Origin of the sequence: Phytomonospora endophytica (assembly GCF_014202425.1) — a bacterium.
Taxonomy (GTDB): Bacteria; Actinomycetota; Actinomycetes; order Mycobacteriales; family Micromonosporaceae; genus Phytomonospora; species Phytomonospora endophytica.
Window position 1 is genome coordinate 41160 of the sequence record NZ_JACHGT010000001.1, and the last position, 57671, is coordinate 98830.

The window sequence follows — 57671 nt, forward strand, 5'->3', positions numbered from 1 at the left end:
CGCGCGAGCTCGCCTGTTGCTGCCCGGAGCCTCGGCGAGGCCCGGCGTCGCTCGGCGAGACGCCGGCTCCGGCCGAGGCCTTTCACGTGAGCCACAGCGGGGGCGTGGGGGTGCGCCGGAGCCCGCTCAGCCCCGCCCGCCCCGCCGCGCTCGCGACGTGACGCGGCCGTGGCTGGGTGCGCGCGAGCTCGCCTGTTGCTGCCCGGAGCCTCGGCGAGGCCCGGCGTCGCTCGGCGAGACGCCGGCTCCGGCCGAGGCCTTTCACGTGAGCCACGGCGGGGGTGTGGGGGTGCGCCGGAGCCCGCTCAGCCCCGCCCGCCCCGCCGCGCTCGCGACGCGGCCGTGGCCGGACGCGCTGGATCCCGCACCATCCCGCCCCGCCGCGCTCGCGAGGCGGCCGTGGCCGGGTACGCGCGAGCCCGCCTGTTGCTGTCCGGAGCCTCGGCGAGGCCCGGCGTCGCTCGGCGAGACGCCGACCCCGGCCGGGGTCTTTCACGTGAGCCACGGCGGCGTGCCCGGCCGGTGGGGTTGGGCGCGCAAAAGCCTGCGCGTTCGTGCTGGGCCTGACCGAGGGTCCGGCGTCGTATGACGAGGCGCGGGTATCGGCGGAGGGGCCTTGCGCCTGAGGTGCGGCGGCATGCCAGGTGCCCGGCGCGGGTTTCGGCCGGGGCCTTGCACCCGAGGCGCGGGTGGCGCGTTCGGCGAGCGGCTGGGCACGCTCAAGTCCGCAGGTTTCTACCCGGAGCCCCGCGAGAGTCCGGCGAGCACCCGCCCACACCTCCCCCCTCCCGACGCGACGCGGCCCCTCCCGTGAGCGGGAGGGGCCGCGTTCGGCGAGAGCTACTGATAGTTCTTCCAGGTGGCGTAGTCGCAATAGGACAACGTCACCCCGCCCTCGTTGGCCTTGCGGAGGCAGATCTTGAACTCGAAGTAGTTGCCCTCGGCCAGGTTGTGCGAGCCGCCCTCGGAGGCGCGGTTGGTGGCGCAGTTGCCGTTGCCGCCGACCCAGAACGAGTACTTGAACAGGTTCTGGCTGACGTCGGTGACCTTGAGGTACACCCCCCAGCCGTCCTCTTCGATGTCGCAGATGGTCACGATGTCGCCGTACCAGCTGACCTGGACGCGACCGCCCGGGTCGCCGTCGTCGGTCTTCATTTCGTTGTCGGCGGCCATCGCGGGGCTGGCGATGGCGAAGGACATGAGTAGGGCGGTGAACACCAAAGCGACTCGTACCGCGATCTTCTTCACTGTCCGCTCCTTTCGAAGGTCGGCCCGGCAGCCGATTCCTCGCACCGATTCGCACCGGTGGCATCCCGTCCGATCGGGAGTCGCGGCAACGATATGAACGAGCGGTAGATCCCTTGTAGACATTTCGTAGACGACTTGGATATTCGCGCGACTCACAGGCGCGCGAGTTTCCCGCGCACCTCGTCGGCCTGCGGATTGCCCAACTCGACCAGTACGGCCAGGGCCTGCCGCCAGACCCTCCGGGTCGCCTCGGTGGCGCCGGTGTCGCGGTAGGTGTCGCCGAGCCGGACCAGTGGCGTGACCACGTTGAAGCGGTCGTCGAGCTCCCGGTAGAGGCGCACGGAGTTGCGGTAGGCGCCGATGGCGAGGTCGTAGTCGGCGAGCGCGTGATGGACGTACCCGATGGTGTCCCAGGTGGACGCCTGCCCGCCGGGATCGCGCACCTCCCGCAGCACGGCCAGCGCCGACAGGCACTCGTCGAGGGCCCTGCGGTGGTCACCGAGTCTGGCCCGGTACCAGGCGAGACTGGCCAGGGCCCGGCCTTCCCCGGCGCGGTGACCGGCGAGCCGGTAGAGGGCGAGGACCTCGTCGGCGGCGCGCAGCGCGGCCTCCCAGTCGCCCTCCTCCTCGTGGCGCCAGCACAGCAGGAAACGGCAGCAGGCCTGTCCATAGTGGTCGTGGAGTTCCCGGTAGCGGTCCAGGGCCAGTGCGACGTGCTCGGCCGACTCCGTCCGCGAGCCGTGCCGGAACTGGGCCACCGCCATGAGGTAGTGCGTGGTCGCCCGGCCCGTCAGGTCCCGCGACCGGGCCGTCGCTCGCAGCGCCGTGCGGAGGGCGGCAATCCATTCGCGGCCCATGCCCTTCCGGCGCAGGAAGGGACTCATCGCCCAGGTCAGCTGCCACGCGTGGGCGTCGAGGCCGCACTTGAAGGCCGACTCGATCGCGCTGAGCAGCACGCGGTGTTCCGCGCGGAACCAGGTCACCGCCTCGTCGTGCGTCGCGTGCGCCTCGACGAGGACACCGGGGGCGCGTTCGCCGAGGGCGATCGACTCCCGGTTGGGGTCGAGGAGCCCGGCGGCGCGGTTGGCGGTGTGCAGGTAGTGGTCCATGAGCCTGCGCAGGGCCTCCTCGCGTTCTTCGCGGTGGCCGCAGCAGTAGGCCAGTTCGCAGGCGTAGGCGCGCAGGAGGTCGTGGAAGGCGTACCGGCCCGGGACGTGCTCGTCGAGCATGCGCGCCTGGTCGAGTTCGGCGAGGAGACGGCGGGCGCGCTGCGGGCTGACCCCGGCGAGGCTCGCGGCGGCGTGCACCGAGATGTCGGGACCGGCGTGCAGTCCGAGCAGCCGGAACAGGCGGGCGGCGTGCGTTCCGAGGGCGTGGAAGGACCAGGAGAAGGTCGAGCGCAGATCGGTGCCCGGGTCGCGGCTGTCGAAGGCGTCGAGGACCCCGGCGGAGGCGTCGAGCTCGTCGGCGAGGACGTCGAGACCGAAGGCGGGCTGGACGGCGGCGCGGGCGGCGACGATCGCCAGCGCGAGGGGCAGCCGTGCGCAGCGCTCGATGATCCGGTCGACGGCCTCGGGCCGTTCGCCGACGCGCGGGCGGCCGAGCCGGACGGCGAGCAGGTCGGCGGCCTCGGCACGGGTGAGGACGTCGAGGTTCATCGGATGGGCGGTCCCGGCGGCGATCAGGCCGGTGAGCTGGGTGCGGCTGGTGACCACGGCGAATCCACCGGCGGCGGCGGGCAGCAACGGGCGGATTTGCTCGGCGTCGCGGGCGTTGTCGAGGACGACGAGGACGCGCCGGTCGGCGAGCAGGCTGCGGTAGAGCGCCGACTGCGCGGCGAGCCCGGCGGGGACGCGGGCCGGCGGCACGCCGAGGGCGTCGAGGAAACCGCCGAGGGCCTCGGCCGGGTCCATGGGCGTCTTCTCCGGGTCGAAGCCGCGCAGGTTCACGTAGAGCTGGCCGTCGGGGAAGCGCTCGCGTACCGAGCGCGCCCAGTGCACGGCCAGGGCGGTCTTGCCGACACCTGCCGTGCCCGAGATCGCGCACAGGCTCGCGCCCCGGTCGAGGACGGCACCCAGCTCGGCGAGGGCCTCGGCCCGACCGCTGAAGGCCGTGATGCCCATCGGGAGTTGCGCGGCGGCGCTCCCCGAGGCCGGTGCCGCGTTCACCGTCGCCCGGCCGAGCCCGGTGTCGGCGCGCAGGATCCGCTGGTGCAGTTCGCGCAGCTCCGGACCGGGTTCGACGCCGAGCTCGTCGACGAGACGCTCACGGGTGTCGCGGAAGACCGCGAGTGCCTTGTCCTGACGCCCGGCGCGGTACAACGCCAGCATCAGCAGCGCCGCGACGTGCTCCCGCAAGGGCTGACGGGCCAGCAGCGAGCGGAGCTCGCCGATCAGTTCGATGTGCTCGCCGAGTTCGAGCCGGAGCCGGAAATACTGTTCCTCGACGTTCTCGCGGCGTTCGCGCAATTCCGCGCGCAGCCATTCCAGATCCGATTCGAGACGAACTCCACCGAGTGGTTCGGGGGAGGAGACGGCCAATGCGCGCGCGAATTCCCCGGCCGCTTCGAGAGTATTTCCGGCCTCCCAGGATTTGCGTGCGCCATTGCTGAGTTCGGTGAAATGCCACAGGTCGAGTTCGCCGGGGCGCACGACGATGCGGAATCCGTGTTCGCGCACGATCCTGGGTTCCGGGTCGGCGCCGTCGTGCAGGGCCTTGCGCAGCTGCCAGATGAACTTGCGCAGGTTGGCCTCCGCCGAGCTGGGCGGATCCTCCCAGCACAGCTCGATGAGACGTTCCGGGGTGAGGGGTTTGTTGGCGTGTAACAGCAACGCGGCCAGCACGGTGCGCTGGCGGGGTCCGCCGAGGGGCACGCTGCGACCGTCGCGCAGTACCTCCAGGGGGCCAAGGATGCGGAACTCCATCGCACACTCCGTCCTTGTGGCTTTCACGTTCGACGCGCCCGATTCTGGCACGCGCCAAGGCCGGAGGCAATGGGTGAAAACAGTGCCGGGCGGTGACCACGAACATTGCGCGTAAGGCTCGCGTATACGCGACGTCTACGTCCCGTCTACGGCGACGGGATACATTCCCGCGGGCGTATTCATATCGGTCTTTTCCGTGCGACTCATTCCGCCGCCGTCTCCCGCAGCGCGGTGATGAGGTCGTGCAGGGCGGGCTGCCCGAGCGAGGACCGGCGGACGGCGGCGTGGATCGCCCGGAACGGCCGTGGGCGGCGCACCTCGCGGACCACCACGCCCGCGTGGCGGGTGCCCAGGCCGGTCCGCGGGATCAGGCACACCCCCAGCCCGGCGGCGACGAAGCCCTGCGCGGTGGCGTAGTCGTCGCTCTCCACCACGAAACCGGGCGTGAAACCGGCGGCGGCGCAGCCGTCGAGGAGGATCTCCAGGCACGGCCCGACCGGGCCGGTCTCGGTGCTCACCCACGGTTCCCCGGCCAGGTCGGCGAGGTCGAGGACGCGTTTCCCGGCGAGGGCGTGCCCCTTGGGGAGCACCGCCAGGTAGGGATCGTCGAGCAGGTGGACCAGCTCGACACCGTCGTGCGCGCTCCCGTGCGGCCGGACGACGACGGCGAGGTCGGCCTCCCCGCGCTCGACCGCCGGCAGCGGGTCCTCGGGGTCGATGAGCCTGAGGTCGACGGCGATCCCCGGATGGTCCCGGCGCAGCCGCGCCAGCGCGGGCGGGAGCAGGGTCGCGCCCGCGGTGGCGAAGTAGCGGACCGACAGGCGCCCGGTCCGGCCTTCGCGCAGGTCGGCCAGCGCCGACTCGGCCTCGGCGACCTGTGCGCCGATCGTCCTCGCGTAGTCGCTGAGCAGCCGCCCGGCGGCGGTCGGCCGCACCCCGCGCCCGATCCGCTCCAGCAGCGCCGTCCGGGTCTCCTTCTCCAGCACGGCGATCTGCTGGCTGATCGCCGAAGGCGTGTAACCGAGGTTGGCCGCCGCGGCCGTCACCGAACCACTGGTGACCACCGCCCGGAGGATCTGCATCCTGCGCACATCGAGCATGTAGTGGAGCTTAACGGTTCATGCAGAACCTTTCGCTTGTCCTTCCAGGTACGGGCGGGCAGCGTGAAGGCCGACCGAAGGAGAACGCATGAACACCGGACGGCGAAGCCTGGCCCGCATGGCCGTGCTCGCACTGCTGTGGGGCTCGGGCTTCCTGTGGATCAAGGTCGCCCTGACCGGCGGGCTCGCCCCGATCCAGATCACCGTGGTGCGCTGCGCCCTCGGCGCCGCCGTCCTGGCCGTGCTCGCCGCCCTAGCCCGCCAGCGCCTCCCGCGCGACCGCCGCGTCTGGGGCCGGCTCGTCATCGCCGCCTTCTTCTGCAACGCCGTGCCCTTCGCGCTGTTCGCCATCGGTGAGCAGACCGTCGACTCTGGCGTCGCGGGCGTCCTCAACGCGACCACGCCCCTGTGGTCGCTGCTCATCGGCCTCGGTATGGGCACCGAACGCGGCATCCGGCCCGTCCGCGTCGCCGGGCTCGCCGTCGGCTTCGCCGGGACCCTGCTCATCTTCTCGCCGTGGCACGAGTCGGGCCTGCTCAGCTGGGGCGCGCTCGCGCTGCTCCTGGCGGCGGTCAGCTACGCCATCGCCTTCGCCTACATGGGCCGCAAACTCGTCTCCTCGGGCACCGGCCCGCTCGCCGTCTCGGCCGCGCAACTGCTCACCGCGACCGGTCTCAGCGCGCTCGCGCTGCCCGCCGGGGGACTGTCCTGGACGGGGATCACGCCGACGGCACTGGTCGCCGTGGCCGTCCTCGGCGTGTTCGGCACGGGCGTGACCTTCTACCTGAACTACCGGATCATCGCCGACGAGGGCGCCACCAGCGCCGCCACCGTCGGCTACCTCCTGCCGGTCGTCTCGGTGGCGCTCGGCGCGATCGTCCTCGACGAAGGCCTGAGCCCGCGCGTGGTCGTGGGCATGGCCGTCGTGCTGGCCGGCGTCGGGCTCACGCGGTGGAGGGGACGTTCACCGGCCACGACGGAAGACGCCCCGGTCCCGGCCGCCGCACGCTGAGGGCGGCCGGGACCTCCGCTCACGCGGCCGTCAGCGCCTCGGTCGGCGAGAGCCGCGCGGCCCGGATCGCCGGGTAGAGGCCCGCGATCGCGCCGATCACGAGGGTCGCGGCAACACCCCCGGCGCTCGCCCACACCGGAACCACCGTCGGCCACTCCCGCGTCCCGGCGTAGGTCGCGGTGACGACGACCCCGATGACGACGCCGCCGATCCCGCCGAGTGCCGACAGCAGCAGGGACTCGGCGAGGAACTGGAGCCTGATCTGCCCGCGAGTGGCCCCCAGCGAGCGTCGCAGCCCGATCTCGGATCGCCGCTCCAGCACTGAGATCACCATCGTGTTGGCCACCCCGACCCCGCCGACCAGCAGCGCCACCGCGCCCAGACCGAGCAGCAGCCCGGTGAACGCCCGGTCGGTGGCCTGGCGGGCGACGAGCGCGTCGGATGGCCGCGAGACCTTGACCTCGTTGGGGCTCCGCGGATTGGCCGTCGCGGCCAGCAGCTCCCGCACCGAGGCCACGGCGTCGTCCTCGGCGCGGGTGTAGACCGTCGTCGGGTGCCCGTCGAAGTCCAGATAGGACTCCGCGGCCGGCCACCCGATCAGCGCCGCCGTGTCCAGCTCCGGCGCCAGCGGCACCGGATCGAGCACGCCGACCACGGTGAACCACCGGCCGCCCAGCCAGACCTGCACGTCCGAAGACGTCGCCGGCACACCGAGCAGGCTCGCCGTCGAGGCTCCGAGCACCACCGCGGGGTAGCCCTCGGTCGCCGCGTTGAGCCACGTGCCACCGGCCAGTTCGGCGGCGACGGTGTCCGGCAGCCCGAGATGCGCCGCCAGGACCGCGATCCCACCCGACTCGCCCGCCGGGATCCGGTCGTTGCGGTAGACCTTCGCCCCCGGGACGGTGCCGGTCGCCGCGACCGTCGTCACCGGCCCGATCCGCGCGATCATCCCGACCGCCTCGGGCGGCAGCGTCGCGGTGCCGCCCCCGAAGGACTGGCCGGGGGTGACCGTGAGCAGGTTCGTGCCGAGCGCGGCCAGGGCCCGGTCGAGCCCGGCCCGGCTCGACGAGGAGATCCCGACCACCGCGATCATGGCCGCGATCCCGATCGCGATGCCCAGCGCCGAGAGGAACGCCCGCAACGGGCGCGTCCGCAGCCCGGCCGCGCCGACGCCGAGGACGTCGCGCGGACTCAGTCGCGCCGGGACCGGCGTCGTCACATCATCACCCCGTCTCGCAGGGACACCCGGCGTGGCAGCGACCCGGCGATGTCGAGGTCGTGGGTGATCACGACGATCGTCGTCCCGCCCGCGTTGAGCTCGTGCAACAGCGCCATCACCGCGCCGCCCGAGGCCGAGTCGAGGTTCCCGGTCGGCTCGTCGGCCAGCAGCAGCGCCGGCTCGCCGACCACCGCGCGGGCGATCGCGACCCGCTGGCGTTCACCGCCCGACAGCTCGTGCGGGACGTGCCCGAGCCGGTCGCCCAGACCGACGCGCTCCAAAGTGGACACCGCCCGGCGGCGGCGCTCCCGGACCGGCACGCCCGCGTAGAGCAGCCCGTCGGCGACGTTGTCGACGGCCGGCAGACCCGGTGCCAGGTGGAAGGACTGGAACACGAAGCCGATCCGGCTCGCCCGCAGCGCCGACAGGCGCCGGTCCGACAGGGACGCCACGTCATGCCCGTCGACCCGGACCGTCCCCGCCGAAGGCCGGTCGAGGGTCCCGATCAGGTTCAGCATCGTCGACTTCCCCGAACCCGACGGGCCCACGATCGCCAGCAGTTCGCCGCGCTCGATGGACAGCGTCACCCCGTTGAGGGCCGCGACGCCCGGATAGGTCTTGGTGACGTCCTCCAGCTCGACGACGTTCCCGCTCATGACGGCATCCCGACGGTCATGCCCTCGGCGAGTCCTGCACCGCTGACCTCGACGCGGCCACCGGCGAACAGGCCCGTCTCCACCGGGACGATCCGCGTCGCACCGGCGTCGACGACCTGCACGCCGTACCCACCGTCGCCGAGCGCCAGCAGTGCCGCGACCGGCACGGTCAGCACGTCCTCCCGCTCGGACGCGGTGAACTCGACCTTCACCGCGGCCTCCCCGAAGCCGTCGAGGGCCTTCTGGTCCTTCACCGTCACGGTGAGCCGAAGCTTGGTGACCTCCTCCTGTTCGGCGCCGTCGCCGGCGTCGATGACGGTCTCGACGGCGGTGATCTTCCCGTCGGTGCGTTTCCCGTCGGGCAGCTTGACCGTCACCGCCTCGCCCTTCTTCGCGAGGCGCTCGTCGGCCACGTCGAGGTCGACGGAGACGACCCTGGTCTTACCGGTGTAGTCGAGGATCGCCGAGCCGGGCCCGACGGCCTCACCGACCGAGACCCGGTGCGTGCCGACCCGGACCGCGCCCGGCGCGAAGAGCACACGGCCCAGCTCGACCATGCCCGTCTCGGGAAGGCCGAGGTCCTCCTGCCACGCGCGGACGGCCGTGGCGGTGGAGCCGGAGTAGGTCTCATCGACGGTGAAACCGGTGTAGCCCAGTTCGGCGAGGTTCTCCTCGAACTGCGCCACGTCGGCGCCCTCCACACCGGGCGCCAGCTCCCGGTAGGCGGGGAGTTTCCCGTACATCAGCAGCACCGGCACGTCGTCGACCCGGCACAGCGCCTTGCCGCGCCCGACCGTCGAGCCGGGCAGCGCCAGGGACGTGATCGTGCCCCCGGCCCGCGCGGTGAAGGTCGACTCACCGTCGTAGGCGAGCTCCCCGCTCTCGGACTGCGTGTCGACCAGCGTTTCCCGCTCGACGGTCGCCGTCGCGGGCGGCAGCGCCCCGCTGTCGCCGCCGCCGTCGCCGCTTGCCCCGAAGGCGTTGAAGCCCAGCGCCGCCACCGTCGCGGCCACGGCCCCACCGGCCACGACCGCGATGCCGACCGCCCGTCCCGTCCGCCGGCGGCGCTTCGCCCCGGCCGTCACGCTCCCTCCTCGTGGGTCTCGTTCGAACCGCCGGCCGGCATGAGGTCCTCGCACGCGTCCTCGGCCGCGGTGAAGTCGGCGTCGGTGCCCGGCGGCGGAGCCTCGTATTGGATCCCGCCCTTCGGCTCCGGGTCGGGGAAGTCGTCGACGCCGTGCTCCCGCATGCACTTCGCGTACGCCCGCAGCCGTTCGAGGACCTCCGCGTCCAGCTCCGGCGGCTCACCGCCGTTCGGCATGAGCTTGCGGCAGGTCTCCTCGGCGGCGTCCAGCGTCGCCCTGTCGACGCCCTCGGGGAGACTCAGCGAGCCCTCCCCGTCGGCGTTGAGCTGCGGATCCTCCATCGGAACGCCGTTGTCGCGCATGCACCGCGTATAGGCGAGCATGTCGCTCTTCGGGTCCGCCGACGGTGACGCCCCGGCCTCGCCGGCACCGTCGCCCGAACCGCACCCGGCCAGTGCCGTCGCGGCGAACACTCCGATCACCACGGCCGTCCGCCAGCGCTTCGCCGTCTGTCGCATGTCGCTTCCCTTCGCGGGGACCGGACCTTCCGGCCGCCCGGCTCGAAGTACAGCGAGACGCGGATAACCCGGGCGTCACCGAAATCGTTAACGGCCGGGAAATGTCCCCGTGCGGCAGCATGGGGGGCATGCGGATCCTGGTCGTCGAGGACGAACCCCTGCTCGCCGAGTCGGTCGCGAAGTGGCTGCGAGGCGACGCGCACGCCGTCGACGTCGTCCACGACGGCGGCGCCGCCCTCGAACGCGTCGGCGTGCACGACTACGACGTCGTCGTCCTCGACCGGGACCTGCCCGTCGTCCACGGCGACGACGTGTGCCGCGCGATCATCGAGACCGAAGGTGACACGCGGATCCTCATGCTCACCGCCGCCACCGCCGTCAGCGAACGCGTCGCCGGACTCGCCCTCGGCGCCGACGACTACCTCGCCAAGCCCTTCGCGTTCCCCGAACTCTCCGCGCGCGTCACCGCCCTCGGCCGCCGTGCCCGGCCCGCCGCCCCACCGATCCTCCAGCGTGCCGGGATCCGCCTCGACCCGCACCGCCGCGAGGTCTTCCGCGACGGCCGCTACGTTCCCCTGTCCCGCAAGGAGTTCGCCGTCCTCGCCGAACTCCTGCGCGCCGACGGCGCCGCCGTGTCGGCCGAACAGCTCCTCGAAAAGGCCTGGGACGAACACGCCGACCCCTTCACCAACGCCGTGCGCGTCGCCGTCCTCAAACTCCGCCGCAAACTCGGCGAACCGCCGATCGTGCTCACCGAACCCGGAGTGGGGTACCGGATCCCGTGAACCGCCTGACCGGACGCCTGAGGATCCGCACCCGCCTGACCCTCGTCTACGGCGGCCTCTTCATGCTCGCCGGAATCGTGCTCCTCGCGCTCACCTACGTCCTCGTCGCCCAGCGCATCCCCGCCGGCGGCGTCGAGAACAACATCAGCGGCTCCCAGGAACAGAACGGTGAGCCGGGCCTGCTGGTTACCCACATGAGTGAGGTCGTCGAAGACGCCCAGCGCGACACCGCCCGCGAGCTGATCACGCAGGGCGCGGTCGCCCTCGCGGTCGTCGGCGCCGTCGCCATCGCGCTCGGCTGGCTCCTCGCCGCGCGCCTCCTGCGGCCCCTGCACCGCGTCACCGAGACCGCCCGGCGCATCGCCGACGCCCCCGCCGCCGGACGCGGCCTGCACGAACGCATCGCCCTCGGCGGCCCGCGCGACGAGGTCCGCGAACTCGCCGACACCTTCGACGTCATGCTGGAACGGCTCGACGCGTCCTTCGACGGGCAGCGCCGCTTCATCGCCAACGCCTCCCACGAACTGCGCACGCCCCTCACCCTCAACCGCGCCCTCATCGAGGTCGCCGTCCACCGCGGCCCCGCCTCCGACGAGGTCCGCCACCTCGGCGAGACCCTGCTCGCCGTCAACGCCCGCCACGAACGGCTCATCGAAGGGCTCCTGCTGCTCGCCGACTCCGAGCGCGAGTTGACCGAACGGTCCTTCGTGGACCTCGCCGACGTGGTCGAGCACGTCGCCGGGCAGGAACCGGCGGGTTCGGTGGTCGTCAAGGCGGTCGCCGGGGAGGCGCCGACGACCGGCGATCCGGTGCTGCTGGAGCGGCTCGTGCAGAACCTCGTGGAGAACGGCGTGCGCTACAACGTCGACGGCGGCTGGGTCAGGGTCGCCAGCCGGACGGCGCCCGACGGTTCGGCCGTCGTCGAGGTGAGCAACACCGGCCCGGTGGTGCCGCGCTACGAGGTCGGATCACTGTTCGAGCCCTTCCGCCGTCTCGGTGCCGAGCGCCTCTCGGCGACCTCTCCCGGCGCCGGACTGGGCCTGTCGATCGTGCGGGCCGTCGCCCGCGCCCACGGTGGCGAGGTGCGCGCCGAACCCCGCGACGGCGGTGGTCTCGTCGTGACGGTCACCTTGCCCGAAGGATGATCCAGCGACGATCCGTCGCCGTGAAGGGCCCCGAACCGTGCATCCGTCGCCGTGCGTGCCGCTTTCACCCTCGATGTGTTCGAAGAGAAGCATTAGCGACATAATGCCCGTGGGTGCGACTCGTGCGCGCCCGGCCGCCCCCGGCGGCTCGGCGGGTCCGGTGGACGAGGGTGCGCGCCCTCGGCCACCGGACCGCGGCCGGTTACGGTCAACCCCCAGGAGGCCGAGCGGGCGTCCGCCATGGAACCTGCCCGTCCGTCGCCTTAGCTTCGGGTCCGTGATCAGCCTGAACGGACTCACCAAACGCTACGGCGACAAGATTGTCGTCAGCGACCTGTCCCTGTCCATCAAGACCGGAGCCGTCACCGGTTTCCTCGGCCCGAACGGCGCCGGGAAGTCGACGACGATGCGGATGATCGTCGGACTCGACCGGCCCAGCGCCGGGTCGGTGACCATCGGCGGCCTGCCCTACGCCCGGATCACCGAGCCGCTGCGCACGATCGGCGCGCTGCTCGACGCGCGTGCCGTGCACCCCGGCCGCAGCGGGCACGCTCACCTCGTCGCGCTCGCCCGAAGCAACGGGATCCCCCTCCGGCGCGTCGCCGAGGTGCTGGAGACCGTCGGTCTCGGCGCCGCCGCCCGCAAGCGCGCGGGCGCCCTGTCGCTGGGCATGAGCCAGCGGCTCGGGATCGCCGCCGCGCTGCTGGGCGACCCGGGGATCCTGATGTTCGACGAACCCGTCAACGGCCTCGACACCGACGGCGTGCGCTGGGTTCGCGGACTGATGCGCTCCCTGGCCGACGAGGGCCGCACGGTCTTCGTGTCGAGCCACCTGATGAGCGAGATGCAGCTGACCGCCGACCACCTCGTCGTCATCGGCAAAGGGCGGCTGATCATGGACGCGCCGCTGACCGAGGTCATCGCGCGGAGCTCGCTGACGGCGGTCGTCGCCCGGACCCCGCACGCGGGCGAACTGGCGAGCAGGCTCACCGCGGCCGGGATCGGTGTCGAGCGGCTGGGGGAGAACGAACTGGTCGCGACCGGCGCGGCGATCGAGCGGGTCGGCGACATCGCCCACGAGGCCGGTGTCCGGCTGCACGAACTGCGGACGCGGGAAGCCTCGCTGGAGCAGGCGTACCAGGAACTGACCGAAGGCAGCGTCGAGTACGGAGCGCGGACATGAACACGGCCACGTTGACCAGAACCCCCTCCGCGCGAGGCCCGCGCCTCCTCACCCGCACCCTCGCCTCGGAGTGGTCGAAGCTCTGGTCGGTCCGCTCGACCTGGTGGTGCCTCGCCTCGGCCGCCGTCCTCATGGTCCTGAGCACGCTGACCCTGGGTGGGGCGCACTCGACCGACATCGCCAACCACAACGTCCCGGAGAAGACCTTCGAGGCCAGCGAGGCGGTCGTGTCGGCCACGACCTTCGTGCAGTTCGCCCTGATCGCCATGGCGATGCTGGTGATCACCTCCGAGTACGGCTCGGGCCTGATCCGCGCCACCTTCCAGGCCACCCCCGTGCGCGGGCGCGTCCTGGCGGCGAAGGCCATGGTCCTGGCCCCGGTGATGTTCGTCGCGGGCGTCGTGACCGGCGGGATCGCGACGGCCGTCGAGTACCTGCTGCTGTCCCTCGACGCCTTCGGCGGTTCCATCCGCGTCACGCCGGCCGGCACCGTCGCCGACCTGTGCACGACCGGCGTGTACTTCGCGCTCGTCTCGCTGCTCACCGTCGGCCTCGGCGCGGCGATGCGCAGTGCCGCCGGGACGCTCACGGCGGCGTTCATGCTGGTCATGGGCCTGCCGCTGACCTTGGCGATGAGTGGCAGCCAGGTGGCGCTGGACATCTCGATGCGGATGCCGATGTTCGCCGGGCTCGCCTTCATGGGCAGCACCGACAACCTCACCGGCGGCCGGATCCCGTACTCGTCGGCCGAAGGTCTCGCCTGGCTCGTCGCGTGGGCGGTGCTGGGGCTGGTCGCGGGCCACATCGTGCTGCGCCGGCGCGACGCCTAGACTGCGCCATCGTGTCGGGTGTCCGGATCCTCCGCGGCTCGGTCGGCGTGCTCCTCGGCGCGCCGCTCGGGCTCGCGGAGCTGGTGTTCGTGTGCGTGGCCGGTCCGCTGTGGGCGGTACCGGCCGCGCGTCCCGCCGTGACCGCGGGGACCCGGCGGCTCGTCGGACTCGACCGTGCCCGGCTGCGGGCGTGGCTCGGCCACGAGACCCCGCCCGGCGACGGGAGCCTCGGCTTCCTCGCGCTCCGCGGGCTCGTCGGCGTCATCGCGGGATATGTGTGCGCGGCCTCGGGTTTCCTTGCGGCCCTGCTGCTCGGGGGAGTCGTGTGGGAGGTGATCCGCGGTGAGTCCGACAGCGTTCCGATGCGCATGCCGGGTGTGCGGATCGTGACCAACACCGGGATCCTCGGCCTGGGCGGCACCCTCATCGCCGCGGCCGTCGTGATCGCCACGGCCTTCGCGGCGGGCGCCGTGGAGCGTCGTCTCGCCGACCGTTTCCTCGGTCCCGGCACCGCCGAGCTCATGCGGCGGCGGATCGCCGAACTGACCGCGACCCGCTCGGGCATCGTGCGGGCCGTCGACGACGAGCGCCGGCGCATCGAGCGCGACCTGCACGACGGCGTCCAGCAGCGCGGGGTCGCGCTGGCGATGCTGCTCGGCCGGGCCTCGCACGCCGCCGACCCGGCCAAGGCCGCCGGGCTCGTCGAGCAGGCCTACGGCGAGTCCCGCCGGCTGCTCGACGAACTGCGCAGCGTGGCCTGGCGGATCTATCCGACGGCCCTCGACGAGCTGGGCCTGCGGGCGGCGCTGGCGGGCGTGGCGGAGCGGTCGAGCGTGCCGGTGACCGTCCACTACGGACTGTCGGGCCGGCCCGTCTCGGCGGTCGAGACCGCGCTCTATTTCGTGGCCCGGGAGGCCATCACCAACGCGGTGAAGCACGCCGGGGCCCGTGACATCCTGGTCGTGCTGGAGGAGGACGCCGGGCAGGTGAGCGTCTCGGTGTCCGACGACGGCCGTGGCGGTGCCGACGCGTCGGGCGGCGGCCTGTCGGGCCTCGCCCGCCGGGTGGAGGCGCTCGACGGCGGATTCCGCGTGACCAGCCCGCCCGGCGGCCCGACCGTCGTGGCGGCGTATCTGCCGAAGGGGGAACCGTGCGGGTGATCCTCGCCGACGACTCGGTGCTGCTCCGCGAGGGCCTGGCGAGGCTCCTGGAGGACGCCGGGCACGAGGTCGTCGCGGGCGTCGGCGACGGGCCGTCGCTGGTCGAGGCGGTCGCCGGGCTGCGCCCGGACGTCGCCGTCGTGGACGTCCGCATGCCGCCGACCCACACCGACGAGGGGCTGCGCGCGGCCTTCGAGATCCGCGAGCGCGTCCCGGGCGTCGGCGTCCTGGTGCTGTCGCAGTACGTCGAGGAGGCCTACGCCGCGAGGCTCGTCGAGCAGGACGGCGCCGGTCTCGGCTACCTCCTCAAGGACCGGGTCTCCGAGGTCGCGGGTTTCCTCGCGTCCCTGGAGCGGGTGCGGGCCGGGGAGACGGTCTTCGATCCCGAGGTGGTGCGCCAGATGCTGACCCGCACCTCCCACGCCGATCCCCTCGCGCGCCTGACCGGCCGGGAGGGCGAGGTCCTGCGCTGCCTCGCCGAGGGACTGGTCAACGCGGCGATCGCGAAGCGGCTGCACGTCTCGCTGAGCACCGTCGAGAAGCACGTCAACGCGATCATGGAGAAGCTCGATCTGGGCCGCGATCCCAGCTACAGCCGCCGGGTGCTGGCCATCCTGCGCTATCTGGGCGGCTGACCGCGCCTGTCCGGGCACCGGTCCGGACAGGCGCGGGGCTCACGTCAGGCCATCACCGAGATCGCCGAGCGCGACTCGTCGTGGGGAAGATAGTGGACGTCGACGACGCTGCCGATCTGGAGCTTCGCGACCGCCGCGGCCGGCACGAAGGGCTCCTTGCGGATCTCGAAGGTGGTCCCGTCGGGGCGGGTGATGACCACGTCGATGATCAGCTTCGGTTTCCCGTCCTGCATCTCGCCGGGGACGCTGAGACCCTTGACGACGCCCCGGGCGGGGACCCCCGTCCGCGCGATGTGCAGGGCCTCCTCGGTCACCGTGCCCTGCCGGAGCGCCAGTTGCTCCATGGCGTGACGGGCGAGCGCCTGGTCACCGGAGCGGTCGAGCTCGACCTTGTCGGTGCGGCCCGGGATGTAACGCACCGGCAGCATCCCGCCCGGCCGCAGCATCGCCAGCCGCGTGACGGGCACGACGGCCTTGGCCCGCGAACGGAAGATCTCGCCCCGGACGCCGACGACCTCCAGTTCGAAACGCACCTCGGGCTGGTCGTTGATCTGCGTACCGGTCGGGCTCACCCCGAGGATCGTGGCCATCCCGACCGGGGCGTCGCGGAACTCGCTCGTGTTCTTACCGGTCATCGCCATCATCGCGCTGTCCCCGGTCATCGCGAAGCCGACGATGAACGCCGTCAGCACCAGCGGCGGGATGATCGCGGTCGGGCCGAGCCAGTTGCCGATCGAGCTGTACGCGTCGGTGCCCTGACCGGTCAGCCCGTACCAGAGGTAGAAGGCCATCGCGCCGATGGCCAGGACCGTGATGGTGCGGCGGATGCTCTTCTTCATGGGTTTCCCTCCTCGGCGGAACTGCTCGAACCGAAGGTATGGAGACCCCGGCGGCTACCGGTCCCAGGTTTTTCGCACCCGGCCGCACGGCCCATAGGATGGCGGGATGCCGACCGCTCCGCAGCGTCCGCGCGCCCTCGTTATCCATGAGGTGTGGCGCGAGCTGCGCGGTGTCCAGGCCCTCAGCGGCCCCCAGGGCGCCCCGCTGAGCCGCACGGTCAAGCTGATCCTCGACCCGCTGGTCATCCGGCCCGTCCAGCATCCGCACTGCGCCGGGCCGCTGGTCACCGCCGAGGGCGCGGCCCGCCTCACCGAGCTGATCCGGGCGGCCGGTGCCGTGCTCGCCGACACGGCGGGCTGGTTCGCGCTGTTCAAACGGGTGCGGCGGCTGATGCGCATCACCGACGGCCACCCGCAGGACCGCTACTTCCAGCGCTGTTTCGAGCTGGCCACGACCGTCGGCACTCCCGACCCCGCCGCCGGGCGCGCGACCGTCGAGGAGGCGCTGCGCGAGATGCACGACGCCAGCGAGGGGCGCACGGTCGAGGCCCTCAAGGCCCATCTCGCCGACCCGGACCGGGCCGCCGAGCTGGCCGCGCGACTGAAGAAGTCGTGGGTCGCGCGCGACGAGACGCCCGTGCCGGGCGACCACGACGACCTGTTGACGGCCGTCCTCGACGCCTTCCCGTCGGGCGACCCCGGCCCGGGTACCCGACGGCTGACCGCGGCCCGCGCGGGAACCGCGAGCGGCCGGGCGCTGTGGGCCGTCCGCGACGCGCTCGGCGCGGGCCCGCACCCGGCCCGCGAACTGGGGCTCACCGCGCACGACGTTCCGGTCGTCCCGTCGCCCGGCGCGTCGTCGAGCGGCCCCGCCGAACCCTTCGACCGTACGGTCTACCAGCGGATCTTCACCGTCCTGCGCACCAGCGCCGACCGCGCCGAGCTGCCGCCGGTGGCCGAACTCGTCGCCGCCGAAGCCGTGCGCGCCTGCGAACCGTGGGCGCTGTCGGACGAGACCCTGCGAGTCGTCGCGGCCGTCGGTGTCCGCCTCGCCCTCGGCCTCCGACCGCTCGAAACCGGCGGCGAGACCGCCGCCCACCGCGCGGTCAACGCCCGCTGGCGCCGCGAGGCCTACGTCCTGCGCGCCCGCCGCCTCAGCCTCGCCCCCGAACCCGCCGCCGAACCGCTCACGAGAGTGGCCGGTGAACTCGCCCGCCCGTGGCGCGCCTACCTGCGCCGACTGTGGGCGCGCCTGCACGGCCGCGACGTACGCGGCCTCGGCGTGCACGACACCGAACTGTGGGACCTGCTCGACGGGGTGGCGCGCTCGGTGATCCTCGACCACCGCGACCAGGTGCGACGTGCCCTGTCGGTACACGAGACGAGCCCGGCATGGTGATCAGGATCCTGCGCGACGAGCACGGCGCCCACGTCATCACGCCCCACGACGGCCCGCCGCCCGAGATGCCCGACGTGGACGCCGCCGTGCTCGACGTCGCCGGGGGACACCTGACCTGGAGCGTGCTGTCCGACGCCGGCCCGGTCGCGGTGATCGACGACCTCGACGCCGCCCAGTCGTGGATCTGGGCCGTGTACGGGGAAGCCGCCGCCGTCGCCGACACCGGGTCGACGGTGGATGCCGACCCCGCCCTGCCCGAACTGGTGGTCGCGGCCGCGCGCCTCGCCTACGCACACTGGGCCGCGCGCTGGTGGCCCGCCTCCACGATCGACGCCATTCCCGCCCTCGACGAGACCCTCCTCGCCGAAGACCTCGCCGAACTCACCACCGAGTGCGAACTGCTCTTCGCCGCCGACGAAGCGGAGGAGGCGCCCGCGACCGTCCCCGCACGCGGCCCGTCCACCGCCTACGCGCTCGCTGCCGGGCCCTCCACCGGACCCGACAACGGCATCGTCCTCTCCCGCGGCACCACCGGCACCGACTGGCGGCGGATCCCGCCGGGCCTGGTCGACGCCTCCGAACAGGCCGTGTCCTGGCAGGTCACCCGCATCGCGGCCCAGACCGTCGTCGCCGTCAGCGCCGTCCCCGCACCCGGCCTGCCCACCGCCGTCCCCGCCCACCTGTGGCCGCACGCGACCGTGACCGGCGAGGACATCGCCCTCCGGCTGGCGGAGGACGCGTGGATCGGCGACTCGGCGCTGCCGCCCTCCACCGGCCCCGAAGTCACCGTCGACGTCCACCTCCCCGGACTCGCCGCGCCCTCCGGCCCGGGCGACCGCGCCCTGCGAACACGCGTCCGCGCCTTCGTCCACGCCCGCCTCGACGCGATCCGCGCGGGCACCCTCCCCGACCCCCTCCGCGCCGAAACCGCGGCCGCCGCGACCGAGACGGACTACTGACGTGGCCGACGCCGACGAGATCTCCAACGCCCTGTTCGCCGAAGGGATCCAGGCCTTCGGCCGCGGCGACCTGCACGCCGCCCGCGACGCCTTCGACCGGGCCGCGCTGACCGCCTCGGCCGACCCCGCGCTCGCGAACCGGCGCGCCCACTCCCTCACCAACTGCGCCAACGCCGCCACCAACCTCGGCGACCACGTCGGCGCCCTCGCCATGCTCGGCACCGCCCTCGACCTGTGCGACGAGTCCCCCGACGGCTCCCTCGCCGGGCTGCGCCCCCTCATCCTGACCGCGCGGGCACCCGCCCTCATGGCCATCGGCGACTACGACGGCGCCGGAACCGCCCTCGAACACGCCCTCGTCATCCTCGACGCCGACCCGCCGCCGGTCGGCGAAGAAGACCGCGTCACCCTGCTCATCTCGGCGCTGATGTCCCTGACCATGCTCGCCTCCAACCGCGAGGACTGGCCACGCGCCAACGAACTCGGCACCCGCTGCCTCACCGTGGTCACCGCCCACCGGCCCGAACTGGCCGGCGTCCCCCTGATGAACCTCGCCGACATCGCCCTGCACACCGGCCGCCCCGAACTCGCCCTCGACTTCGGCGTGCAGGCCCTCGCCGCATTCGAGCACAACGGCGACGCCGGCGGCGCCGCCGAGATGCGCCGCGCACTCGGCCAGATGCACCTGCGGGCCGAGCGTTTCGACGAGGCCGAACCCCTGCTGATCACCGCCCAGGAGTTCTTCGAGGCCGCCGGACTGCCCCACCAGGCCGCCGCCGGCCTCGACATGCTCGGCCTTCTCGCCGCCGCGCGTGGCGAGACGGACACCGCCACGGCCCGCTTCGCCGCGAGCGCCGCACTGTTCGACCGCGTCGGACAGCCCGTCGAAGCCGCCGAGGCGCGCGGACGGCAGGGCATGGTCGCCTACCTCGCCGGGAACCGCGCCGAAGGCGAAGCACTCCTCACGGCTACCGCGGCCGTCCAGGCCGGGCACGGGCTGCCCGTCCGCGCCGCCCAGCTCCACATCGCGATGGCCACCCTCTTCGAGCAGAGCGAGGACCCCGCGCTCCTCGCGCGCGCCGCCGACCTCGCCGTCCCCGCCGCCCTCGCCATCGACGCCGTCGCACACACCCTCACCAGCGGTCGCCAGCGCGACCAGTGGCGCCGCAACGTCGCCGAACCCGCCGTCGCGGTCGCCTTCCGGGTCGCGGCCCGCTCCGGAAACGGACCGCTCGTCGCCCAGCTCGTCGAGGCGCGCTGCGCCGGCTCCACCCTGGAACACCGCACCGAGCCGGCATCGCCACCGCAAGGCATGGAAGGCCTGATGTACCCGGCCCAGGCGCCCGTCTCCATCGGGACCGCGCTCGCCGATGCCGCCGCCGGACCGGGTCTGACCGTCGGCCTCCCACCGCGTCTCGCGCTGACCCCCGACGGCGGCATCGCCCTCGACGTCCACCTCGACCGGGCCGTCGAGCGCTATGGCGTGCCCGTGCGTGCTGAAGGGACCATCCCCTCATGGTGAACCAGCCGACCGTGCTGCTGCGCTACGCCGACGCCGGGCACCTGTACGCCACCTGGCGCTGGACCGACACCCTGCACACCGTCGAGGCCGCGTTCTTCCCGCAGGAGGTCGTCGACGCCGCCGTCGCCGAACTAAGCGCCGCCCTGCCCGGTGTCGACGGCGGCCCGGCGGCGGCGGGCCCCGGTGAACCGGCCATCCTCGACGGCGTCGAAGCGGCCCTCACCACCGGCGCCTTCGCCGACTACGAACGTGAACTGGCGCTCGGCCGGACACTGAGCCGCGCGCTGATCCCGCACGGGCTGGCGCTGCGGCTCGACGAGTACCGGTCGGCCGGGATCCGCCCGAGGATCAGGATCCAGCCGTCGCCGCGCATCGCGCAGGTGCCGTGGGAGCTGCTCGCCGAGGATCCCGAGGAGCGGCGTCTCATCGAGATCGCCGACGTGAGCGTTCTCGCGCCCGCCGGCGTCGCGCACGCCCCCGGCCGCGTCGCCAGGAGCTGGTCGCGCGACCGGCCGGTCGTGGCCGTGCTCGACCCCCGTGTGCCCGGCTTCCGCGCGGACTCCCGTCTGGGCTCGGTCCTCGGCCGGATGAGCGCCGACGCGCCACTGGCCGTGCACGTCGCCGGGCTTTCCGGACGGCTGCGTCCGGCCGCCGATTCAGCCGTCGAGATGTTCCGCCGCACCGACGTCGACCGCGACTGGCTCGGCGCCGTCCTGCGCGAAGGCGCCGGAAGGCTGCTGTACGTGGGACATGCGACGGCCGCCGCCCCGGAATCCGGCGAGGGCGAGCACGCGCAGCTCCACCTGGCCTGCACGGCCGATACGGACGGTCACGCGCCCGTCCTGCGTGGACATCGCCCGTTCTCGGCGAAGGACCTGCTGCTGGACCGCGAGCGCTACCCGATGCCCGGCCGGGTCGCGCTCATCGCCTGCGAGAGCGGCGGCGACCTGCGCTTCACCGAGACGCTGGGGCTCGCGACGGCCGCGATCCTCGGCGGTGCCGAACTGGTCACCGCGACCCGCTGGACGCTGGCGACCGACTTCGCCGTCGAACGCGCGGGGGCGACCGGAAGGCCCTTGCAGGACGCGGTCGCCGCGATCGACGCCGCCCACGACGGCGACGACCCGGTCGCCGCGATCGGGGAGTGGCAGCGCGGGCGGCTCGCGGCCTGGCGCGAGAAGGGGTCGGTCGCCGACTCGCCGGTCCTGTGGGCGGCGTTCAGCACGATCGACACGGCTTCGGCGCTCGCGACCGGGTGAGGGGCGGTGTTCGGAGGGGCGGGGTCGACATATATCCAGGTCACTCCAAGCGCCCCCGATACGAGGGTCTCGGGAGGGTCTGACAGTTCGAGTCCCGTGGCCGCCACGCCGTGAGCGCGGGCGGGCGGCCGTCGGCTCGAATGGGCCGTCACGCCTGCGTGAACACCATCGCGGCGCCCATGACTTCGGCGGCGGGCACGATGACGCCACCGCCCGATGTCTCGCTCAGGCTGAATCCGTTCGCCGCCAGCAGTTCCCGCGCGACCGCGAGGTCGTCCACCGCGACTCCGCAGACGGCGAAACCCGGTGTCCGCGGCACTTCCGCGCCCGGCCAGACCTTCCCGAGCCGGCTCTCCCGCGCGATCGTCAGCGTCGGGCCGCCGAGCGCGAAGACCCTGCCGTGATCGGCGCTTTCCGAGTCCCGGCCGAGGATCTCGGCGTAGCGCGCGGCCTGGGCGTCGAGTTCGCCGTCGGGGACCCCGAGGACCACCTCGGTCAGGCCGACCGCTCCGTTCGGGTGTGCCGGGAGTCGCTGCGCGTCGAGCAGGGCGGTGTCCGGGTTCGACGCCACGCCGACGCGGCCCTCCGGGACGCGCGCGTCGGCGCCGATCTCCAGGTAGGAGGCGGGCACGGACGTGGTGTGCCCGTCCTTCGTCCACATCGGACGGGCGACGTGGTGGACCCCGCCGTGCGCGATCCCGGCGGCGTCGAGCCGCCGCGCGGTGGCGGCCGGGTCGGGGCCGTCGAACATCGTGATGTGCAGGCCCTCGAAGCGATCCAGGAAGGAGCGGATGTTGCGGGTGGTCGCGTGGATCGCGCGCGTCACCGCCTCCCGCCTCTCCGCGGGCACCTCGATGGGCATGAGGAAGGCCTCGGCCGGGAGCGGTCCGTCGAGGACCGTCACCAGTTCGATGAAGTCGCGCCGGAACTCGATGTGGGTGTTGCCCGCGCCGAAGGGCACGAGGTGGTTGCCGGCCTGCCCGATCGGCATGTCGCGCCAGGCGGGAAACCCGGGCGGACCGACGTGGAAGCCGAGTCGCCGGTACAGCGTGGCGGCCGCGCCGATGTCGGCGACGATGTGGCCGACGTGGTGGAGGCCGGTGATGTCGTGGGGCATGGGGGTGCTCCTTAGTCGTCGTCGCCGTAGGCGAGTACGCGGTATCCGTCGGCCAGCGCGGTGAACACGGCGGCGGCCCGGGGGGCGATGGCGGCCCGTGGGCCTGGGCCGGGATCGTCGGCGGGTTCGAAGGTGCGGCGGAGTACGTCGGCGAGGCGGTCGGCCTTGGCGTCGAGGTCGAGGGGTAGGCCGGCGGGCAGGAACGGCTCGATCGCGAAGAAGCCGTAGACGACCGTCGGCAGGGTGTAGTCGAGTTCGGCGGGGGAGAGGTCGTGGCGCAGGAGCCCCGCCTCGCCGAGAAGCGCGAGGTATTCGGCCGACGCGAGCGTCTTCGCGCCTTGCAGCGGCCGCCGGGAAGGGTCGGCGACGAGCTTGTCGAGGGTGTCGGCGTCGCGGGTGAAGACCGCCCGCAGCACCGGCCGCCGCATCGCCTCGACGAAGAAGCGCCGCATGTACCGGTGCAGCGCGACCTCGCCCGGATCGGCGGCGATCGCGGCGGCGACGGCGTCGGTCATCGCCGCGGCTTCGCGGGCCGCGACGGCCAGGAACAGGTGCTCGCGGGTGCGCCAGTGCAGGTAGAGCGTGCCCTTGCCGACGGCGGCGCCTTTCGCGACGTCGTCGACCGACACCTTCCGGTACCCGTGGCGCAGCAGCAGTTCCCGCGCGGTGTCGAGGATCGCGTCGGCGCGCGTGAGGCGGTCGATACGCGGCATGGGCGCTCCCGGTGACTCGTGACCAGATTCGTCTTCTGGTCACGAATGCTAGCGTGCCTCGCCCAGCCTGCCCAGTACCGCCTCGGCGATGTCACCCAGGGAGCGCACCTGTTCGGGTGTCATCACGTCGATCAGGTGCTCCCGCACCGAGGCGACATGCCCTGGCGCGGCTTCGACGATCGCGCTCCGTCCCTCGGAGGTCAGCGTCACGATCGCGCCCCGCGCGTCGGCCGGATGGCTCTCACGGGCGACGAGACCGCGCTTCTCCATGCGCGTCAGGTGATGCGACAGGCGACTGTGCGACCAGCGCAGCTCCTTGGCCAGCTCGCCGATGCCGGCCCGGTGGTCCTCATGCGCGGACAGGTTCGACAGCACGTCGTAGTCCTGGTCGGAGAGGCCGGCCTGGTCGGCGAGGTCGCGGGCGATGCGCGCGTCGAGAAGGTTGCGCAGCCTCCGGTAGCCGAGCCAGGCGCGCATCTCCTCGGGGCTGAGCCAGCGGGGTTCGGTCATGACGCCGATCATACTTGACGTGTCACATAAATCGGCCTAGGTTTATGTGACACGTCAAGTAACAAGGAGTTCTCGATGCCTCGCCTTCGCATCCTGGTCATCGCCGGATCCACCCGGACCGGTTCCCTCAACGCCGCCCTCGCCGACCTGGCCGTCCGCCGGATCGAGGCCACCGGCGCCGCAGTCCGGCCGACGAGCCTCGCCGACTACCCCGTCCCCGTCTTCGACGGCGATCTCCTTGAGGCACAAGGCGTCCCCGAAGGCGCCCACCACCTCGCCCGGCTCCTCGGCGAGCACGACGGCGTCGTCATCGTCTCGCCGGAGTACAACTACTCGATGCCGGGCAACCTCAAGAACCTCATCGACTGGCTCTCGCGCATCAAACCCTGGCCCACCATCGGCGTCAACGGCATGCTCATGTCCGCCTCGCCAGGCGCCGTCGGCGGCCACCGCGGCCTGATCTCCCTGCGCGTGCCGCTCGAAGGGCTCGGCGCCCGGCTGCACCCCGACATGTTCTGCCTCGCCCACGCCGACCGCGCCTTCACCACCGACGGCGACCTCGCCGACGAGGCACTGGCCGCGCGCTTCGACGGCGCGATCGGCGGCTTCCTCGACGTCGTCGAGGCGACCACGCACTACCGGCGTGAACCCGCCGCCGTGTGAATCACAGCCAGCCGTTCTCCCGCGCGATGTGCACGGCCTTGATCCGGTTGTTCGTTCCCGTCTTCCCGATCGCCGACGACAGGTAATTGCGCACGGTGCTGTCCGACAGGTGCAGCCGCCGCGCGATGTCGGCCGCCGAGGACCCGTCCCCGGCGGCGGCGAGCACCTCGCGTTCCCGGTCGGTCAGCGGGTTCCCGCCGACGCTCAAGGCACCGGCGGCGAGCTCGGGATCGATCACCATGTCACCGGCCAGGACCGCCCGGATCGCCCGCGCCAGGCCGTCGACGGGACCGTCCTTGACGAGGAAGCCACGGGCACCGGCCTCCATGGCCCGGCGCAGATAGCCGGGCCGGCCGAAGGTCGTGACGATGACGACCTTGCAGGCGGGCGACTTCTCGCGCAGGAGTGCACAGGCGTCGAGGCCGCTCATGCCGGGCAGCTCGATGTCGAGGAGCGCCACGTCGGGTTCCACGCGCAGCGCCTCGGGCAGGATCGCGTCGCCGTGATCGACCTCGGCGATGACCTCGATGTCCTCCTCAAGGTTGAGCAGGACCGCCAGCGCGCCCCGCATCATCGCCTGATCCTCGGCGATCAGTACCCGGATCACTCCGCCACCTCCGTCGTGGGCGCCTCGACCCGCAGCGTGAAGCCGCGCCGCGTGCCCGATGCCGCCAGTTCACCACCGAGTGCCTCCGCGCGTTCGCGCAGGCCCCGGATCCCTTCACCGCCCGGCGACGGCTCGCCCCCGTACCCGTCGTCGGCGACCGTCAGCGTCGCCGACGACGGCCCCGCCGCCAGCGTGATCGTGCAGACGTGCGCCCCGGAGTGGCGGATGACGTTCGTGGTCGCCTCCCGCACCACCCAGCCGAAGAGCACGTCGACCCCTCGCGGCACCTCGCCGTCCTGCACCACGCGCAGCTCGATGCCCGCCGCGTCCAGGGCGACCCGGGCGCGGTCCAGCTCCCGCGAGACGTCGGCCTCCCGGTATCCGGTGACCGCCTCCCGCACCTCGCCCAGGGCACGGCGGCCGATCTCCTCGACGTCGGAGGCGTGCGCCGCCGCGGTCTCCGGGTCGCCGGGCAGGACCCGGCGGATCACCTCGGCCTTGACCACGATCACCGACAGCGTGTGGCCCAGCAGATCGTGCAGGTCCCGGGAGAAGCGCACCCGTTCCCGGTCGACGGCCTTGTGCGCCAGCTCCTCACGGGTGGCGTTCAGTTCGGCGATCACCGTCAGGAGCCACTGGAAGACGAAGGTCCCGAAACCGGCCAGGAAGCTCGTCAGGGCCGTCGTCCACGTCTGCGTCCAGTCGCCGACCTTCAGCCAGGCGACCGCCGCGCCCCCGAACGTGACGGCGAGGATGAGCGGCGGCGCCCACCGCGGCGGCGCGACCGCGCCGACCGCGAGCGCCAGCAGCGTGAACAGGGCGAACCAGTGGTCGCCGAAATGGGCCGTCGCCGCGAAGGTCAGCGCAGCCTGCGCGGCGAGCAGAACCTGCGACCGTCGCGCGGCCACGCGGCCCTCGCGATAGACGGATAGTACGGCGCCGGTGTTCGCGGCGAGGACCGCGAGGACCGTTGCCACCGCCGACCAGACCGGCTCGCGATCGAAGGAGTCGACGATCGGGTCGATCGCCAGGACCGGCGCCCAGATCAGGATGCTGAACCAGCCAGGCCCGAAAGCGCCCGGCACCGCCGTACGGCACGGGCGCGGCAGCAGCACCGGCCGCCGTCGGCGTGACGCCATGTCTCTGCCCTCCCTCATCGCCGGGCGTACCCGGCGATGAACGGTACCGTCGGGCCGAGACCGGTCGGCATGGCGAAACGCCGAAACTCGACGAACGCGAATTCCGCGCGCTCGATCGCCGACGCGGTGTCGCGGACCGGATCGCAGCCCCGGTCGAAACGCCGCGAGAACGGCGCCCACGCGCGCTGGAGGCGGCGGGTCCAGGTCCCGCGTGGGGCCGCGACGTGCTCGAAGAACACCAGCCGCCCGCCCGGCCGCAGCACCCGCGAGACCTCGGCGAGGGCGGTGGACTGGTCGTCGACCGAGCAGAGCACGACCGTGGAGACGACCGCGTCCACCGACTCGTCGGCCAGGGGGATGGACTCGGCGCGGGCGGGAAGGATGCGCGGGTTCGGGCGGGCGTGGCGGGACGCACTCGCCTGGAGTTTCGCGTGGAGCCGACGGTCGGGTTCCAGGCCGATCCACTCGGCGCCGGGGGAGAGGTGGGGGAAGTTGCGGCCCGTACCCGCGCCGATTTCGAGGACCGTGCCGGAGAGGGAGGCGATGAGGTCGGTCTTAAGGGTTTCGTACATCGCGGCTTCCCTGGAGGGCGAGTCCGCCGCCGATCACGGCGACGCCGGCGACGAGGTGCATGGATGAGAGGACGAGGACGGTCGCGGTCGTGGTGCCGCCGCCGATCGGGCTGCCGAGGGAGAGGAGGAGCGCCAGGATCGAGACGGTGAGCCAGATCGCGCGGCCCGGGGAGAAGCGGGCGAGGAAGGCGGCGAGGGCCAGGCCGATCGCGCCGGGGATCAGGGAACCCGCGATGACCCAGGGGGCGGTCACGGTCATCTCCGTGCCGCCCTGGTCGGCGATGAGCGCGTGCCCGAAGACGGGGTCGGTGAGGACCCAGACGACGACGTTGACGAGGGTGGCGCCGCCGAGGACGCCGAGCCAGACGGCGGCCTTCGAGCGGGGCTTGGTGGCGGTGGGGGTGGGGGTTTGCGTGGCCATGGGTCCTCCCGGAGACGGTGGGGTGGGTATGGCACTGACGCTACGGAGGAGGGCGGGTTCGCTGGTAGATGCGGATGTCGTGGGGTGGGGGTGACAGATTGCCTGGGGGGTGGGGTGATGCCTTCGTGCCGCGTCAGGCCCGGAGCTGTTTTCGACTTCTTGAGTTCGAGACCAGGTCAAGAGCGCGTCGTCGTGGCGAGGGCTTCGGCGAACTCCCTCGCGGTCGCGTAGCCCTCGCCCGGGTCCTCGCGCAAAGCCCTGTCCACCACCATCGCCAGATCGCCCGGGACCTCCGTCCCGCGTTCGCGGATCGGTACGGCCGGCTCCTGCAAGACCACATGCCACGGGTCTCGCCCACGTGGGAAATCCCTCGGATACGTTCCCGACAACGCCCTGTACAGGCACGCCGCCGCTGCCCACACGTCCACTATCGGCGTCGCGTCACGGAAGTTCACCACCTGTCGCCTCGACAGGAAATACGGCTTCCCCGCCGCCGTGCCCGTCCTCGTCAGACCGCTCAGACCCGCCTGGTCGAAAGCCTTCGCCAGACCGAAATCCGCGACCTTCGCCGTTGTCGACCCGTCCTCCCGAGGCCGCAGCAGGATGTTGCCCGGACTCAGATCCCGGTGCACGACGCCATGGGCGTGCGCGTGCTCCAAGCCCGCCAAGACCTGCCGGATCAAGGAGACGGCCTCATCAGGTGGCAACGGGCCCTTGGTGAGCCTGTCGTCCAGGCCGCCGCCCGAGCAGTACTCCATCGTGAAGAAGAAAGTCCCGCCACCGAAACCCGCGTCGTGCAAAGCCGCGATGTTCGGGTGCCGCAGTGCGCGCGTCAGCGCGACCTCCCGCAAGAACCTCGCGCGAGCCTGCTCGCTCGCCGCGACGCGGGGGAGCATCACCTTCAGCGCCACCACCTCGTCCGTCGCCTCGTGGCGGGCGAGGTGAACCGCGCCCATTCCGCCCCGGCCGAGTTCGCGGATCAGCTCGTAGCCCGCGATCGGCGCCAGTTCCCGTCGACCGCCCTTCGCCAACTCCAGCAGCAGGCGCAGCACGGCGGCCGGTTCGGCCTGGCAGGAGGCGCAGACGTAATCCTCGACGCCGTCGGCGTCCCCCAGGTCGCGACCGCACTTGGTGCAGTGGACCAAGACCAGCGTCCGTCGCGGTCCCTGCTCCCCGGTCGTGACGCCCACCCGGAACACCGTGTCGCCCAGGCGGATCTCGTCGCCGTCGGCGAGATCGTGTTCGGGGAACATCGACGACGACGCCTCCTCCGGCGTCTGCCCCGGCTCGCGGCGGCCGATCCTCGTCTCGTTGACGTAAGTCCCGTTGAGACTCCCGAAGTCGCGGATCCGCGCGGCCGGCGGGTTGATGTCGAGCAGGCAGTGATGCCGCGAGACCGTGCGGTGGTGCTCGTCATCGGGCAGGCGTGGCGAGCAGTCGTCGGCGCGGCCGAGCAGGCAGGTCGCGCGTTCCTCGAAGACGTACTCGGCGGTGTCGAGACGCCCCCGCACCAGCGACAGGGTCACCCGCGCGGCCGTCACGCGTCACCGGCTTCCGGCGCCAGAACCCAGTCCAGCTCCCAGATCCGCACCGTCTTGTCGTCACCGCCGGAAAGGACGAAGCGCCCATCGCGCGTCATCGCCAACGCCGACACCGCGGCCTGATGCCCCTCCATGACGCCGACACACCGTCCATTATCGACACTCCAGACGCGGATCGCCCGGTCCCGCCCGCCCGACAGTACGAAACGCCCGTCCGGGCTGAAGCACACCGCGTCGGCGGACGTCTCCTCGAAGATCCGCAGGCACTCACCGGTGAGCCCGTCCCACAACCGCATCGTTCCACCGGCGACCGTCAGCACCCGTTCCCCGCCCGCGCTGAGGCACAGCGGCCGCACCGGCCCCGAATGTCCCTTGAGGACGGTCCGCGGACTCCCGTCGCCCAGGTTCCACAGGCGAACCGTGTCGTCCCCACCCGCGACCGCGCCCAAGGACCCGCTCGCGTCCATCCGCACCGCGGTGGCGCCGCGACCCGGAATCCCCGTCTCGACCATCCGCACGCACTCCCCGGCGGGCCCGGCCGACAGATCCCACAACTGGACCGATGCCGTCGCCGTTGCGATCAGCACCAGCCGCCCGTCGGCGCTGAACGCCGCCGGACTCGCCCCGAGCGTCCGCCCGCCGTCGACCTCTCGCAGGCGCTCGCCCGTCGTCGTCGACCACACCGCGATGACGCCGTCGCGGCTCGCCGACAGCGCGAGCCCTCCGTCGGCGCTGACCGCGACATTGTCCACAGGGGACGGCTGAGGCGGGGTGACGTGGCGGCACGCGCCCGTGTCCAGGTCCCAGATCCGGACCTCGCGGTCGATGCCTCCCGACACCGCGGTCCGTCCGTCGGCGCTCACCGCGACCGAGAACACCTGGGCGCCGTGGCCTTCGAGGGTCCGCACCGGCCAGCTTCCGCGCAGTCCGACCTTCGCCATCGACCGCCCGAGCGCGTGCCACGCCGACAGCACCACCGGCGAGCGCTCGTGTCCCGGCACCGCCCGCGCCCGCGTCAGCAGCGCCAGCGCGGCCCGGCGGTCACCCGCGTACAGGGTCTCCTCGGCTCGCGCGACCAGCTCGGCCACCTCCCTTGCCGCCTCGTCGATCTGACCGTGGCGCCGGGGGCGGCTCACCTGCCAGGCGGCGGAGTGGTGGCGCGGCAGCGACCACCGCGACATCCCATCCTTGCCGACCGACACCGCGCGCTCGCCGTCCAGCCGCACGCCCCGGACACCGCCCAGGTGGGCCGAGGCGAAGGTCCGCAGAACCCGTCCGGTGCGCAGATCCCAGATCCGCACCGAGTTGCGGTCGGGACCGTCGGCGGCGGCGCCGAAGTGGTCGATCCCGCCGGTCACGGCGATCCGGCCGTCCGCACTGAGCGCGATCCGGCTGGTGTAGCCGTCGCTCGGGCCGGTCAGGGAGCGGATGACGCGCCCGCCGTCGAGGTCCCACAGATCGATCACATGGTCGTAGGTGGCGATCGCGGCGACACGGTTGTCGGCGCGGATCCGCAGTCCCATGACACCCGACGGCTTCTTGGGGATCTCCAGAAGGCAGCGGCCGGAGGCGGTCTCGAACAGCCGTATCTTCTGGTCGTCGTTGTTCGGCGACAGCACCAGGCGGCCGTCGTCGCTGAGTTCGAGGGGCGCCTGGGTGAAGTGGCCGTCGAAGAGGTGCCGCGGCTCGCCGGTCGCCGTGTCCCACACGACGACCCGCCCGCGACCGACCGAGGCGACGGCGGTGCGCGCGTCGGCGCTGAGCCGGACCTTCATGAGCCACTTCTCCGGCCAGTCCCCGGGAACGGCGGCGCCGCCGAGGAGCCGCCGCTCGGCGAGGTCCCACAGGCGCAGCTCACCGTCGTCGCCGGACAGCGCGAATCGGCCGCTCGCGTCGAGGTCGACGTCGCCGGTGATCTCGGGCATCGGCGCCTCGCCTTCGCCGGTGCTCAGGTCCCAGCGCCGCACCACCTTGTCGCAGGAGCTCAGCGCCCATCGCCCGTCGGCGCTCAGCGGGATGTCGATGCCGGGGGCGGCGCGCCGGATGGGCCGTCCGTCGAACTCTCGCGGGGTGTCGTCCCAGACGTACCAGGGGATCCGGCGCGTCTCGACCGCTCGCGCGTCGGAGAGCCGCCCCGAGCGCAGGGTCCGGTCGGCTGCGAGCAGGTCGGGTTCGCCGGGCCGTTCGAGTATCGCCTCGGCGAGGAGGTCTCCGGCGCTGTCGAGGTCGCCGCGCTCCATGTGCACCTGCGCGAGGAGATGACGGAGTTCCCAGGCCGTGCCGTCCTGCGGAAGCAACCCGGTGAGGTCGGTGATCAGGTCGAGATCGGTGGCCGCGCCCCGCCGCCAGCGCAGGAGGCCGGAGTTGTAGCTCGCCTGGAGGTGCCGGGGATCGGCGGCCAGGGCCTCGGCGAAGGCGGCCTCGGCGTCCGCGGGCCGTCCGAGGTCCATGAGGGACAGTGCCCGGTTGTTCAGCTCGTCGGCGCGGAGTTCGGCGGCGACGGGCACCGGCCGGGGATGGTCGTGTCCGGTGGTGTCGCGGTAGACGGCGGCGATCGCGCCGGCGATCTCGGCCATGGTCGCGGGCCGCTCGGCGGGATCGTGGCGAAGACAGCGTTCCAGCAGTTCTGCGAGCCCGGCGGGCAGCGGGGGAGGGCCGGGGCGGCCGGGTCCGTCGGTGCGCAGGGCGGCGAGCACGTGCCCGGCGGCGAGGCCGGACATCCAGGTGAGGCCACCGGTGTACATCTCCAGGACGGAGACGGCGAAGCTGTAGACGTCGGTGCGGCGGCTCAGCGGCCGTCCCATCGCCTGCTCGGGGGACGCGTATGCCGGGGTCAGCCCGCCGGCCGAGACGAGGACGCTCGCCTCGGGGGGAGCGCCGGGGCGCCGGTGCGAGCCGCCGACCGCGCGCGCCTTGGCCAGGCCGAAGTCGGTGACCTTGGCGGTGCCGTCGGTGTCGAGGAGGACGTTGGCGGGCTTGACGTCCTGGTGCACCAGCCCGCGTTCATGGGCGTGTTCGAGGCCGCGCGCGGTCTGGATCGCCAGGTCGAGGACGCGGGCGGCGACGGTCGGGGCGTCACCCCGGTAGAGGCGCCCGTCCTCGATCCACTTTCGCAGGCTGCCGCCGGTGACGTATTCGGCGAAGACGAGTGGGACGCCGCCGAAGAGGCGCACGTAGTGGCAGCCGCAGACGTTCGGGTGCAGTCCCAGCGACACCCACGCCTCGGCTTCGGCGACGAAGCTGTCGCGGTCGGCGGCGAACACGTCGGGTCGCGGGGACTTCACCGCCAGTTCCGTCGGTCCGGATTCCGTCGCCCACGACCGGTGCCGCACCCGGTACACCAGGCCCATGCCGCCGTCTTCGTGGACGTCGGTGATCTCGTAGCGGTCGTCGATGACGTCGCCGATCCGCCACCGGGCCGGAATACCGGGTGCGTTCACGTCGAGACCCCTCAGACGGTGCCGAGCTCGGGGAGCGCGGCGAACTGCGGGTCGACGCGCGCGCTCTGCGCGGTGCGTCCGGCCCAGCGGCGGGCGCGGGAGAGAGGGTGGTCGGGGAACTGCGCGTCGAATGCCGGGTCGTCGCCGCGGTGGAAGGGCAGGCGGGTCTTCAGGTCGGGGTCGTAGGGGTGCGGCATGACCCAGCTCTGGGGGTTGCCGAGCTTCATCATGATCATCGCCTCGCGCATGCCGGTCGTGCCGTACTCGGGGGCGTGGAAGATCAGCTGCGCGTAGCGGGTCGCCTTGGTCAAGGTGAAGATCGACAGGAAGATCTGGCCGCTGGGCGCGTTCGGCAGCGGCATCTTGCACAGCTGCCACACCGCGCGGGCACCGCCGAAGGGCACGAGATCGGCCTGGATCAGGCAGCCCGCCTCGGCGAACATGCCCGCGAAGCCGCGGCGCAGCGCGGCCGGGTCGTTCATCCAGGAGGCCTCGAAGGGAGGACCGTCGTTGACCTGCAGCGCGATGCGGTCGCCGGTCTGCGGGTCGCTCCACGAACCGTCTTGTTCGGCCTGATATCCGGTGGTGTCAAAGGTGATCGGCATCCCGAGACTGTAGCGACCGCTCCTGAAAGCGGTACCACCCCGTGCGCGCGGGTGATGCCGCCGACGTCTCGTCGCTCAGCGCGGAGGGCCCTCGCCGACGAGTCCGTCGACGGTCTCGCGGATGAGGTCGGCGTGCCCGATGTGCCGGGCGTACTCCTCGATCATGTCGAGGACGATGCGGCGCAGGTTCGGCGACTCTCCGGTGCCGGTCTTGTACCTCCCGAGTCCACCCGGGCCGCCGTCGGCGAGCGCCTCGGCGACGATCGCGCGCGACCTCGCGCTCGACTCCCGCCATTGCTCCTCCAGCTGCGCGGGAGTGTCGTCGGCGGCGGAGCGCCAGTCCCAGTCGGGGTCGGCGTCCCAGTCGACCGAGGCCCACGGCTCGGGCGGCTCGGCCGCCAGGAGGAGCCGCGCGAAGTGGGTGTCCTCGACGGCGGCGACGTGCTTGACCAGCCCGCCGAGCGTCATCGTGGAGACGCCGACGGAGGCGCTCAGCCCTTCGGCGTCGAGGCCGTGTGTCTTCCACCTGAAGATGGCCCGCGAGCGCTCAAGGGCGCCGACGAGTGCTTCGGCTTCGGTGCCGGCCAGCGGCGGTTCGTTCGGGATCACTTCGGTGTCGTCGCTCATGGGGGACACGTTAGAGTCGGTTCCGGACGTTCGGCTTCCGGAATGCGAGAGTGTGCCGATGGCGATCGATGTGAGCCCGACCACACGGGTGCTGATGGTGCTGGAGATGATCCAGGCGAGTCCCGGGATCACCGCCGAACGCCTCGCCGAACGCACCGGCGTGTCCGAGCGGGCGGTGCGCCGCCACGTCGGCATCCTGCGCGAGGCCGGGCTGCCGATCGAGTCGGTGCGGGGTCCCTACGGCGGCTACCGGGTCGGGCGCGGGCTGCGCCTGCCACCGCTGATGTTCACCCCCGACGAGGCGCTCGGGCTGGTCATGTCGGTGCTGGAGGGCAACCGCGGCGCCGGCGACCCGGCCGACCCGGTGGAGAGCGCGCTCGGCAAGATCCTGCGGGTCCTGCCCGAGCCGGTCGCGCGCCCGGCCGAGGCCGTCCGCGGCGCGAGCGCCGCCCCCGACCGGAGTGCGGCGACCCCCGACCCGCACACGACCGCCCTGCTCGGGCAGGCCTGCGCCGCCCGCACGCGGCTGCGGCTGTCCTACCGCACCCGCCCGGAGGTCTGGCGCCCCATGGACGTCGATCCCTGGGCCGTCGTCGTCCGGCACGGGCGCTGGTACCTGCTGTGCTGGTCGCACACGCGTCAGGCGCGGCGGGTCTTCCGGATCGACCGCATCGCCGAGGTCGAGGTCCTGCCCGAGACCTTCACCGCGCCCGAGGACCTCGATCCCGTCCGCACCCTCGAAGAGCACTTCTCCGAAGGCTGGCGCTATCGGATCGAGGTCCTCATCGACGCTTCGCCGGAGGCCGTCGCGGAATGGCTCCCGCGCAATCTCGGCCGGCTTGAGGCCGACGGCGAGCGCACCCGGCTGCGCGCCACCACCGACGAGCCCGACTGGTACGCCGAACAGCTCGTGCGGGTCCGGGCGCCGTTCACCGTCGTCGGGCCGCCCGAACTCGCCGAGGAGGTCGCGGCCATCGGCCGCCGCTACCGAGACGCCGTGGCCTAGGGCTTCTTCCACTCCGAGGTCAGCACACCCCAGATCTGGCTGTCGTAGCGGGCGCCGTCGAACGGCCACGACTCGCGCGTGGTCCCTTCGAGGGTCATGCCGAGCCGCTCGGCGACGGCTGCGCTCTTGGCGTTGTCGGCCCGGCAGTGCCACTCCGCCCGGTGCATGCCGCGCTCGCCGAAGGCCCAGTCGAGCAGTTCGCGGCAGGCGCGGGTGACCAGGCCGTTTCCTTCGGCGGCCGGTTCCAGCCAGCAGCCGATCTCGCAGACCCCGGTCTTGACCGACAGGCTGACGAACAGCACCCCGCCGACGAGGGTCCCGTCGCGCCAGATCCCGTACAGCCGGGCGGCGTCCTTGGCACGGGCCTCGGCGTAGCGGGTCAGGGTGGCGCGGGCGCCGTCGACGCCTTCGGCGACGAAGGCCGCGCCGACCCACGGCCGGATCGACTCGCGGCAGCGGTCCAGGTTGGCGGCGAACTCCTCGGCGTGCCAGGGATCCAGCGTGCGCAGCTCGGCGTTCTCGGTGAGGGGGATGGCGAACATGTGGGCTCCCATTCACATAACAAGTGTTTCGGTTATGTACCGTAGCAGCATGCCACGACCGAGGGGAGATCACGAAGCCCGCCGCCGCGACCTCTCCGAGGCCGTCTGGCGCGTCCTCGCCGAGCACGGGTTCGGCGGGCTGACGATGCGGGCGGTCGCCGCCGAACTCAACGCCACGACCGGCCTGCTCACGCACTACTTCCCGACCAAGCGGGACCTGCTCGCCTACGCGCTGGAGCTGCTCGACACCCGCACCCAGGCACGGCCCCGGCGGGAACCGGGGGAGGGGATCGCCGCGATCCGCGCGGCCCTGCTCGACATCCTCCCGCTCACCCCGAAGGACGCCGCCGCCAACAAGACGTGGATCTCCTCGTGGGACGCGGCCCTGGGCGACGAGGGCCTCAGCGTCGACCACGCCGAGCGCTACGCCCGCAGCCGCAAACGGATGCGCGTGCTGGTCGAGGCGGCCCAGGCCCGCGGTGAGATCCGCGCGGGCGACCCCGGCCTGGTGTCGGAAGGCGCGCACGCCTTCGTGCTGGGACTGGTCGTGCAGGCCGTGTTCGACCCCGCCGCCTTCCCACCCGAGCGGCAGGTGGAACTGCTCGACGACTACCTCGCGGGCCTGGGCGGGGCCCCCGGCGGACCGGGAGCCCCACCGTCGGTCACTTGAGGCCGTAGGAGCGGATGGTCTTCTGCGTGACGGAGTTGCCGTCGCCGTCGACGGCGGTGATCCGCGTCGAGACGAACTTCGCGCCCTTCGGGTGCGCCAGCAGGGCGGTCGCGTTGTCGCCGTTGCGCAGAAGCGGCACCGACTTCCACGTCTTGCCGTCGTCGTAGGACACCTCGAAGGTCAGCTTCCTGGTGCGCACGTCGGCGACCTCGTCGGTGCGGGACACGTCGAGGTTCACGACCTGCACCTTCTTGGCGGGCGCGTACCCGTTGACGACGCACTCCGAACCGACGCGCACGTTCAGGATCGGCAGCAGCGCGAACTCGCCCGAGGGCGGTTCACTGTGGAACGTCCACTTGGCGCTCGACGCGGTGCCGATGACCGAGTAGTCGTTGACCCGCGTGGTGTCGCAGCTGAACGTGAACGTGCCCGAGGCGCCCGCGGGAAGCGGACCGACCCGCCAGCACGGTCCGCCCGAGTCGAGCGGGATCTCCTCGCCGCCGAAGGTCAGCGACGACGAACCGCTGACCGTGTCGCCCTTGGCGTCCATGATCCGCAGCTCGGGATTGCTCCCGTCGTACATGGCGGGCAGCAGCCAGATCTCGTCACCGGTGCGAGAGGCGCCGACCGGGCCGACGCCCAGCGGTGCCTGGCCCCAGACGACCGACTTGACCGTCCCGGCGGTGCGGACCGGGTCGTACTGTGCGAACTCGTAGCGGCTCGGCTTCTCACCGAGCTGGAACGTGCCCGTCCACGTCGCCGGGGTGAAGTACTCCGTGCGGCGGCTCGGGACGGTGATGTCCGGCTCGTCGATCGAGTAGAAGATCTCCTCGCCCCAGACCCAGTCGACCCGGCGGCCGGTCGTGGCGACGCCCTGGCTGTGGTAGACGGCGTCTTCACGGGCCAGTTCACCGTTGTGCGCGGTGAAGGTGGTGCGGCCGGGCATGTCCCCGGTCCTGGTGAAGAACAACGAGTAGGAGTACGGCGCGGCCGCACCCTTCGGGCTGCCCAGGGTCACCGCGTGGACCAGATCGACGACGCTGCCCGGGTCGGCGTTGGGGACCGAGTAGGACGGTGTGCCGTTCCAGGCGAGCTGGTTGAAGCCGAAGAGGTGCTCGCCGGCGGCGGACTTGCTGGTGACCATCTCCATGGTCGCGGCGTGGACGGCATCGGCGGCGTCGACCGCGACATCGATGAGCTCGCCGGGACGCAGGTCCATGGCGAAGTCGACGTCGGCTCCGGCGATCGTGACGTCGTCGGCGAAGTCCGTCATGGACGGGGAGTCCCCGCCTTCCCTGACGGCGCCGAGTACCTGATAGCGACCCGGAGCGACACGGATGGTGCCCTTGCCGTTCTCGTCGAGGTCGACGATGTCCCACGAGCGGGCGTCGAGACCGACGACGAAGACGAGGCGGCCGCCGAACATGTCGGGCGCGATCGGCCCGCCGGCCCGGGTGGTGACGTTGATGTTCAGGTCGTAGACCTCGGGTTCCAGGACGGCGCCGAGCGCGGTCCGCACCGAGACGCCGTCGGCGGTCGCGGTGAGGAAGGAGCCGTAGGCACCGGCCGTGCCGCCGGTGACCTTCGCCGACACCTTGACGGTCGCGGTGCCGTGCGCCGGAACCGTCACCTTAGGACTGCCCACGGTGAACATCGCGTCGCCGGCCAGGGTGAGCGTCAGCTCGACGTCGGCGCCGGAGTCGTTGCGGTAGGTCACCTCGCGCGCCGCGGGGTCCTGCGCGTAGGGGTACTCGAACGTGCCGAAGCTGACGCTGCCCGCGACGGGTGTGACAGTCGCCGACACCGCCTTGGCGTCGACCCGCCCGGCGCCCTGCTGGAAGACCGACAGGCCGTCGAGCCCCTTGGACGCGCCCATCAGCGCGGCCTTGAGACGGTCGGCGGTCCAGTCGGGGTGCGCCTGCTTGAGCAGCGCGACGGCACCGGTGGTGTGCGGTGCGGCCATGGACGTGCCGTCGGCGGTGGTGTAGTTCGCGTCGACGGGAGTGCCCATCGCCGTGCCCTTCGCGCGGGCGGCGGTGATGGAGCTGCCGGGCGCGGTGATGTCGGGCTTGACGGCGCCGTCGCCGTAACGCGGGCCCTGGCTGGAGAACTCGGACAGCGCGTCCTGCTTGGTGACGCTGCCGACGGTCAGCGCGCGGTCGGCGGTGCCGGGAGCGCTCACGCACGTGGCGCAGCCGTCGTTGCCCGCCGAGATGACGACCAGCATCCCACTGCTCTCGGTGATCTCGTTGACGGCGAGGGACAGCGGGTCCGTGCCGTCGCTCGGGCCGCCGCCGAGGGACATGTTCGCCACGGCGGCGCCGTTGTCGGCGGCCCACTGGAGGCCTTCGATGATCGCGGTCTCGGGGCATTCGCCGGCGTCGGTGCAGACCTTGCCGATCAGCAGATCCGCGTCGGGCGCAACGCCCTTGTACCTGCCGGACGACGCGGCGCCGGAACCGGCCACAGTGGATGCCACGTGGGTGCCGTGTCCGTACCCGTCGAGCACCTCGGGGGAGGTGCCCGTGAAGTCCTTGGCCCCCTTCACCCGTCCGGACAGGTCGGGGTGCGTCGGGTCGTAACCGCCGTCGAGGATCGCCACGGTCACGCCTTCGCCGGTGTAACCGGCCTCCCAGGCCGCCGGGGCGCCGATCTGCGGCACCGACTCGGCGAGCGTGAAGTGCGCCTTGCCGTCGAGCCACAGGCGATCCACGCGGCCGTCGGCCACCCGGTCCCACAGCTTGCCGGACGCCGACATGGCGTCGAACGCGCCGGGCTCGTCGCGCACGATGACCGGGAGCGCCCCGGTGTCGGCGAAGCCGTCGGCGATCAGGTCGGTGACGTCGAACAGGCGCTTGTCGACGACACCCTCGTCGAGCAGGCGCAGGGCGTCGGTGGGGACGACGTAGCGGTCGCCGCCTTCGACGTAGGTCACATGCGTGACCCCCTCGCGGCCCGGACCGGGCAGGAAGCCGGTGCGCCCATCGGGCGCGACCAGGACCGAGTCGCCGGTGACCAGTGCGATCTCACGGGTCTGGCCGTCGGTGGCCAGTACGGGACCGGGGGAGGCGGGCGGCGAACCCGCCGCGGCCTGAGCGGGAGCACCGCTCAGCAGCAGCGCGGCCACGCCCGCGAACAACAGGGAAGGATGGTGGGATCTCACCCGAACTCCAATGCGTCTCTTATGGACGGAGGGTCTTCCGATGGGAGGACGACTCGGGACGGGGGCGGGGTTGCGCGGATCGTCAAGATTCACTCAAGGTCCGTGCGGCCGCACCGAGGCACCCTGAACGTGCGGCACGTAGCCGCACCGCGGTCGACACGCACCCGAGGAGCCCCGGCCATGCCCGCCCACAACCCAGCGCCCGCAACGGAACTGCAGGCCGCGCAAGCGGTCAACGCCGAGATCGCCGCCGGCCGCGAACCCACGCCCGAGGACACCGAGGTCTTCGCGCGGCTCGTCGGACGACTCATGCGCACCGACGACTACGACGACGCCTTCACCTGGTGCACAAGGGAACTGGCGACCCTGCGCCAACTCCTCGACAACGGGCGCGACGTGCACAGCCGCTACGCCAAGGCACTCGGCCGGCACGCCGCCCTCCTCAACGGCTTCGAACGCCACGAGGAATCCCTCCAGTCGAGCGAGCAGGCCGTGCTGCTCCAGCAGGTTCTCTGGCGCACCGACCGCGACGAGGCCCTGCCCCTCGCCGACAGCCTCCTCACCCGGCAGACGTCCCTGCGCGAACTACGCCGCTACGACGAGGCCCTCCGCGTCTGCCACCAGGCCGTCACCATCCACAGAGGACTCGACCACCGCACCCGGCACCCCGACCCCGTCCGGCTCACCCTCGCCCACCGCGAACTCGCCCGCCTGCTGTCGCTCACCGGCGCCGACTACGCCCTCAAAGCCTTCGCCTACGTCGTCGGACGCCTCGAAGACCACGCCCGGCACGATCCCGCCCTGCGCACCGAACTCGCCGAGACCCTCAACCTCCAGCTCGTCGCCATGGACTCCGCCGGCGAGAGCCCCACGACACTCCTGACGCGATCCGAACGCCTGCTCCGCCTCGAAGAGGAACTCGCCGACGAGGCCCCCGGCACACGCCTCACCCAACTCGCCCAAGCCCTGCACAACCACGCCACGCAACTCTCCGCCGTCGGCCGCGACCGCGACGCCGTCGAACACAGCGCACGCGCCGTCGCCATGTACATCCGGCTCACCGCGAGCGAACGCGAGCTCCCGCAACACCTCGCCGGCTACGCCGACACCCTCGACCTGCACGCCGGCCGCCTCGCCGCACTCGGCCGCGTCGAGCAGGCCCTCGACTTCTCCACCGAGGCCCTCGACGCCTACGACACGCTCCTCGACGACGACCGCGGACTCACGCTCGCCGCAGCGGCCGCGGCACGGGAGAACCACGCCTGCCTGCTGGAGTCCCTGGAGCGCTTCGACGAGGCGGCCGAGCATTCGACGCGCGCGATCGTGATGCTGGAGGAACTGACCGCCGACGGCTACCCGCGCGACCGGGCGAACCTCGCCACCGCGCTGTCCAACCTCGCCAACCGCCTCATGTTCGCCGAGCGCGTGCCCGAGGCCTTCACCGCCGCCGAACGCGCGCTGCGGATCCGCGAGGACATGGCCGTCGGCGCCGCGCCCGAACGCCGCGCCGACCTCGGCGTCTCGCTGCTGAACCTCGCGAAGCTCCTCGCCGACCATGGCGACCGCGGTCTGGGGATCTCCTACTCGTCGCGGTCCATCGCCGTGCTCGAAGAACTCGACGACGCCGCCTACCTCCCGCTGCTGGCGCAGGCGCGGCACAACCACGCGCAGTACCTCGCCGAGATCGGCCGCCACGAGGAGGCCGCCGCCTGCATCGGTGCAGCCGTCAGCCTCCGCGAGATCCTCGGCGACGCCGACGATCTGGCCGACTCCCTGCACGACGCGATCCGCTTCCACCGCGACGCGGGCCTGCGCGACCAGGCGACGGCCCACGCCGAGCGCCGCGAAGAACTCCTGGCCGACGACCCGGAACGCCTGCCAGAACTGGTCGAGGACCGCCTCACCCTCGCCGAACTCCACACCGACGCCGGCCACCGCCGCGCCGCCGTCGCCGTCGCCCGTCGTGCCGTCGAAGCGGCGTCGCGCCACGCCGTCGACGCCTCCGCCGATCCGGCCGACGAGGAGCTTCTGGAGTGCGCGCTGTCGGGGCTGGCGCGCGCCCTGCGGACGGTCGCCCCCGATGAGGCCTGCGAAGTCGCCGCCTCCTGCCTGTGGATCGCCGAAGAACGCGGCGACCCCTACGGACTTGCCCACGCGCTGGACAACTACGCCGATGCCCTCCACCACGCCGGCCGCCACGACGAAGGGCTCGCCCACTCCACCCGAGCGCTGTCGCTCTGGCAGGACCTCGGCGACGTCGCCGACCTCGCCTCCTGCCACACCGTCCGCGCCGCCACCCTCGCCGCCCTGCGCCGCTACTCCGAGGCCCTCGACGCCGCCACCCGAGCCGTCGACCTCCTCCGCACCACCGACTCACCCGGAGACCTCGCCCAAGCCCTCCACGAACAGGCCAGACGCCTCCACGACACGGGCCGCCGCGCCGAAGCCATCCTCGCCGCCCAGGAAGCCCTACGCCACTTCGAGACGGCCCTTCCGCCGCACCACCCCGACCTGGCCGCCGCCCTCCTCACCGCCGCCCACGTCGACCACCCCGACGCCAAGTCCCTCGCCGCCCGCGCCGTCACCGCCTACGAAGCCGCCGAGGACGTCGACCCCGGCCTCCACACCCGAGCGTTGGACGAGGCGCGCAGGACGCTCGGGCGGCTGCGTTGACGCTGGGCTCAATACCTGGACGGGCACGGGACGACGCGAGGCTGTCGCCCAGGGGCCAGGAAAGAGACGTGTCCGATGTGGACTGACGCGAGGCTGACGCCGACGCGGCGGCGAGCCTGTCCATCAGCGGCCGCTTCCCGATGACCTCGAAACCATTGGTTCCCAAGGGATCCGGTGGGACCCGCCGTAGGGCCATCCCGAAGGTCGCGCCCCTCTGCGACAGCCGGAAGCACTCGCTGATGAGCCGGTCCGTGCAGTCGCGGGCCAGGCTCGGGTCAGGCGGGGTTTCGATCGAGATCCGGGCCTTCGACCGTGCAGTGGGGCGCGAGCCTTCTTTTCGGGAGATGGCACGCGTTACCGGCGACGGGGCAAGGGAAGTACGCAGCGGGCGGGAAAGACCGGCGTACCGGCACGAGATCGTCCGGTACGCCGGTTCGAGGCCCTACTCCGAGCGGAGTGGCCGGGTGAGCGTGTTGACAGGGGTGCCCCTGAGGTAGCTGGTCAGGTTCTCGTGGATCTCGACCAGGTTCGCTTCTCGGGCGATGTCGGTGTACCAGGCGGTGCCGGGGCTGAGGACGACGTTGTCGAGCCTCCGGAGTTCGTCGGCGCCCTTCTCGGCTACGGCGTTGAGAGCGGCTCCGCTGAGTGTCCCGTCGCCCAGTGCGCGCGCCAGGGCGGGTTGGTCGATCAGATCGGCGCTGCAGGTGTTGACCAGTAGCGCCGAGGGGCGCAGGAGCGAAAGCCGTTCCGCGCTGAGGATGCCCCGGGTGTCCGTGGTCAGCGGTACGTGCAGCGACAGGACGTCGCTCCGGCGGAGCAGCTGTTCGAGAGGTACGACCCTGAGGCCCGAGGTCGCCTTCCCGGATCGGTTCGTGGCGATAACGTCCATGCCGAAACCCATGGCGATCCCGGCGACGGCCGTGGCGATGCGCCCTGCGCCGAGTAGGCCCAGGGTCATACCGCGCAGTTCGCGGCTGAGGAACGCGCCGACGAGCCCGCCCGCGCCGAGCCGGGCGGCGGCATCCGCGGCCGGCAGTTGCCGGACGAGGGCGAGCAGGAGTCCGAAGACGTGCTCGGCTACCGCCTGGCAGCAGTAGGTCGGGCAGTGCGCGACGGTGATGCCCGCGGCCTCGGCCGCCGCCAGGTCCACGATGTGGTGCCCTGTGGTCGCGAGTGTCAGATACCTGAGACGGGTGACCCGGTGCAGCAGTTGTGACGGCAGCGGCGTCGATTCCACAATGGCCAGGTCGGCACCGCTGAGTCGATGGAGCAGGGTCGTGGGTTCGGGCCGGTCGGTGAAGACTTCGAACTCGCCGAGCGCCGCGAACCGTTCGTGCCACCTCTCGGGCAGGTAGGTGGGGCGTTCCGCGTAGACGATGCGCATCAGGAGGCCTCCCGTCCCGGTCGCTGTGGAAGTGCGTCGGCGATCCGGCGGGCCGCTTCGGCGAAGACGACCGGGTCCCGGGCCAGTGCGATGCGGACGTAGGGGGAACCCAGACGCGTGTCGTGCCAGTAGAACTGGTCCCCGGGCAGGATCGTCACGTCGGCGTGACCGAGAAGGTCGGCGATGTCGCCTCCGGTGAGTTCATCGGAATCGACGCGGACCCACTCGACGCTGACCGTGCGGCCGGCGTCGCCGGGCACGAGGATCGTGTCGGCCAGTGCCTCGCGTAGTGCCGCTCGATTGGCCCGTATCAACCGCGTGACCGTTGTGTCCAGGCCGCGCAGGCTGCTGTCGGCGAGGTAGGCGCTGAGCAGCGACAGGGTGAACGGGCTGACGTTGAGCAGCATCTCGCCGTGCAGCTCGGCGAGTTCGTCGAACAGGTCGGGGCTGGAGGCGAGGATGCCGCACTTGAGATCTCGCATCGACCAGGTCTTGCCGGTGTCCTCGATGCACATGTACGTGACCCCGGAGTCGTCGAGAACCTCGTACTGATCCCAGAACGGCTGCCCGGCGTAGAACCGGAACGTCCAGTCGACGATGAGCACGACGTCGTTCTCCGCGCATCGGCGGACGAGTTTCTCGAACTCCGATCGGCCGAGGGTGAAGCCCGTGGGGTTGTTCGGCAGCGTCAGGAACAACGCACCGAGCCCTTCCGGTTCGGTGGCGTTCTCCTCCGCGACGGGCACCAGTGGCACCCCCTGTCGCCGAAGGGATGCCGCAAGGACATCGAAGCTCGGTTGCAGCAGACCCACTGTCCGCCCGGTCTTGGCCAGCGACATCGCGGCCAGCTCTATGGCCTGGGACGCCGAGTAGCACATGAGCGCTTTCCGGTGTGTTGCCGAGAACTGCCCGGCCAGGCCGTAGAACAGCCGCTGGAACGTCGCCTCCACGTCGGTCTGCCTCATCCGCATGCTCCGGGCGTAGAGCATGGGAAGGGAGTCGATGATCCGCTGCTGTGCTCGATCCGGGCCTTGGCGCGCGTAGCCGGCACCGAGATCGAATTTCCGGTCGATGCCGTTTCGTTCGTAGTCGGTGAGACTCGGCCGTCCGATCGTCATCGTCATCACCCCTGGAACTTTCGGAGTGCGACGATCGCTATCAGAGCCGAGATCAACATCAGAATGACGACCCCGTCGACTATTCTCATTGCCGTCCCCTTCGGGATCCGATGGGGACAGCCCGGTCTCGGTTGGTGCCTGCCCGGGCCGTCCCCTGTGGTCGGACGGCTTTCCGCCGCCGTGTCGCCACGACATCCCGGGGGACTCGGGGACACAATGCGGATTCGGTGCGGGACCGGGGATCGGGTGCGGGATTCGATCGTCACCGACGACGACACGGGTCCAGTACCATCGAATTCGTGCACCAGGCCTCAGATGTGGAGGCGTTCCTCGCTTTCGCGGGCGAGGTCACCAATGCCTCGACCTTCGCCGGATTGCTTCGGCGTTTCTCCGATCTCACCGGACACTCCGCGGAACGAGTCGCTCGCGACATACGCCGTGCCGATCCGTCCACCGAAGGGTTCAGCGAGCGGACGGTCAAGGGCTGGTGGGCCGAGGAGGCCATGCCGCAGCAGCTCGAAAAGGCCACGGCGTTGACCGACCATCTGGCCGCCGTCGTCGCCGACCTTCACGGAGCGGACGGCGCATCGGTGAAGCGCGCGCTGAACGAGGCCGGGTTGCGGGCCTTCAGAAGCCGGGGCAACCGTCACAAGCCGTGGGCCCCGACCGGGGCGCCCGGCGACGAAACCGTGACCACGCCCGGGATCGAGCAGCAGGACGGCCACCGGGTACCGGGACTTCCGGACAGAGCGGCGGTGGAGGTCGTTCGCAACGCCACCCCGCAACGATGGCCCGCGCTGTGCGGTGAGGTCGTCGCTCTCTGGGAAACCCACCTTCCGGACCGGGCGGGCGAGATCCGCGCCGAAGTGGATTCCGGCCACACCGGCTTCGCCGCCATCGGCGCGGGCCCGACCCTCTCCCAGGCGCAGCTTCTCGTCCGGGCCTGGACGGCACGGTTCCTCGACCTGCTGACCGCGAGCCCGGCTGCGGCAGCCGACGTCCGCCGCCTCATCCAGCGAGCGGGGGAACAGCGGCCCTCGACGCAGACCATCATCGCCTCGGCCCCGGGCGCGTTCGCCTCCGGCGCGATGAACGGCAACGTCATTCACCACCATTACGACGTCGGCGGTCGGCCGCCACCGCCACCCCGAGCCACCGAGGCCGACGACGGCTGCACCCCGTGAGACATCCGTGGCCGATGACCCGAAGCCTCGACAACGCCTCGCTCCGCGAGGCGCCCAGCCGGATGCTCAACACCCGGTATGCGGTGGTCGGCTTCACCGGCCGCGTGGCCGGTGCCTCCGGCACCCTCGCCGATGTCCTCGAAGGCCTCGGGAGATCCGATGAAGCCGCCGAGATACGCCACTACGCGGCTGAGGACTCAGGAGGCGGAACGCCTTCGGGAGCCGGCGGTTCCGCAAGCGACGGTGCGAACTGACCATTCGCCGGCAACGAGTGCGACTCGGCCGTGTCCACGGCCTCCACCGCCGCCTGGTGATCGAATATCTTGTCGACGTGATCGACAAAGGACTGGGCGTAGAAAGGCCGCGCGAACGACCACAGGCTGATGAACTCCGGAACGCGAAGATCGGCGTCGAGAACCCGTTGCCACGGCACCCAGATGTCGTCGTCGAGAAGTCCGGATCGGCGGCTGAGAAAGCTCTCCTCGTGGACGTCGAGTTTCAAGAGCACGTAGAGCGTCCGCCTGTTGGCTTCATCGGTGTCGACCGGATAGCCCCGTATCTGAAGATGCCAGCGAAGGAGTTCGGGGTCCCTGACGTAGGTGAAACTCCGCCAGTCGGCTTGAGCTCGCATGAACCCCTGGTAGCCGGTCCTTTCGAGCGCCTGGCGGGCGGCGCGGGTCTGGTCGGCGGCTTCACGCGCCTGGCGGGCGGTGTTCCGGTTCTGTAAGTGACTGATCAGTAAGGCGCAGATGAGCCCTGCCACCGAGACGACCTGAACCCACTCGGCGAACCCCATGCCGACCTCCAACCTGAGGGGCCTCAAATGTACAAGCGCGGCTTCGCCGCACGGGTGCTCTCGCGGTCGCGGACCATCGATCTCCAGACCCCCCGGTTACGGCCCGGGCGCCTGCCCGTCGAGTGCGGCGAGACGTGCGGAGGCCGCGGCGGCGTCCGGGACGCCGAGATCGTCGAACAGTTCCACGGCCCGTTCCCAGTGGCGGCGCGCGCCGGTGATGTCATCGGTATCGTGCGCGAGACGCGCGAGGCCGTCATGGGCGCGCGCCTGCTCGTACACGTCGCCCACCTCGCGGGCCAGGGCGAGAGCGGCTTCGTGCTGCTTTCGGGCCCGCTCAGGTTCGCGGAGGGCACGGAGGGCCTCGCCGGTTCCGTTGAGCGCCTCGGATTCACCGGTGCGGTCGCCGGTCTCGCGGAAGACGGCCAAGGCCCGAGAAAAGTGGGACTCGGCTTCGGTGAACCGACCCTGTCGAAGGCACAGGAGTCCGAAGTAGTTCTGTATCCCAGCCAGGGCGACCACATCCCCGAGCAGCTCGAAGAGCGCCTGCGCCTGCCGCAGTTCTTCGCGGGCGGCCGCGAACCTGCCTTGTTCGACATGGGCACGGCCGAGGTCGCTGAGTGCGTGCGCGGTGCCGTTCCGGTCGCCCGTTTCGCGAAACAGCGTGAGTGCCTGCCGGTAGTGGTCGGTGGCTTCGATGAACCGACCTTGGCGCGCACGTGTCGAACCGAGGTTGTGCAGGGCGTGGGCCATGCCTCCCCGTTCACCGATTTCGGCCCAGATGTGCATGGCCTTGGCGCTGTGCTCCGCGGATTCGGAATACCGCCCCTGCCGAGCACGGATCATGCCGAGGTTGTTCCATGCGTTGGCCTCACCCGCCCTGTCCCCGGCATGGTGGTAAAGGCCGAGCGCTCGCTCGCAGATCACGGCGGCCTCGGCGCTGTCACCCAGCTGGAAGTCAATCCCGGCGAGATTGCCGAGTGCGTTCGCCTGCCCCACCGTGTCGCCGAGTTCTTCGTAGCGGGCCAAGGCCAGCCGATGGTGTTCCGTGGCATGCCTGTACCGGCCCTGCCGGGCATGGACCAGGCCGAGATTGTTGAGAGCGCGAGCCTCACCGGCTTTGTCACCGGCGCCGTTCCCCGCTCTGCTCGCATTGGTGTGAATGTCGATCGCTTCGAGGTAGTAGCCCCCGACATAGAGATAACGGAAGAGAGTGCTCGACCAAGCGGTCACGTGAGCCGGCCAGTTGGTCACGCCGTAGCCGGAGGCGGCGACGAGATTGTCCCGCTGGGCATCGAGCCAGGCCAGGGCCGCGTGCCGGTCGTAGAGCTCTGGAACGGACGCCGTGATCCGCGGAATCTCAGGCCAGCGGGACTGCTCGGACGGATACAAGAGGTCGACGCAAGCCGCCGCGACCGCGAGGTAGTAATCGAACAGACCTGTCAGCGCGTCCCTACGCTCGGCTTCGGTCTCTTGCCTCATGGCCAGATCCACGGCATAGGCGCGAAGCAGGTCGTGCATGTCGTAACGCCCGGGGGTCGTCGGGCGGATGAGGTGCGCCCGCAGAAGCACTTGCAGGTGGTCGCGCACGGGTTCCAGCGTGATTCGAGTGAGGGCGGCGGAGGCGTACGCGTCGATGTCGGGCCCAGGGTGCACGCCGATCAACCGGAAGACGTACCGGGCATCTGCCGACAGGCTCAGGTAGGACCAGGAGAAGACCGCTCGAACCGCCGTGCGCGGGTCGTCCCCGGCGTCGAGAAGATCCAGTCGCCGTTGGTGGTCCGCCAACTCCGAGACCAGGTGGGCGAGCGTCGCGTCAGGGCGTGTCGCGGCGAGTTCGGCTGCCACACGCAGTGCGAGAGGAAGCCGGGCGCACTGCTGAGCCAGCCGGACGGCCGCGGTCGGCTCGGTGTCGGTGCGTTCGCCGATGAGCTTGTGCAGCAGTGTGACGGCATCGGCGACCGGGAGCAGGTCCACCTCGATGCGGCGTGCGCCATGCCGCGACACGAGAGCCGTCAAGCGGTCGCGGCTCGTCACGACCACCATGCAGGAGGAAGAGCCTGGTAGCAGGAGTCGTACCTGTTCGGTCGAGTGCGCGTTGTCGAGGAGGATCAGGACTCGGCGGCCCGCGAGCAGGCTTCGGAACATTGTCGCCCGCTCGGCTGTCTCGAAGGGGATGTCGCCATTGGCGACCCCGAGCGCACGCAGGAATCCGGCCAGGGCTTCATTCGCGGTGAGGGGCCGGTCGGGGTCGTAGCCGCGCAGGTCGACGTATAGCTGTCCGTCGGTGAACCGCTCCGCGACACGGTGAGCCCAGTGAATCGCGACCGCGGTCTTGCCCACCCCCGCGGTTCCCGACACCGCCGAGATCAGGACCGGTGCGGCTGCCTCGGAAGAGGCGAGGAGATCGTCGAGCTCGGTCAGCTCCGCCGCCCGGCCGGTGAATCCGTGGACATCCGGGGGGAGCTCGCGAGGGAAGGGGCGTTGCGGGGCACGGGCGTGATGGATGTGCTGGTCGCCGCCTTGCATCGCGTACACGGTCCCGCCCGCGCTCGCCGCGATGTGTTGTTGATGGTGCACATCCGTGGGACCGTCTTCTGCTTCGGGAGTGGGGCCCGCCTGGGCGGTTCCGTCGCCGGAAGTGGCTCGAACCGACCGCAGTCGCGGATCGGGCTCATCGGCCGTCCTGCTCACGACTGTTCGCTTCCTTCGTGACCGTTCCATCAGTGGATGTGAGTGCGATCGGCAGGGCGGGGGATCGAGGGACTCGGTACGGGCGATCCCATACCGGTCGAGGGGATGTCGCGTGGTTGCGACCCCGGCCTCCGGCTTTACGTCCACGCTGCTTCGGCGGGCGACGGCACGCAAGGCTGTAGTCGCCTTCCCGTCATGCCATCCGGTGTCGGGCTGCAGGCTGATCTCGCTGTCCCGGATCGCGTCCTCACCAGCGTTCTCGGCGATGGATCGCGCATCCGCGATGGCGCCGAGTGTCGGTGAGCGAAGGCCTTCGGGGGGCGGGCGCGCCGGCGTTCGACTCCTGTTCCGGTGTCAAACCGGACATCTCGGCTCTGTACCCTGCCCTACATGCGTCTTGTCGTTGCCCGCTGCTCTGTCGACTATGTCGGGCGGCTTACCGCTCATCTGCCCTTGGCGCCGCGGCTGTTGATGTTGAAGGCCGACGGCAGCATCCTCGTCCATGCCGACGGGGGCTCGTACAAGCCCTTGAACTGGATGACGCCGCCTTGCACGATTCAGGAGGCGGAGGGGCGCTGGACGGTCACGAACAAGGCCGGTGAGCAGCTCATCATCACGATCGAGGAGATCACGCACGACTCCAGTCATGAGCTGGGTGTCGACCCGGGCCTGCGGAAGGACGGGGTCGAGGCGCACCTGCAGGAGTTGCTGGCGGAGCAGCCCGGCGTCATCGGCGACGGCTACACGCTGGTGCGGCGGGAGTTTCCGACGGCCATCGGTCCCGTCGACCTCATGTGTCGCGACAGCGGTGGGGGCAGTGTCGCCATCGAGGTGAAGCGGCGGGGTGAGATCGACGGCGTGGAGCAGTTGACGCGCTACCTCGAACTGCTGAACCGGGACCCCCTGCTGGCCCCGGTGCAGGGCGTCTTCGCCGCGCAGGTCATCAAGCCGCAGGCCCGTGTCCTGGCCGAGGACCGTGGCATCCGCTGTGTGACCGTCGACTACGACGCCCTGCGCGGCGTCGAAAAGGACGAGCTGACGCTCTTCTGAGCGCGTCTACGCGCAGGTGGAGGCGGCCGGTTCCGACTCGGCGTACGTGAACGTCGCGTCGGTCAGGACCATGGCTCCCCAGGCGCGAACGCACGTCGACACCGGCAGGCGGGTCGTCTCGGCCCAGCCGTGGGTCCCCTTGCCGCTGCGGAAGTCGGTGCGGGTGCAGGTGTCGCCGGGCGTCGACTCGGAGCACGACTCGATCGCGACGTAGAGCCAGTCGGACTCGACGTCGTTGTACGCCGAGATCTCGGCGCACAGCGCCTTCTCCCGGCCGTCGTCGCGGATGCGGAGGTGTCCGTAGGCGGTCCCGTCCTCCGCCTTCACGTCCCAGGTCTGCCTGATCTGACCGTTGCACTGGTCGGTCGGCGGAGCCTCGGCGCCGGCGTGCGCGGGTGCCGCGATCGTCAGCAGGGCGAGCGTCGCGGTGGCCGCGAGGATCGTGCGGTGGTGCCTGACCATGGTCCCCCCAGGGTTGTGTCGGTCGTGGCGCGATGAGACGGCGGGACGCCGGTGCGCCCCGCCGGACGTGATCACTCGGGTTGCTCCTGGCCGGGGACGGCCGGGTGGACGCGACCGTCGGTGGGTGGCCGCTCCTCGCCCGCGAGGTGCAGCAGCAGGAAGGCGCCCGCGACGGCCACGGCGACCAGCAGCACCGCCAGGCCGGCGAGGATGAGGCGGCGGCGTTGCGATGGGACGACGGCGACGGGAACCGCGGACTCCACGGGCGCGTCGGCCTCCCGGAGGGCGAGGGCCGTCCCGGGTGAGGACGGCAGCACGGCCGACTCGGCGGTGGGGGACTCCGACGACGGCCGCGCGAGCGCGGGCGGGGTGCCGGGAGCACTGGTCGCCGGGGCCTCGCTGGACGCACCCGCGGCTGGAGCCGCGTCGGCGTCCTCGTGCGTCGGGTCGGTCAGCGCGAGAAGCGAGTCCTTCTCCGGCGCGGGCGCTTCCGGTGGGCTCGCGGCCCATGCGGAGAAGGGGCCGGCGGGTTCGGGCTCGGCCTCGGGCGCCGGGGCGGGACTCGTGACCGGTGGCGGCTCGGGCGGCCAGGTGGGGCCGGAGTTCTGCGCGGGGATCAAGACGGCGGGCTCATGTGTGAAGGCCTCGGCGAGGGTGACGCGCGCGGGTCCGGCGAGGTCGGCCGCGACGACGGCGGCGGCTTCGGCGGGCGAGGCCTCGGCCGGTTCGGCGGCGGCCTCGGTGACCGGAGGGTCGGGCACGGGCTCGGAACCCCCGGCCCCCATCCCCGCCGCCACCGCGGCGACCGCCTCGGCCGGTCCACCCGACGCGTCCTCGGGTGCGAGCTCAAGCAGAGCGCCCGACGCGTCCAGAGCCTCGTCGCAGCAGCGCGCGAGCTCCGGGTTCGGCGGCTTCGCTCCCGTCTCGATCTTGCTGATGTACCCCTTGGAGTACTTCGTGCGCTCGGCGAACTCCGCGATGGACAGTCCGGCCTCGGTGCGCAGACGCCGAAGGCGGCCGCCGAAGTTCTCGTCTTCGACGGCCACCGGTGGAGCGGCGGGCCGGGAGGCCTTCCGCCGTGTCGGTTTGCGAACACCATTCGTCTGCTCTGGCCTGTTTTCGGTCTCAGCGCTTGTTGTGCCCCTGTTTTCCCCCATATGACGACTATAGGAAGCGGGTACGACAAGTTGGGGCCGGACGCGACAGGTAGGGCTTTCCGATCTGAGTCAGCGTCGACTCGGACCGGACATCTGCTCCAGCATCCACGCCGCCGAACTCCGCGCGGCCCGGTCGCGGGCGGCGCTCCGGTCGGCGATCGAGGCCCGGTCCTTGGCGCTCAGACGCGCCTGCGGACCCATGTTCTCCTCGCTGTCGGGCAACACCGAGGACAGTCCCAGCAGCAGCGAGCCCCCCAGGGCGAGCCATACCCCGACGCTGAAGTCGAGGGCGAGTTGCCCGTGCTGGACGGGCGACAGGACGAACCAGTGGACCACGACTCCGGCGGCGACATAGGCGCCGAAGCGGGCGGGCCGTCGCGAGTGGACCCCCACCGAGATGACGGCGGCGATCGCGGCGATCAGCAGAGGGATCGCCAGCGACAGCAGGAACTGCTCCTCGCGGCCTTTTCCGACCAGGCCGAAGAGCGGGTAGTCGTAAGGTGCCCAGCCGGGCGTGAAATCGACGAAACCGGCCGGCACGATGAACGCCGCGGATGCGACCGCGAGCGAGCGGGACAGGTTGGAGCGCATGTCGTACGCCTCCCCGCCGGCCACCGGGGTGGTGGCCATGTCAACGATTGTCGCTACGGGATGACGGACGAGGGAAGCTCCTATCGGTGGCGGATCCTCATCAAACGGTCGATGAGTCTGTTGTGCTTCTCGGCGCGCTTGAAGGACAGCAGCGGGAACAGCTCCGGCAGGCGCCTTCGCGCGATCGACTTCGCGTAGGCGAACTCGCGCAGGCCGTCCTCGCCGTGGATGCGCCCGAAGCCCGACTCGCCGACGCCACCGAAGGGCAGGCGCGGCATGCCGGCGAACGCGAGCGTCGAGTTGACCGTGGTCATCCCCGACTTCATCCCGCGCGCCAGCCGCATGCCCGCCGAACGCGCGAAGACCGCACCACCCAGACCGTAGGGCAGGGCGTTGGCCCTGGTCAGGGCCTCGTCGGCGTCGGGGACGCGGTTGACGATGAGCACCGGCCCAAAAGTCTCCTCACGCATCGCGCGGGCGTCCTCGGGCACGTCGACGATGATCGTCGGGTGCACATAGGGCGGCCGCACCGACTCCGGTCCGCCGAGGGCGAAGGTCCCGCCGCGTTCGGCGGCGTCGGCGATGTGCCCGGCGATGACGTCGATCTGGCGGGGCATCGTGATCGGCCCGACCTGGTCGTCGGGCGCCTCGCCGACCCGCAGTTCACCCGCCCGGGTGACAAGGCGCTCCAGGAAACGGTCGGCGACCGACTCGACCACGTAGACCCGCTCGATGCCGATGCAGGTCTGCCCGGCGTTGAACAGCCCGCCCCACAGGGCGCTGTCGGCGGCCGCGTCGACGTCGGCGTCGTGGTCGACGATCAGCGCGTCCTTCCCGCCGCACTCCAGCACGACGGGCGTCATCTTCTCCGCGCACGTCGCATAGACCTTCTTGGCCGTCGCGGTCGAACCGGTGAACGCGAGCTTGTCGACGCCCGACCGGCACAGCGCGGCACCCGTCTCACCGCCGCCCTGCACGACCTGAAGCACCGGCCGCTCCACGATCTGAGCGAAGGCGTCCGCGAGCCACTGCCCGACCGCCGGCGTGTACTCGCTCGGCTTGAAGACCACGGCGTTTCCCGCCGCGAGCGCGTAGACGATCGACCCGAGCGGCGTCAGCACCGGGTAGTTCCACGGACCGATGACCCCGACGACCCCGTAGGGCCGGTACTCCAGGTGAGCGGCGTGGTCGACGAGGACCAGGCTCGTGCGCACCCGCCGGGGCCCGAGGACCCGGCGCGCGTGCTTCGGCGCCCAGTTCAGGTGCTCCAGCGCCGTCGCGACCTCCGTACGGGCGTCGCTGAGGGTCTTGCCCGTCTCGGCGTGCATCAGCGCCAGCAGCTCCGGCATCCGGCGGGAAACCTCGCCGCGCAGGCGCAGCAGCCGCTGCCTGCGGCCCGCGTGTCCCAGCTCCCACCACCACTTCTGCGCGTCGCGCGCGGTGCGCACGGCGGCGTCGACGGCCTCGGCGCCGGCGATCGGGAAACGGTCCACGACCGTCCCGTCGGCGGGGGAGAAGGAGACGAGTTCCTCGTCGATGACCTGGGGGTTGCCATCGCTGTTCATGTACCGAGCCTAGGGATGTCCGGCGCGAGTCTCAAGACCTAAGTTACCGGTGAGTTGGGACGGTCCTGTCCCCTCGGGGACGGACCTGGCAGACTCCGGGTGGACTGGACAACGAGGAGGTCGCGGTGCACGACAAAGCGGGACGACGGATCGGCGTCGTCGGACTCGGCACGATGGGCGCGGGGATCGTCGAGGTCTTCGCCCGCGGAGGCCACCGGGTCACCGGCGTCGAGGTCGACGAGGCGGCGCGCGAACGCGGTGCCGGGCACCTGGCGAAGTCGATCGACAAGGCCGTCTCACGCGGGAAACTCGCCGCCGAGGACGCCGCCGCCCTGCGCGAACGGATCACCCTCACCACCGACTTCGGCGCCCTCGCCGACGTCGAGCTGGTCATCGAGGCCGTGCCCGAGCGCATCGACATCAAGCACGACCTCTTCCGCCGCCTCGACGAGATCTGCGACCCCGCCGCGATCCTGGCCACCAACACCAGCTCGCTGCCGGTCACCCAGATCGCCGAGACCACCGCGCGGCCCCTCCAGGTCGTCGGCATGCACTTCTTCAACCCGGCGCCGATCATGAAGCTCATCGAGGTCGTGCACACGCCGGTCACCTCGACGCAGACCGTCGACATCGTCCGCGAACTCGCCCTCGATCTCGGCAAGACGCCCGTCGCGTGCGGCGACAAGCCCGGCTTCATCGTCAACAGGCTGCTCTTCGGCTACCTCAACCAGGCCGTCTCCATGCTGGACGACGGTGAGGCGACCGGTCCCGAGATCGACGCGGCCATGGTCGCGGCGGGTTTCCCGATGGGCCCGATCATGCTTCTCGACGTCATCGGCCTCGACACCTCGGTGCAGATCCTCGACACGATCCACACCCGCGACGGCGAGCTCGACCGCTACGCCGCCGCGAAGTCGCTGCGGTCGCTGGCCGCCGAGGGGCACCTCGGCCGCAAGACCGGCCGCGGCTTCTACGAGCACGGTTCGCCGGTCGTCCCGGCCGAGCTGGACGCCGACCGGGCCGCGTCGATCGCCGCGACGCTGCTGGCGCCGCACCGCGCCGACGCCCGCGAGATGATCGACTCCGGGTACGCCACGGCCGAGGACATCGACACCGCGATGAGCCTCGGTTGCGGTTACCCCAGGGGCGTCCTGACCGACTAGAAGGTGTCCGGCGGACCGCCGTGGCGAGAAGCGGCACCCCGTGTCGTGTTCTCGTCATGGCGGTTTGTCGTCTCTCTCCGGCGTGGGAAACCCGGCGTTTCCTCTGCGAAGGTGTGATCACCCACCCCTGACTCGCCGGAGTTCACATGTCCCCCGCCTTCCCCGGGCGCAGATTCGGCATGGCCTTCGCCGTCGGCGCTCTCGCGCTGACGGCCGCCGCCGTCGTGCCGCAATCGGCCCACGCCCAGCCGCTCGGCGACATCGCCGGATCGTCGCAGGCCCCCGCCGGGCAGCCCACCTACGTCACGCTCGTCACCGGAGACCGCGTCCAGGTCTTCTTCGCCGCCGACGGCACCACCTCGGCCCTGCTGGAGTCGGCCGGTGACCACTACACCCGCCGCGTCGGCGACGACCTCTACGTCATTCCCGTCACCGCCGAGAAGGCCCTCGCCGAGGGGCGTCTCGACCCCGAGCTGTTCAATGTGACCGGCCTGGTCCGGCAGGGCTACGACGACGCCTCCCGCACCGACCTGCCGCTCCTGGTCACCGGCTCGCTCCCGCAGACCCGCGGTCTGACCGGTTTCAGCGCCGGCACGCACCTCGACTCGATCGGCGCGACCGCGGTGACCGTCGCCAAGGACGGCCTCGCCGCCGCCTTCGGCACGCTCTCCGGGGACAACGCCCGCGGCCTGGGCACCGGCAAGATCTGGCTGGACGCCAAGGTCGAGGGCACCGACCTCGACCCGACGACCGGCGTGGAGCAGACCGGCGCGCCGGACGTGTGGGACCTCGGTTTCAACGGCGAGGGCACGAAGGTCGCGATCCTCGACACCGGCTACGACGCCGAGCACCCCGACCTCGCCGGCCAGGTCCTGGCCGCCGAGGACTTCACCGGTGACGGCAGCCCCCTCGACCGTGACGGCCACGGCACGCACGTCGCGTCCACGATCGCCGGAACCGGCGCCGCGGACGCCTCCAAGGTCGGCATGGCGCCGGGCGCCGACCTGCTCATCGGCCGCGTCCTCGGCAGCGGCGGCGGTCAGACCTCGTGGATCGTCGCGGGCATGGAATGGGCCGTGGCGCAGGGCGCCGACGTGGTCAACATGAGCCTCGGCTCGACCCTGCCGACCGACTGCACCGACCCGATGGCGCAGGCCGCCAACGAGCTCAGCGCGCAGTCGAAGACCCTGTTCGTGGTCGCCGCCGGCAACAGCGGCATGCGCGAGACCGTCTCCTCGCCCGGGTGCGCCACCGGGGTCCTCACCGTCGGCGCCGTCGACGGCGAAGGCGCCACCGCGAACTTCTCCAGCCGCGGCCCGGTGCTGGGAAACCACGAGCTCAAGCCCGACCTCACCGCGCCCGGCGTGGCCATCACCGGCGCCGCCCTCGGCAGCCCCGGCGAGGTCCCCTACACGCGCATGTCCGGCACCTCCATGGCCACGCCTCACGTGGTCGGCGCGGTCGCGCTGATCCGCCAGGCCCACCCCGACTGGACCGCCCAGCAGGTCAAGGCCGCGCTGGTCGCCTCCGTCAAGAAGGAGACCGTCGACACGGTCTACGACCAGGGCGCCGGTGAGATGTGGGTGCCGGGTGCGCTCGACGCCGTCGTCACCAGCGACACCTCGGTGCGTCTAGCCGACTTCGCCTGGCCGCACGGCCGCGACGAGCGGGCCACGAAGAACGTCACCTACACCAACGACTCCGCCACGCCGGTCACCTTGTCCCTCAAGGTCGACGACATCACCGGAGCCGACGGTGAGCGGGTGTCCTCGAAGGCCATCACCCTCGGAAAGACCAAGATCACCATCCCCGCGCACGGCACCGCCACCGTCCCCGTGACGGCCAACGGCTACCTGCACGGTCTCGACGCCTCCTCCTACGGCGAGATCGGCGGCCGCATCATCGCCACCGGCAGGAACGGCGTGCGGGTCACCACCGCCGTCGGCTTCTGGCTGGAGCCGGAGAGCGTCGACGTCACCGTCAAGGCCATCGACCGCAACGGCGCCCCGGCGACCGGCGGCTACCTCGACCTGACCGACGCCCACCAGCCGGCCCGCTCGCTGATCTACTTCCAGGGCGAGGACATCCCCCTGCGCCTGCGCGCCGACAGCCACGTGGTCAGCGGCTTCATCCGCACCACCAACACCGACGGCACCTACTCCTACACCTACGTCGGCGACCCCGAGGCGCGCCTGACCGAGGACACCGTCATCACCCTCGACGCCCGCAAGGCCAAGGCGGTGACCGTCACCGGCGACCGGCCGCTCCAGATCCGCTCCGGCTCGCTGCACGTCGGCCGTTCCTTCGACCGGTGGCTCGTCGACAACTCGGTCTTCGCCGCGCGCAACCCGAGCTTCTACGCCGCCCCCACCGACCGGGTCCGCGACGGTGAGTTCGACTTCGGCGTCTACCTGCGGGCCACCGACCCGGCCGTCGCCGAGGAGAACAGCTCCTACGTCTACAACCTCTCCTTCACCGGCGACCGTGTCTCCCGCGACCAGTCCCACCGGGTCCGCGACCGCGACCTCGCCACGGTGACCGAGAACTTCCACGCCCAGCGCACCCCGGGCCTCGCCTACGAGTGGACCCGCGTCCTCCAGGACAACGGCGGCGACCCGATCTACGCCGGCAGCGGCAACCCGGTCAAGGTCCCCTCCACCCGCACGGCCTACTACACGCCCGGGCCGCGGTGGCAGCAGATCGCCACGACCCTGCGCATCCGCGGTGAGACCTGGTTCGGCGAGGCCCAGACCTACGACAGGCGCCAGAAGTCGGCCGTCGACTGGTTCAGGATGCCCGCCCACAACAGCCTCGGCCGCTACGACGACGGCACGCCCGGCCGCGTCGCCGAACGCCAGGGCACGCTCGTCGGCTTCTCGTTCGCGCCCCTCAAGGACGCCGACGGGCACTGGGCCGCCGGGGGCTTCGGCGACATCGGCAACCTCGCGCTGTGGAAGAACGGCGAACTGATCGGCACCAACGCGTGGCCTTCAGGTCAGGCGCAGATCGGCTCCGACGACTGC

At 71.8% G+C, this 57671-nt stretch carries 48 protein-coding genes (1 of these 48 only partly in view); 19 read left to right on the forward strand and 29 right to left on the reverse strand.

What is annotated here, in order from left to right; translation table 11 throughout:
* Positions 1-840: 840 nt before the first annotated feature.
* The 3 genes from HNR73_RS00215 to HNR73_RS00225 all read right to left on the reverse strand — a co-directional run bounded on the left by HNR73_RS00215 (position 841) and on the right by HNR73_RS00225 (position 5272).
* On the reverse strand, positions 841-1248 hold the full coding sequence (locus HNR73_RS00215) for a hypothetical protein (protein WP_184785135.1): 408 nt from the start codon (positions 1246-1248) through the stop codon (positions 841-843).
* 152 nt (positions 1249-1400) lie between these two features.
* The gene (locus HNR73_RS00220) at positions 1401-4172 is read right to left on the reverse strand and encodes an AfsR/SARP family transcriptional regulator (RefSeq protein ID WP_184785136.1); all 2772 of its coding nucleotides are present in this window, start codon (positions 4170-4172) and stop codon (positions 1401-1403) included.
* A 203-nt stretch (positions 4173-4375) separates the two neighbouring features.
* On the reverse strand, positions 4376-5272 hold the full coding sequence (locus HNR73_RS00225; RefSeq protein WP_184785137.1) for a LysR family transcriptional regulator: 897 nt from the start codon (positions 5270-5272) through the stop codon (positions 4376-4378).
* 88 nt (positions 5273-5360) lie between these two features.
* On the opposite strand from HNR73_RS00225, the gene HNR73_RS00230 reads away from it, so the two are divergent.
* A complete protein-coding gene (locus HNR73_RS00230; RefSeq protein WP_203686567.1) occupies positions 5361-6284 on the forward strand; it encodes a DMT family transporter in 924 nt (307 codons plus the stop codon).
* A gap of 19 nt (positions 6285-6303) precedes the next feature.
* Here HNR73_RS00230 and HNR73_RS00235 read toward each other — a convergent pair whose 3' ends face one another.
* From HNR73_RS00235 to HNR73_RS00250, 4 genes are read right to left on the reverse strand one after another with little or no spacing between them, the layout of a single operon-like run.
* Positions 6304-7503, reverse strand: a complete 1200-nt coding sequence (locus tag HNR73_RS00235; protein ID WP_184785138.1) for an ABC transporter permease — start codon at positions 7501-7503, stop codon at positions 6304-6306.
* Positions 7500-8159, reverse strand: a complete 660-nt coding sequence (locus HNR73_RS00240) for an ABC transporter ATP-binding protein (RefSeq protein WP_184785139.1) — start codon at positions 8157-8159, stop codon at positions 7500-7502. The genes HNR73_RS00235 and HNR73_RS00240 overlap by 4 nt, the downstream gene beginning before the upstream one ends.
* Positions 8156-9244 carry an efflux RND transporter periplasmic adaptor subunit gene (locus tag HNR73_RS00245; RefSeq protein WP_203686569.1) on the reverse strand — a complete coding sequence of 363 codons (1089 nt, stop codon included), beginning with the start codon at positions 9242-9244 and terminating at the stop codon, positions 8156-8158. The genes HNR73_RS00240 and HNR73_RS00245 overlap by 4 nt, the downstream gene beginning before the upstream one ends.
* Positions 9241-9762 carry a hypothetical protein gene (locus HNR73_RS00250; protein ID WP_184785140.1) on the reverse strand — a complete coding sequence of 174 codons (522 nt, stop codon included), beginning with the start codon at positions 9760-9762 and terminating at the stop codon, positions 9241-9243. The genes HNR73_RS00245 and HNR73_RS00250 overlap by 4 nt, the downstream gene beginning before the upstream one ends.
* Before the next feature lie 128 nt (positions 9763-9890).
* Here HNR73_RS00250 and HNR73_RS00255 point away from each other — a divergent pair, with 128 nt between their 5' ends.
* From HNR73_RS00255 to HNR73_RS00280, 6 genes are all read left to right on the forward strand, one after another.
* Positions 9891-10547, forward strand: a complete 657-nt coding sequence (locus tag HNR73_RS00255) for a response regulator transcription factor (protein ID WP_184785141.1) — start codon at positions 9891-9893, stop codon at positions 10545-10547.
* A gap of 62 nt (positions 10548-10609) precedes the next feature.
* Positions 10610-11692 (forward strand): sensor histidine kinase, encoded by a 1083-nt coding sequence (locus tag HNR73_RS00260; protein WP_184785690.1) that lies wholly within the window; start codon positions 10610-10612, stop codon positions 11690-11692.
* Between the two features lie 277 nt (positions 11693-11969).
* Complete coding sequence (locus HNR73_RS00265; RefSeq protein WP_184785142.1) at positions 11970-12875, forward strand: ATP-binding cassette domain-containing protein; 906 nt, start codon at positions 11970-11972, stop codon at positions 12873-12875.
* Positions 12872-13705, forward strand: a complete 834-nt coding sequence (locus tag HNR73_RS00270; protein ID WP_184785143.1) for an ABC transporter permease — start codon at positions 12872-12874, stop codon at positions 13703-13705. Before HNR73_RS00265 ends, HNR73_RS00270 begins: the two co-directional genes overlap by 4 nt.
* A gap of 11 nt (positions 13706-13716) precedes the next feature.
* Positions 13717-14865, forward strand: a complete 1149-nt coding sequence (locus HNR73_RS40555) for a histidine kinase (RefSeq protein WP_203686571.1) — start codon at positions 13717-13719, stop codon at positions 14863-14865.
* Positions 14856-15500, forward strand: a complete 645-nt coding sequence (locus HNR73_RS00280) for a response regulator (RefSeq protein WP_184785144.1) — start codon at positions 14856-14858, stop codon at positions 15498-15500. Before HNR73_RS40555 ends, HNR73_RS00280 begins: the two co-directional genes overlap by 10 nt.
* Before the next feature lie 44 nt (positions 15501-15544).
* On the opposite strand, the gene HNR73_RS00285 is transcribed toward HNR73_RS00280, so the two are convergent.
* On the reverse strand, positions 15545-16339 hold the full coding sequence (locus tag HNR73_RS00285; protein ID WP_184785145.1) for a hypothetical protein: 795 nt from the start codon (positions 16337-16339) through the stop codon (positions 15545-15547).
* 106 nt (positions 16340-16445) lie between these two features.
* Here HNR73_RS00285 and HNR73_RS00290 point away from each other — a divergent pair, with 106 nt between their 5' ends.
* Genes HNR73_RS00290 through HNR73_RS00305 form a run of 4 tightly spaced genes read left to right on the forward strand, consistent with a single transcriptional unit; the run spans position 16446 to position 21478 of the window.
* Positions 16446-17738 (forward strand): hypothetical protein, encoded by a 1293-nt coding sequence (locus tag HNR73_RS00290; RefSeq protein WP_184785146.1) that lies wholly within the window; start codon positions 16446-16448, stop codon positions 17736-17738.
* Entirely contained in the window at positions 17732-18697 is a 966-nt protein-coding gene (locus HNR73_RS00295; RefSeq protein ID WP_184785147.1) for a hypothetical protein, read from the forward strand. The genes HNR73_RS00290 and HNR73_RS00295 overlap by 7 nt, the downstream gene beginning before the upstream one ends.
* A gap of 1 nt (position 18698) precedes the next feature.
* A complete protein-coding gene (locus HNR73_RS40560) occupies positions 18699-20219 on the forward strand; it encodes a tetratricopeptide repeat protein (protein WP_184785148.1) in 1521 nt (506 codons plus the stop codon).
* Positions 20213-21478: a CHAT domain-containing protein gene (locus HNR73_RS00305; protein WP_184785149.1), complete on the forward strand. Its 1266-nt coding sequence runs from the start codon at positions 20213-20215 to the stop codon at positions 21476-21478. Before HNR73_RS40560 ends, HNR73_RS00305 begins: the two co-directional genes overlap by 7 nt.
* A 148-nt stretch (positions 21479-21626) precedes the next feature.
* Here HNR73_RS00305 and HNR73_RS00310 read toward each other — a convergent pair whose 3' ends face one another.
* Genes HNR73_RS00310 through HNR73_RS00320 form a run of 3 tightly spaced genes read right to left on the reverse strand, consistent with a single transcriptional unit; the run spans position 21627 to position 23818 of the window.
* The gene (locus HNR73_RS00310) at positions 21627-22595 is read right to left on the reverse strand and encodes a VOC family protein (RefSeq protein ID WP_184785150.1); all 969 of its coding nucleotides are present in this window, start codon (positions 22593-22595) and stop codon (positions 21627-21629) included.
* An 11-nt stretch (positions 22596-22606) separates the two neighbouring features.
* Positions 22607-23308: a TetR/AcrR family transcriptional regulator gene (locus HNR73_RS00315; protein ID WP_184785151.1), complete on the reverse strand. Its 702-nt coding sequence runs from the start codon at positions 23306-23308 to the stop codon at positions 22607-22609.
* 48 nt (positions 23309-23356) lie between these two features.
* On the reverse strand, positions 23357-23818 hold the full coding sequence (locus tag HNR73_RS00320; protein WP_184785152.1) for a MarR family winged helix-turn-helix transcriptional regulator: 462 nt from the start codon (positions 23816-23818) through the stop codon (positions 23357-23359).
* Between the two features lie 75 nt (positions 23819-23893).
* On the opposite strand from HNR73_RS00320, the gene HNR73_RS00325 reads away from it, so the two are divergent.
* Positions 23894-24481: an NADPH-dependent FMN reductase gene (locus tag HNR73_RS00325; protein ID WP_184785153.1), complete on the forward strand. Its 588-nt coding sequence runs from the start codon at positions 23894-23896 to the stop codon at positions 24479-24481.
* Position 24482: 1 nt separating this feature from the next.
* Here HNR73_RS00325 and HNR73_RS00330 read toward each other — a convergent pair whose 3' ends face one another.
* The 8 genes from HNR73_RS00330 to HNR73_RS00365 all read right to left on the reverse strand — a co-directional run bounded on the left by HNR73_RS00330 (position 24483) and on the right by HNR73_RS00365 (position 33433).
* Positions 24483-25088, reverse strand: coding sequence for a response regulator transcription factor (locus HNR73_RS00330; RefSeq protein ID WP_184785154.1), 606 nt, complete (start codon positions 25086-25088; stop codon positions 24483-24485).
* A complete protein-coding gene (locus tag HNR73_RS00335) occupies positions 25085-26227 on the reverse strand; it encodes a sensor histidine kinase (protein WP_184785155.1) in 1143 nt (380 codons plus the stop codon). The genes HNR73_RS00330 and HNR73_RS00335 overlap by 4 nt, the downstream gene beginning before the upstream one ends.
* A gap of 14 nt (positions 26228-26241) precedes the next feature.
* Positions 26242-26799 (reverse strand): class I SAM-dependent methyltransferase, encoded by a 558-nt coding sequence (locus HNR73_RS00340; RefSeq protein ID WP_184785156.1) that lies wholly within the window; start codon positions 26797-26799, stop codon positions 26242-26244.
* Positions 26783-27220: a DUF6069 family protein gene (locus HNR73_RS00345; RefSeq protein ID WP_184785157.1), complete on the reverse strand. Its 438-nt coding sequence runs from the start codon at positions 27218-27220 to the stop codon at positions 26783-26785. Before HNR73_RS00345 ends, HNR73_RS00340 begins: the two co-directional genes overlap by 17 nt.
* Positions 27221-27396: 176 nt before the next feature.
* Entirely contained in the window at positions 27397-28761 is a 1365-nt protein-coding gene (locus HNR73_RS00350) for a protein kinase domain-containing protein (protein ID WP_184785158.1), read from the reverse strand.
* A complete protein-coding gene (locus tag HNR73_RS00355) occupies positions 28758-32201 on the reverse strand; it encodes a WD40 repeat domain-containing serine/threonine protein kinase (protein WP_184785159.1) in 3444 nt (1147 codons plus the stop codon). Before HNR73_RS00355 ends, HNR73_RS00350 begins: the two co-directional genes overlap by 4 nt.
* An 11-nt stretch (positions 32202-32212) precedes the next feature.
* Positions 32213-32806, reverse strand: coding sequence for a hypothetical protein (locus tag HNR73_RS00360; protein WP_184785160.1), 594 nt, complete (start codon positions 32804-32806; stop codon positions 32213-32215).
* 75 nt (positions 32807-32881) lie between these two features.
* A complete protein-coding gene (locus tag HNR73_RS00365; protein WP_184785161.1) occupies positions 32882-33433 on the reverse strand; it encodes a mycothiol transferase in 552 nt (183 codons plus the stop codon).
* A 58-nt stretch (positions 33434-33491) separates the two neighbouring features.
* On the opposite strand from HNR73_RS00365, the gene HNR73_RS00370 reads away from it, so the two are divergent.
* On the forward strand, positions 33492-34439 hold the full coding sequence (locus HNR73_RS00370) for a helix-turn-helix transcriptional regulator (RefSeq protein ID WP_184785162.1): 948 nt from the start codon (positions 33492-33494) through the stop codon (positions 34437-34439).
* Here HNR73_RS00370 and HNR73_RS00375 read toward each other — a convergent pair.
* Positions 34436-34981, reverse strand: coding sequence for a GNAT family N-acetyltransferase (locus tag HNR73_RS00375; RefSeq protein WP_184785163.1), 546 nt, complete (start codon positions 34979-34981; stop codon positions 34436-34438). The two genes, HNR73_RS00370 and HNR73_RS00375, sit on opposite strands and share 4 nt — an antisense overlap.
* Before the next feature lie 49 nt (positions 34982-35030).
* On the opposite strand from HNR73_RS00375, the gene HNR73_RS00380 reads away from it, so the two are divergent.
* Positions 35031-35651, forward strand: coding sequence for a TetR/AcrR family transcriptional regulator (locus tag HNR73_RS00380; protein ID WP_184785164.1), 621 nt, complete (start codon positions 35031-35033; stop codon positions 35649-35651).
* Here the strand turns inward: HNR73_RS00380 and HNR73_RS00385 are convergent.
* Entirely contained in the window at positions 35644-38814 is a 3171-nt protein-coding gene (locus HNR73_RS00385; protein WP_184785165.1) for a S8 family peptidase, read from the reverse strand. The two genes, HNR73_RS00380 and HNR73_RS00385, sit on opposite strands and share 8 nt — an antisense overlap.
* Before the next feature lie 180 nt (positions 38815-38994).
* Here HNR73_RS00385 and HNR73_RS00390 point away from each other — a divergent pair, with 180 nt between their 5' ends.
* The gene (locus HNR73_RS00390; protein ID WP_184785166.1) at positions 38995-41487 is read left to right on the forward strand and encodes a tetratricopeptide repeat protein; all 2493 of its coding nucleotides are present in this window, start codon (positions 38995-38997) and stop codon (positions 41485-41487) included.
* Between the two features lie 442 nt (positions 41488-41929).
* On the opposite strand, the gene HNR73_RS00395 is transcribed toward HNR73_RS00390, so the two are convergent.
* Both HNR73_RS00395 and HNR73_RS00400 read right to left on the reverse strand, forming a co-directional pair.
* Positions 41930-42871, reverse strand: coding sequence for a 2-hydroxyacid dehydrogenase (locus tag HNR73_RS00395; RefSeq protein WP_184785167.1), 942 nt, complete (start codon positions 42869-42871; stop codon positions 41930-41932).
* Positions 42871-43989 (reverse strand): pyridoxal phosphate-dependent aminotransferase, encoded by a 1119-nt coding sequence (locus tag HNR73_RS00400; protein WP_184785168.1) that lies wholly within the window; start codon positions 43987-43989, stop codon positions 42871-42873. Before HNR73_RS00400 ends, HNR73_RS00395 begins: the two co-directional genes overlap by 1 nt.
* Before the next feature lie 299 nt (positions 43990-44288).
* Here HNR73_RS00400 and HNR73_RS00405 point away from each other — a divergent pair, with 299 nt between their 5' ends.
* On the forward strand, positions 44289-45173 hold the full coding sequence (locus HNR73_RS00405) for a hypothetical protein (protein ID WP_184785169.1): 885 nt from the start codon (positions 44289-44291) through the stop codon (positions 45171-45173).
* A gap of 181 nt (positions 45174-45354) precedes the next feature.
* On the opposite strand, the gene HNR73_RS00410 is transcribed toward HNR73_RS00405, so the two are convergent.
* Both HNR73_RS00410 and HNR73_RS00415 read right to left on the reverse strand, forming a co-directional pair.
* Positions 45355-45969 carry a hypothetical protein gene (locus HNR73_RS00410; protein ID WP_184785170.1) on the reverse strand — a complete coding sequence of 205 codons (615 nt, stop codon included), beginning with the start codon at positions 45967-45969 and terminating at the stop codon, positions 45355-45357.
* 96 nt (positions 45970-46065) lie between these two features.
* Entirely contained in the window at positions 46066-48660 is a 2595-nt protein-coding gene (locus tag HNR73_RS00415) for an ATP-binding protein (protein ID WP_184785171.1), read from the reverse strand.
* Between the two features lie 390 nt (positions 48661-49050).
* On the opposite strand from HNR73_RS00415, the gene nucS reads away from it, so the two are divergent.
* On the forward strand, positions 49051-49710 hold the full coding sequence (nucS, locus tag HNR73_RS00420; protein ID WP_184785172.1) for an endonuclease NucS: 660 nt from the start codon (positions 49051-49053) through the stop codon (positions 49708-49710).
* A gap of 6 nt (positions 49711-49716) precedes the next feature.
* On the opposite strand, the gene HNR73_RS00425 is transcribed toward nucS, so the two are convergent.
* The 4 genes from HNR73_RS00425 to HNR73_RS00440 form a co-directional block, all read right to left on the reverse strand.
* Positions 49717-50172 carry a hypothetical protein gene (locus HNR73_RS00425; RefSeq protein WP_184785173.1) on the reverse strand — a complete coding sequence of 152 codons (456 nt, stop codon included), beginning with the start codon at positions 50170-50172 and terminating at the stop codon, positions 49717-49719.
* A gap of 71 nt (positions 50173-50243) precedes the next feature.
* Complete coding sequence (locus HNR73_RS38935; RefSeq protein ID WP_203686575.1) at positions 50244-51218, reverse strand: helix-turn-helix domain-containing protein; 975 nt, start codon at positions 51216-51218, stop codon at positions 50244-50246.
* A gap of 180 nt (positions 51219-51398) precedes the next feature.
* On the reverse strand, positions 51399-51959 hold the full coding sequence (locus HNR73_RS00435) for a hypothetical protein (RefSeq protein WP_184785174.1): 561 nt from the start codon (positions 51957-51959) through the stop codon (positions 51399-51401).
* A 41-nt stretch (positions 51960-52000) separates the two neighbouring features.
* Positions 52001-53485, reverse strand: a complete 1485-nt coding sequence (locus tag HNR73_RS00440) for an aldehyde dehydrogenase family protein (protein WP_184785175.1) — start codon at positions 53483-53485, stop codon at positions 52001-52003.
* Positions 53486-53610: 125 nt separating this feature from the next.
* Here HNR73_RS00440 and HNR73_RS00445 point away from each other — a divergent pair, with 125 nt between their 5' ends.
* Together HNR73_RS00445 and HNR73_RS00450 are read left to right on the forward strand one after the other, a co-directional pair.
* The gene (locus HNR73_RS00445; protein WP_203686577.1) at positions 53611-54648 is read left to right on the forward strand and encodes a 3-hydroxyacyl-CoA dehydrogenase; all 1038 of its coding nucleotides are present in this window, start codon (positions 53611-53613) and stop codon (positions 54646-54648) included.
* 146 nt (positions 54649-54794) lie between these two features.
* Positions 54795-57671 carry the 5' portion of a S8 family serine peptidase gene (locus HNR73_RS00450; RefSeq protein WP_184785176.1) on the forward strand. Its footprint extends 477 nt past the window's final position, so 2877 of the gene's 3354 nt are visible here — the first part of the coding sequence; the start codon lies at positions 54795-54797; its stop codon lies beyond the right edge, outside the window.

What these genes read in the sequence shown, in the direction of transcription:
- HNR73_RS00230 (WP_203686567.1), top strand. Translation starts at nt 5,361, where the DNA reads ATGAACACCGGACGGCGAAGCCTGGCCCGCATGGCCGTGCTCGCACTG.
- HNR73_RS00345 (WP_184785157.1), bottom strand. Translation starts at nt 27,220, where the DNA reads ATGGCCACGCAAACCCCCACCCCCACCGCCACCAAGCCCCGCTCGAAG.
- HNR73_RS00375 (WP_184785163.1), bottom strand. Translation starts at nt 34,981, where the DNA reads ATGTTCGCCATCCCCCTCACCGAGAACGCCGAGCTGCGCACGCTGGAT.
- HNR73_RS00285 (WP_184785145.1), bottom strand. Translation starts at nt 16,339, where the DNA reads ATGAAGAAGAGCATCCGCCGCACCATCACGGTCCTGGCCATCGGCGCG.
- HNR73_RS00365 (WP_184785161.1), bottom strand. Translation starts at nt 33,433, where the DNA reads ATGAGCGACGACACCGAAGTGATCCCGAACGAACCGCCGCTGGCCGGC.
- HNR73_RS00290 (WP_184785146.1), top strand. Translation starts at nt 16,446, where the DNA reads ATGCCGACCGCTCCGCAGCGTCCGCGCGCCCTCGTTATCCATGAGGTG.
- HNR73_RS00310 (WP_184785150.1), bottom strand. Translation starts at nt 22,595, where the DNA reads ATGCCCCACGACATCACCGGCCTCCACCACGTCGGCCACATCGTCGCC.
- HNR73_RS00250 (WP_184785140.1), bottom strand. Translation starts at nt 9,762, where the DNA reads ATGCGACAGACGGCGAAGCGCTGGCGGACGGCCGTGGTGATCGGAGTG.
- HNR73_RS00255 (WP_184785141.1), top strand. Translation starts at nt 9,891, where the DNA reads ATGCGGATCCTGGTCGTCGAGGACGAACCCCTGCTCGCCGAGTCGGTC.
- HNR73_RS00380 (WP_184785164.1), top strand. Translation starts at nt 35,031, where the DNA reads ATGCCACGACCGAGGGGAGATCACGAAGCCCGCCGCCGCGACCTCTCC.
- HNR73_RS00325 (WP_184785153.1), top strand. Translation starts at nt 23,894, where the DNA reads ATGCCTCGCCTTCGCATCCTGGTCATCGCCGGATCCACCCGGACCGGT.
- HNR73_RS00240 (WP_184785139.1), bottom strand. Translation starts at nt 8,159, where the DNA reads ATGAGCGGGAACGTCGTCGAGCTGGAGGACGTCACCAAGACCTATCCG.
- HNR73_RS00315 (WP_184785151.1), bottom strand. Translation starts at nt 23,308, where the DNA reads ATGCCGCGTATCGACCGCCTCACGCGCGCCGACGCGATCCTCGACACC.
- HNR73_RS00360 (WP_184785160.1), bottom strand. Translation starts at nt 32,806, where the DNA reads ATGCCGATCACCTTTGACACCACCGGATATCAGGCCGAACAAGACGGT.
- HNR73_RS00440 (WP_184785175.1), bottom strand. Translation starts at nt 53,485, where the DNA reads ATGAACAGCGATGGCAACCCCCAGGTCATCGACGAGGAACTCGTCTCC.
- HNR73_RS00435 (WP_184785174.1), bottom strand. Translation starts at nt 51,959, where the DNA reads ATGGCCACCACCCCGGTGGCCGGCGGGGAGGCGTACGACATGCGCTCC.
- HNR73_RS00270 (WP_184785143.1), top strand. Translation starts at nt 12,872, where the DNA reads ATGAACACGGCCACGTTGACCAGAACCCCCTCCGCGCGAGGCCCGCGC.
- HNR73_RS00335 (WP_184785155.1), bottom strand. Translation starts at nt 26,227, where the DNA reads ATGGCGTCACGCCGACGGCGGCCGGTGCTGCTGCCGCGCCCGTGCCGT.
- HNR73_RS00410 (WP_184785170.1), bottom strand. Translation starts at nt 45,969, where the DNA reads ATGGGGTTCGCCGAGTGGGTTCAGGTCGTCTCGGTGGCAGGGCTCATC.
- HNR73_RS00395 (WP_184785167.1), bottom strand. Translation starts at nt 42,871, where the DNA reads ATGCGCATCGTCTACGCGGAACGCCCCACCTACCTGCCCGAGAGGTGG.
- HNR73_RS00260 (WP_184785690.1), top strand. Translation starts at nt 10,610, where the DNA reads ATGCTCGCCGGAATCGTGCTCCTCGCGCTCACCTACGTCCTCGTCGCC.
- HNR73_RS00220 (WP_184785136.1), bottom strand. Translation starts at nt 4,172, where the DNA reads ATGGAGTTCCGCATCCTTGGCCCCCTGGAGGTACTGCGCGACGGTCGC.
- HNR73_RS00425 (WP_184785173.1), bottom strand. Translation starts at nt 50,172, where the DNA reads ATGGTCAGGCACCACCGCACGATCCTCGCGGCCACCGCGACGCTCGCC.
- HNR73_RS00225 (WP_184785137.1), bottom strand. Translation starts at nt 5,272, where the DNA reads ATGCTCGATGTGCGCAGGATGCAGATCCTCCGGGCGGTGGTCACCAGT.
- HNR73_RS00390 (WP_184785166.1), top strand. Translation starts at nt 38,995, where the DNA reads ATGCCCGCCCACAACCCAGCGCCCGCAACGGAACTGCAGGCCGCGCAA.
- nucS (WP_184785172.1), top strand. Translation starts at nt 49,051, where the DNA reads ATGCGTCTTGTCGTTGCCCGCTGCTCTGTCGACTATGTCGGGCGGCTT.
- HNR73_RS00295 (WP_184785147.1), top strand. Translation starts at nt 17,732, where the DNA reads ATGGTGATCAGGATCCTGCGCGACGAGCACGGCGCCCACGTCATCACG.
- HNR73_RS00320 (WP_184785152.1), bottom strand. Translation starts at nt 23,818, where the DNA reads ATGACCGAACCCCGCTGGCTCAGCCCCGAGGAGATGCGCGCCTGGCTC.
- HNR73_RS00370 (WP_184785162.1), top strand. Translation starts at nt 33,492, where the DNA reads ATGGCGATCGATGTGAGCCCGACCACACGGGTGCTGATGGTGCTGGAG.
- HNR73_RS00305 (WP_184785149.1), top strand. Translation starts at nt 20,213, where the DNA reads ATGGTGAACCAGCCGACCGTGCTGCTGCGCTACGCCGACGCCGGGCAC.
- HNR73_RS00400 (WP_184785168.1), bottom strand. Translation starts at nt 43,989, where the DNA reads ATGACGATCGGACGGCCGAGTCTCACCGACTACGAACGAAACGGCATC.
- HNR73_RS00340 (WP_184785156.1), bottom strand. Translation starts at nt 26,799, where the DNA reads ATGTACGAAACCCTTAAGACCGACCTCATCGCCTCCCTCTCCGGCACG.